General features: G+C 48.7%; 62 protein-coding genes, 1 tRNA gene and 2 pseudogenes (2 of these 65 running past the window's edge). 42 read left to right on the top strand and 23 right to left on the bottom strand.

What is annotated here, in order from left to right:
• From BUB06_RS18400 to BUB06_RS18310, 21 genes are all read left to right on the top strand, one after another.
• Positions 1-196, top strand: partial view of a hypothetical protein gene (locus BUB06_RS18400; RefSeq protein WP_039476258.1) — the final stretch only. It extends 479 nt beyond the left edge of the window; only the last 196 of its 675 coding nucleotides appear in the window; its start codon lies off the left edge, out of view; the stop codon is at positions 194-196.
• On the top strand, positions 186-515 hold the full coding sequence (locus BUB06_RS18395; protein WP_010294923.1) for a hypothetical protein: 330 nt from the start codon (positions 186-188) through the stop codon (positions 513-515). The genes BUB06_RS18400 and BUB06_RS18395 overlap by 11 nt, the downstream gene beginning before the upstream one ends.
• On the top strand, positions 508-819 hold the full coding sequence (locus tag BUB06_RS18390; protein WP_010294921.1) for a hypothetical protein: 312 nt from the start codon (positions 508-510) through the stop codon (positions 817-819). The genes BUB06_RS18395 and BUB06_RS18390 overlap by 8 nt, the downstream gene beginning before the upstream one ends.
• Positions 820-1,064: 245 nt before the next feature.
• On the top strand, positions 1,065-1,532 hold the full coding sequence (locus tag BUB06_RS18385; RefSeq protein ID WP_039476254.1) for a Gp37 family protein: 468 nt from the start codon (positions 1,065-1,067) through the stop codon (positions 1,530-1,532).
• Positions 1,529-1,726, top strand: coding sequence for a hypothetical protein (locus BUB06_RS18380; RefSeq protein ID WP_039273081.1), 198 nt, complete (start codon positions 1,529-1,531; stop codon positions 1,724-1,726). Before BUB06_RS18385 ends, BUB06_RS18380 begins: the two co-directional genes overlap by 4 nt.
• The gene (locus BUB06_RS18375; RefSeq protein WP_039476249.1) at positions 1,716-3,143 is read left to right on the top strand and encodes a phage tail sheath subtilisin-like domain-containing protein; all 1,428 of its coding nucleotides are present in this window, start codon (positions 1,716-1,718) and stop codon (positions 3,141-3,143) included. Before BUB06_RS18380 ends, BUB06_RS18375 begins: the two co-directional genes overlap by 11 nt.
• Positions 3,143-3,667: a phage major tail tube protein gene (locus BUB06_RS18370; RefSeq protein WP_010281046.1), complete on the top strand. Its 525-nt coding sequence runs from the start codon at positions 3,143-3,145 to the stop codon at positions 3,665-3,667. The genes BUB06_RS18375 and BUB06_RS18370 overlap by 1 nt, the downstream gene beginning before the upstream one ends.
• Positions 3,668-3,723: 56 nt before the next feature.
• On the top strand, positions 3,724-4,020 hold the full coding sequence (locus BUB06_RS18365; protein ID WP_048329341.1) for a 2Fe-2S iron-sulfur cluster-binding protein: 297 nt from the start codon (positions 3,724-3,726) through the stop codon (positions 4,018-4,020).
• A gap of 139 nt (positions 4,021-4,159) precedes the next feature.
• Entirely contained in the window at positions 4,160-4,480 is a 321-nt protein-coding gene (locus BUB06_RS18360; RefSeq protein WP_015839833.1) for a phage tail assembly protein, read from the top strand.
• Positions 4,425-4,568 carry a GpE family phage tail protein gene (locus BUB06_RS22405; protein WP_094431851.1) on the top strand — a complete coding sequence of 48 codons (144 nt, stop codon included), beginning with the start codon at positions 4,425-4,427 and terminating at the stop codon, positions 4,566-4,568. Before BUB06_RS18360 ends, BUB06_RS22405 begins: the two co-directional genes overlap by 56 nt.
• 15 nt (positions 4,569-4,583) lie before the next feature.
• Positions 4,584-4,805: a hypothetical protein gene (locus BUB06_RS22010; RefSeq protein ID WP_139294554.1), complete on the top strand. Its 222-nt coding sequence runs from the start codon at positions 4,584-4,586 to the stop codon at positions 4,803-4,805.
• Positions 4,796-7,207, top strand: a complete 2,412-nt coding sequence (locus tag BUB06_RS18355) for a phage tail tape measure protein (RefSeq protein WP_039476246.1) — start codon at positions 4,796-4,798, stop codon at positions 7,205-7,207. Before BUB06_RS22010 ends, BUB06_RS18355 begins: the two co-directional genes overlap by 10 nt.
• Positions 7,207-8,136: a phage tail protein gene (locus tag BUB06_RS18350; protein ID WP_039476243.1), complete on the top strand. Its 930-nt coding sequence runs from the start codon at positions 7,207-7,209 to the stop codon at positions 8,134-8,136. Before BUB06_RS18355 ends, BUB06_RS18350 begins: the two co-directional genes overlap by 1 nt.
• Positions 8,126-8,338, top strand: coding sequence for a tail protein X (locus BUB06_RS18345; protein ID WP_039476239.1), 213 nt, complete (start codon positions 8,126-8,128; stop codon positions 8,336-8,338). Before BUB06_RS18350 ends, BUB06_RS18345 begins: the two co-directional genes overlap by 11 nt.
• Positions 8,326-9,486, top strand: coding sequence for a phage late control D family protein (locus tag BUB06_RS18340; protein ID WP_039476236.1), 1,161 nt, complete (start codon positions 8,326-8,328; stop codon positions 9,484-9,486). The genes BUB06_RS18345 and BUB06_RS18340 overlap by 13 nt, the downstream gene beginning before the upstream one ends.
• Positions 9,483-10,064, top strand: coding sequence for a phage baseplate assembly protein V (locus BUB06_RS18335; protein WP_039476234.1), 582 nt, complete (start codon positions 9,483-9,485; stop codon positions 10,062-10,064). Before BUB06_RS18340 ends, BUB06_RS18335 begins: the two co-directional genes overlap by 4 nt.
• A gap of 58 nt (positions 10,065-10,122) precedes the next feature.
• Positions 10,123-10,470, top strand: a complete 348-nt coding sequence (locus tag BUB06_RS18330; protein ID WP_010294895.1) for a GPW/gp25 family protein — start codon at positions 10,123-10,125, stop codon at positions 10,468-10,470.
• The gene (locus BUB06_RS18325) at positions 10,461-11,564 is read left to right on the top strand and encodes a baseplate assembly protein (RefSeq protein ID WP_039476230.1); all 1,104 of its coding nucleotides are present in this window, start codon (positions 10,461-10,463) and stop codon (positions 11,562-11,564) included. The genes BUB06_RS18330 and BUB06_RS18325 overlap by 10 nt, the downstream gene beginning before the upstream one ends.
• A complete protein-coding gene (locus BUB06_RS18320) occupies positions 11,557-12,138 on the top strand; it encodes a phage tail protein I (RefSeq protein WP_039476227.1) in 582 nt (193 codons plus the stop codon). Before BUB06_RS18325 ends, BUB06_RS18320 begins: the two co-directional genes overlap by 8 nt.
• Before the next feature lie 2 nt (positions 12,139-12,140).
• Positions 12,141-14,189, top strand: a complete 2,049-nt coding sequence (locus tag BUB06_RS18315) for a phage tail protein (RefSeq protein ID WP_072886163.1) — start codon at positions 12,141-12,143, stop codon at positions 14,187-14,189.
• Positions 14,189-14,809: a tail fiber assembly protein gene (locus tag BUB06_RS18310; RefSeq protein WP_039476502.1), complete on the top strand. Its 621-nt coding sequence runs from the start codon at positions 14,189-14,191 to the stop codon at positions 14,807-14,809. Before BUB06_RS18315 ends, BUB06_RS18310 begins: the two co-directional genes overlap by 1 nt.
• A 1-nt stretch (position 14,810) precedes the next feature.
• Here the strand turns inward: BUB06_RS18310 and BUB06_RS18305 are convergent, their stop codons facing one another.
• From BUB06_RS18305 to BUB06_RS22290, 3 genes are all read right to left on the bottom strand, one after another.
• On the bottom strand, positions 14,811-15,335 hold the full coding sequence (locus BUB06_RS18305) for a tail fiber assembly protein (RefSeq protein WP_139294553.1): 525 nt from the start codon (positions 15,333-15,335) through the stop codon (positions 14,811-14,813).
• Position 15,336: 1 nt separating this feature from the next.
• Positions 15,337-16,056, bottom strand: coding sequence for a hypothetical protein (locus BUB06_RS22295; RefSeq protein WP_051982150.1), 720 nt, complete (start codon positions 16,054-16,056; stop codon positions 15,337-15,339).
• A 137-nt stretch (positions 16,057-16,193) separates the two neighbouring features.
• Positions 16,194-16,574: a hypothetical protein gene (locus BUB06_RS22290; protein WP_236737959.1), complete on the bottom strand. Its 381-nt coding sequence runs from the start codon at positions 16,572-16,574 to the stop codon at positions 16,194-16,196.
• Between the two features lie 72 nt (positions 16,575-16,646).
• Between BUB06_RS22290 and BUB06_RS18295 the strand changes: the two genes are divergently transcribed.
• From BUB06_RS18295 to BUB06_RS18285, 3 genes are all read left to right on the top strand, one after another.
• Positions 16,647-17,222, top strand: a complete 576-nt coding sequence (locus tag BUB06_RS18295; protein WP_039475558.1) for a recombinase family protein — start codon at positions 16,647-16,649, stop codon at positions 17,220-17,222.
• Positions 17,223-17,331: 109 nt separating this feature from the next.
• Positions 17,332-18,300 (top strand): DNA-binding protein YbiB, encoded by a 969-nt coding sequence (gene ybiB / locus BUB06_RS18290; RefSeq protein WP_039475561.1) that lies wholly within the window; start codon positions 17,332-17,334, stop codon positions 18,298-18,300.
• Between the two features lie 85 nt (positions 18,301-18,385).
• Positions 18,386-20,254: a M3 family metallopeptidase gene (locus tag BUB06_RS18285; RefSeq protein WP_039475563.1), complete on the top strand. Its 1,869-nt coding sequence runs from the start codon at positions 18,386-18,388 to the stop codon at positions 20,252-20,254.
• A 51-nt stretch (positions 20,255-20,305) separates the two neighbouring features.
• Here the strand turns inward: BUB06_RS18285 and glnQ are convergent, their stop codons facing one another.
• The 4 genes from glnQ to dps form a co-directional block, all read right to left on the bottom strand.
• Positions 20,306-21,028, bottom strand: a complete 723-nt coding sequence (gene glnQ / locus BUB06_RS18280; protein WP_014914973.1) for a glutamine ABC transporter ATP-binding protein GlnQ — start codon at positions 21,026-21,028, stop codon at positions 20,306-20,308.
• Complete coding sequence (gene glnP / locus BUB06_RS18275) at positions 21,025-21,684, bottom strand: glutamine ABC transporter permease GlnP (protein ID WP_010294864.1); 660 nt, start codon at positions 21,682-21,684, stop codon at positions 21,025-21,027. Before glnP ends, glnQ begins: the two co-directional genes overlap by 4 nt.
• 26 nt (positions 21,685-21,710) lie before the next feature.
• The gene (glnH, locus tag BUB06_RS18270) at positions 21,711-22,457 is read right to left on the bottom strand and encodes a glutamine ABC transporter substrate-binding protein GlnH (protein ID WP_039357536.1); all 747 of its coding nucleotides are present in this window, start codon (positions 22,455-22,457) and stop codon (positions 21,711-21,713) included.
• Positions 22,458-22,847: 390 nt separating this feature from the next.
• Entirely contained in the window at positions 22,848-23,351 is a 504-nt protein-coding gene (dps, locus tag BUB06_RS18265) for a DNA starvation/stationary phase protection protein Dps (RefSeq protein WP_039475567.1), read from the bottom strand.
• Between the two features lie 358 nt (positions 23,352-23,709).
• Here dps and BUB06_RS18260 point away from each other — a divergent pair, with 358 nt between their 5' ends.
• Positions 23,710-24,261 carry a P-loop NTPase family protein gene (locus tag BUB06_RS18260; protein WP_039475570.1) on the top strand — a complete coding sequence of 184 codons (552 nt, stop codon included), beginning with the start codon at positions 23,710-23,712 and terminating at the stop codon, positions 24,259-24,261.
• Here BUB06_RS18260 and rhtA read toward each other — a convergent pair.
• Positions 24,249-25,136, bottom strand: coding sequence for a threonine/homoserine exporter RhtA (gene rhtA, locus BUB06_RS18255; protein ID WP_039475572.1), 888 nt, complete (start codon positions 25,134-25,136; stop codon positions 24,249-24,251). The two genes, BUB06_RS18260 and rhtA, sit on opposite strands and share 13 nt — an antisense overlap.
• A 376-nt stretch (positions 25,137-25,512) precedes the next feature.
• Here rhtA and ompX point away from each other — a divergent pair, with 376 nt between their 5' ends.
• Positions 25,513-26,028: an outer membrane protein OmpX gene (ompX, locus tag BUB06_RS18250; RefSeq protein WP_010294853.1), complete on the top strand. Its 516-nt coding sequence runs from the start codon at positions 25,513-25,515 to the stop codon at positions 26,026-26,028.
• Between the two features lie 285 nt (positions 26,029-26,313).
• Positions 26,314-27,483, top strand: coding sequence for an MFS transporter (locus BUB06_RS18245; protein WP_039475574.1), 1,170 nt, complete (start codon positions 26,314-26,316; stop codon positions 27,481-27,483).
• Positions 27,484-27,526: 43 nt separating this feature from the next.
• Here the strand turns inward: BUB06_RS18245 and BUB06_RS18240 are convergent, their stop codons facing one another.
• Positions 27,527-28,927 carry an EmmdR/YeeO family multidrug/toxin efflux MATE transporter gene (locus BUB06_RS18240; protein ID WP_010294847.1) on the bottom strand — a complete coding sequence of 467 codons (1,401 nt, stop codon included), beginning with the start codon at positions 28,925-28,927 and terminating at the stop codon, positions 27,527-27,529.
• Positions 28,928-29,331: 404 nt separating this feature from the next.
• Here BUB06_RS18240 and BUB06_RS18235 point away from each other — a divergent pair, with 404 nt between their 5' ends.
• The 5 genes from BUB06_RS18235 (at position 29,332) to BUB06_RS18215 (ending at position 32,511) form a co-directional block, all read left to right on the top strand.
• Positions 29,332-29,868 (top strand): rhodanese family protein, encoded by a 537-nt coding sequence (locus tag BUB06_RS18235; RefSeq protein ID WP_039475577.1) that lies wholly within the window; start codon positions 29,332-29,334, stop codon positions 29,866-29,868.
• Between the two features lie 66 nt (positions 29,869-29,934).
• Complete coding sequence (locus BUB06_RS18230; RefSeq protein ID WP_010294841.1) at positions 29,935-30,264, top strand: DHCW motif cupin fold protein; 330 nt, start codon at positions 29,935-29,937, stop codon at positions 30,262-30,264.
• A 244-nt stretch (positions 30,265-30,508) separates the two neighbouring features.
• Entirely contained in the window at positions 30,509-31,231 is a 723-nt protein-coding gene (locus tag BUB06_RS18225) for an alpha/beta fold hydrolase (RefSeq protein ID WP_039475578.1), read from the top strand.
• A 142-nt stretch (positions 31,232-31,373) separates the two neighbouring features.
• Positions 31,374-31,850 carry a GyrI-like domain-containing protein gene (locus BUB06_RS18220; protein ID WP_072013043.1) on the top strand — a complete coding sequence of 159 codons (477 nt, stop codon included), beginning with the start codon at positions 31,374-31,376 and terminating at the stop codon, positions 31,848-31,850.
• A 301-nt stretch (positions 31,851-32,151) separates the two neighbouring features.
• Positions 32,152-32,511 (top strand): ankyrin repeat domain-containing protein, encoded by a 360-nt coding sequence (locus BUB06_RS18215; protein WP_039475580.1) that lies wholly within the window; start codon positions 32,152-32,154, stop codon positions 32,509-32,511.
• Between the two features lie 30 nt (positions 32,512-32,541).
• On the opposite strand, the gene BUB06_RS18210 is transcribed toward BUB06_RS18215, so the two are convergent.
• The gene (locus tag BUB06_RS18210; protein ID WP_039475581.1) at positions 32,542-32,733 is read right to left on the bottom strand and encodes a hypothetical protein; all 192 of its coding nucleotides are present in this window, start codon (positions 32,731-32,733) and stop codon (positions 32,542-32,544) included.
• A gap of 146 nt (positions 32,734-32,879) precedes the next feature.
• Positions 32,880-33,671, bottom strand: a pseudogene (locus BUB06_RS18205) (tyrosine-type recombinase/integrase); the annotation flags it as partial.
• Between the two features lies 1 nt (position 33,672).
• Between BUB06_RS18205 and BUB06_RS18200 the strand changes: the two are divergent.
• The 6 genes and pseudogenes from BUB06_RS18200 to BUB06_RS22000 form a co-directional block, all read left to right on the top strand.
• The gene (locus BUB06_RS18200; protein WP_153266400.1) at positions 33,673-34,116 is read left to right on the top strand and encodes a hypothetical protein; all 444 of its coding nucleotides are present in this window, start codon (positions 33,673-33,675) and stop codon (positions 34,114-34,116) included.
• A 136-nt stretch (positions 34,117-34,252) separates the two neighbouring features.
• Complete coding sequence (locus BUB06_RS18195) at positions 34,253-35,122, top strand: hypothetical protein (protein WP_039475583.1); 870 nt, start codon at positions 34,253-34,255, stop codon at positions 35,120-35,122.
• A gap of 806 nt (positions 35,123-35,928) precedes the next feature.
• Entirely contained in the window at positions 35,929-36,267 is a 339-nt protein-coding gene (locus BUB06_RS22165; protein ID WP_039475585.1) for a hypothetical protein, read from the top strand.
• Positions 36,268-36,509: 242 nt separating this feature from the next.
• On the top strand, positions 36,510-37,364 hold the full coding sequence (locus BUB06_RS18185; protein WP_039475588.1) for a DUF6387 family protein: 855 nt from the start codon (positions 36,510-36,512) through the stop codon (positions 37,362-37,364).
• Between the two features lie 84 nt (positions 37,365-37,448).
• Positions 37,449-37,646, top strand: a complete 198-nt coding sequence (locus BUB06_RS18180) for a helix-turn-helix transcriptional regulator (RefSeq protein WP_039475590.1) — start codon at positions 37,449-37,451, stop codon at positions 37,644-37,646.
• A 124-nt stretch (positions 37,647-37,770) separates the two neighbouring features.
• Positions 37,771-37,917, top strand: a pseudogene (locus tag BUB06_RS22000) (IS30 family transposase); the annotation flags it as partial.
• 214 nt (positions 37,918-38,131) lie between these two features.
• Here the strand turns inward: BUB06_RS22000 and BUB06_RS18170 are convergent.
• The 6 genes from BUB06_RS18170 to BUB06_RS18140 all read right to left on the bottom strand — a co-directional run bounded on the left by BUB06_RS18170 (position 38,132) and on the right by BUB06_RS18140 (position 45,734).
• Positions 38,132-40,555, bottom strand: a complete 2,424-nt coding sequence (locus BUB06_RS18170; RefSeq protein ID WP_039475593.1) for a hypothetical protein — start codon at positions 40,553-40,555, stop codon at positions 38,132-38,134.
• Positions 40,556-41,213: 658 nt separating this feature from the next.
• Entirely contained in the window at positions 41,214-41,855 is a 642-nt protein-coding gene (locus BUB06_RS18160) for a hypothetical protein (protein WP_039475599.1), read from the bottom strand.
• A 283-nt stretch (positions 41,856-42,138) separates the two neighbouring features.
• Positions 42,139-43,368 (bottom strand): integrase domain-containing protein, encoded by a 1,230-nt coding sequence (locus tag BUB06_RS18155; RefSeq protein ID WP_039475601.1) that lies wholly within the window; start codon positions 43,366-43,368, stop codon positions 42,139-42,141.
• A gap of 217 nt (positions 43,369-43,585) precedes the next feature.
• Positions 43,586-43,662, bottom strand: a tRNA-Pro gene (locus tag BUB06_RS18150).
• A 78-nt stretch (positions 43,663-43,740) separates the two neighbouring features.
• Positions 43,741-45,489, bottom strand: coding sequence for an LPS biosynthesis-modulating metalloenzyme YejM (gene yejM / locus BUB06_RS18145; protein ID WP_039475604.1), 1,749 nt, complete (start codon positions 45,487-45,489; stop codon positions 43,741-43,743).
• 14 nt (positions 45,490-45,503) lie between these two features.
• The gene (locus BUB06_RS18140) at positions 45,504-45,734 is read right to left on the bottom strand and encodes a YejL family protein (RefSeq protein ID WP_005967239.1); all 231 of its coding nucleotides are present in this window, start codon (positions 45,732-45,734) and stop codon (positions 45,504-45,506) included.
• 241 nt (positions 45,735-45,975) lie between these two features.
• Between BUB06_RS18140 and yejK the strand changes: the two genes are divergently transcribed.
• Complete coding sequence (gene yejK, locus BUB06_RS18135) at positions 45,976-46,983, top strand: nucleoid-associated protein YejK (protein WP_039475607.1); 1,008 nt, start codon at positions 45,976-45,978, stop codon at positions 46,981-46,983.
• A 77-nt stretch (positions 46,984-47,060) separates the two neighbouring features.
• Here yejK and BUB06_RS18130 read toward each other — a convergent pair whose 3' ends face one another.
• From BUB06_RS18130 to BUB06_RS18115, 4 genes are all read right to left on the bottom strand, one after another.
• Positions 47,061-48,209 (bottom strand): acetyltransferase domain-containing protein, encoded by a 1,149-nt coding sequence (locus tag BUB06_RS18130; protein ID WP_039475608.1) that lies wholly within the window; start codon positions 48,207-48,209, stop codon positions 47,061-47,063.
• Between the two features lie 99 nt (positions 48,210-48,308).
• Positions 48,309-48,593, bottom strand: a complete 285-nt coding sequence (gene rplY, locus BUB06_RS18125) for a 50S ribosomal protein L25 (RefSeq protein WP_010277411.1) — start codon at positions 48,591-48,593, stop codon at positions 48,309-48,311.
• A 135-nt stretch (positions 48,594-48,728) separates the two neighbouring features.
• Positions 48,729-50,507 (bottom strand): DNA repair helicase RadD, encoded by a 1,779-nt coding sequence (locus tag BUB06_RS18120; protein WP_039475612.1) that lies wholly within the window; start codon positions 50,505-50,507, stop codon positions 48,729-48,731.
• Between the two features lie 2 nt (positions 50,508-50,509).
• Entirely contained in the window at positions 50,510-50,749 is a 240-nt protein-coding gene (locus BUB06_RS18115) for a YecH family metal-binding protein (protein WP_039475615.1), read from the bottom strand.
• A 224-nt stretch (positions 50,750-50,973) separates the two neighbouring features.
• Between BUB06_RS18115 and rsuA the strand changes: the two genes are divergently transcribed.
• From rsuA to BUB06_RS18100, 3 genes are all read left to right on the top strand, one after another.
• Entirely contained in the window at positions 50,974-51,669 is a 696-nt protein-coding gene (gene rsuA, locus BUB06_RS18110; protein ID WP_039475616.1) for a 16S rRNA pseudouridine(516) synthase RsuA, read from the top strand.
• Positions 51,670-51,709: 40 nt separating this feature from the next.
• Positions 51,710-52,900: a Bcr/CflA family multidrug efflux MFS transporter gene (locus BUB06_RS18105; protein WP_039475619.1), complete on the top strand. Its 1,191-nt coding sequence runs from the start codon at positions 51,710-51,712 to the stop codon at positions 52,898-52,900.
• Positions 52,901-53,283: 383 nt separating this feature from the next.
• Positions 53,284-53,628: a YejG family protein gene (locus BUB06_RS18100; protein ID WP_010294807.1), complete on the top strand. Its 345-nt coding sequence runs from the start codon at positions 53,284-53,286 to the stop codon at positions 53,626-53,628.
• A 40-nt stretch (positions 53,629-53,668) separates the two neighbouring features.
• Here the strand turns inward: BUB06_RS18100 and yejF are convergent, their stop codons facing one another.
• Entirely contained in the window at positions 53,669-55,285 is a 1,617-nt protein-coding gene (gene yejF, locus BUB06_RS18095) for a microcin C ABC transporter ATP-binding protein YejF (protein WP_010294805.1), read from the bottom strand.
• Between the two features lies 1 nt (position 55,286).
• Positions 55,287-56,073 carry the 3' portion of an ABC transporter permease gene (locus BUB06_RS18090; RefSeq protein ID WP_039475622.1) on the bottom strand. It continues 239 nt past the right edge of the window, so only the last 787 of its 1,026 coding nucleotides appear in the window; its start codon lies beyond the right edge, outside the window; it ends in the stop codon at positions 55,287-55,289.

Genomic DNA, 56,073 nt, shown 5'->3' with positions numbered 1-56,073 from the left:
CCGCACTGGCTCAGCGTCCAACAGCGGCACAACCGCTGACGCCGAATTACAACTTTCAGGCGTCTCCCAGCGCGATATTCTCGCCAACATCAGCGACAACGGAGAGCGCTACCAGGCGTTGAGCGCGCAGGTTAACGCGCTGCTGGATTACATCGAAACGTTACAACAGGCAGGGGAGGTAACACGTGAAGATTGAAGTGGAATTCTGGTCGTTGGTCGGCCTGTTGTTGTCGTTTATGAGCTTCCTGTTTGCCGCTGGGCGGATTTTGCTCACGCAGATTGAAAAGCGGCTGAATGAGCGTTTCGCCGCCCTGGAAAATGCTCGCCAGAAGAGCGAGCAAGGGTGGACGCGACTGGAGCGTGAATTTCTGGAATTCCGCGCCGATTTACCGCTGGTTTATGTACGACGTGAGGATTACATCCGTGGTCAGACGGTAATCGAAGCCAAGCTGGATGCGCTTTATAACAAGCTGGAATTGGTGCAGCAGCGGTATTCAGGAGGCAATCATGGCTGATACGCAGCGTATCCGACAGGAATCGATGCGTTGGCACTTGCTTATCGCATTAAACAAAACGCGGCCTTACACCGCGAATGAAATGTTCCTGCTAGCGCTGATGCAGCGGCTGTATGCCGATGCATCAGCGCCGGAGCTGCGTCACGCACTGGATTATCTGGCCGATCGCAAGATGGCGGTATTGACCAAGGAGGTAGGTGGCGTCTGGCTGGCGAATCTCACCCGCCTTGGTGTGGATGTCGTGGAATATGCGGTTGACTGTATGGTTGGCATCGCCCGGCCAGAAAAATATTGGGATCGGTAATCCCATTTGGATTGGTTTCTCTTCTGTCTTTGCGCGTTATCGTGTCGTCATCTTCCTTTGCGCCAGCACGATTGTGCTGGCGTTTTTTTATCGAAATAATTTTTATTTTTCAGTGTATTAACCGTCTTTTTTCAAATAAATCACGTCGCTGTTTTTTCTAAAACAGATTAAAAGCCGCAGCCAACCATTATCCGGATACTAGCGCCATCAACACGATGTGCCATCAACACAGTGGGTGAACGGATATGAATACCAGACCAATTATCGATGCGGTGATAGCCCGCCTCCAACAGCACTTACCGGCACGGCGGATTGCGTCCTGTCCAGAAAACATTCTGATCGGGCCAGACCTTCTGACTGCTGGAGATGTGCTGGTGGGGTATCGCGGTTCCGAATTTTCCGCACCGGAAGATGCGGATTCTCCGGTTCAGACGCAGCGGCCACAGCTGATGGTTGCCGTGCTGCTGCCGGAGCTGGATGGCGAAGACGGCGTACTGGCCACACTCGATACCGTCCGTCAGGCGCTGGGAGGATACCGACTGCCTGACTGTCATCGCGGTATTCGGCTAGTACGTGACCGCTACGTTGGTCACACCGAAGGACGTTGGCATTACGCCATCGATTGCACCACAGAAACCCTTTTTATCGAAGACCGCGAGCAGACGGATGGTCCGCTGCTTACCACGGTTAATTATGAGGAGAAAGACGCATGAAATACCGCTACACCGGCCCCGCCAGCGGCGTTACGCTGGCAGATGGTCAGGAAATTCTGCTTTGGCCCGCTCAGGTGACTGAACTGCCAGCAGATCATGAGTATGTGAAAACGCTGATCGCGCTGGGCTATTTGCTGCCTGTCGCGGATCAGATTCTGGCTGATAGCGCAACGGAGGTGACCCTTGGCCGCTAATTATTTACATGGTGTAGAAACAATTGAAGTTGAAACCGGTGCTCGTCCGGTGAAAACCGTCAAATCTGCGGTGATTGGGCTGATTGGTACGGCACCGCAGGGTGCGGTAAATGACGTTACGCTGTGCCTGTCTGAAAAAGATGCGGCGCAGTTTGGTAGCCAGTTCGGCGGCTATACTATCCCGCAGGCGCTGGATGCAATTTACGATCATGGTGCGGGTACGGTTCTGGTCATCAACGTGCTGGATCCGGCGAAACACAAATCGTCTGTGAGCGCAGAAAAAGTCACGTTTGACAAAGCGACTGGCACGGCACAGCTGGTAAACCGTGTGGTTGCCAAGCTGGTACTGACGGCGGCAGAAGGCGGCCAGCCGTTTATCGAAGGTCAGGACTATACGCTGGATGCGCAAACCGGCGTCCTGAAAAACCTGGGTAAAAATATTGATGTTGCTGCCGTAGTTAGCGCGTCTTATGACTTTGCTGATGTCACGAAAGTGACCGCCGCCGACATCATCGGCAGCATCAATGCCGCGGGCAAACGTACCGGCATGAAGCTGCTGAACGATACCTACAACCTGTACGGCTTCTTTGCCAAGATTCTGATTTCGCCGGTGTTCTGTACGCAAAATAGCGTAACGACCGAGTTGATTTCGCTGGCCGACAAACTGGGCGCGATTGCCTATATAGATGCGCCAATCGGTACCACCTTTGCGCAGGCGTTGAGCGGCCGTGGCCCGGAAGGCACGATCAACTTCAACACCAGCTCTGAACGCGCTCGTCTGTGCTATCCGCACGTAAAAGTGTACGACGCGGAAACCAACAGCGAACGTCTGGAGCCGCTGTCGGCGCGTGCCGCCGGTCTGCGTGCCAAAGTCGATCTGGAGAAAGGTTTCTGGTGGTCGTCGTCCAATCAGGAAATCAAAGGGATCACCGGCGTAGAGCGCCAGCTGTCCGCGATGATTGACGATCCGCAGAGTGAAGTGAACCTGCTGAACGAGCAGGGCATCAGCACCATTTTCAACAGCTACGGCTCCGGCCTGCGCCTGTGGGGCAATCGCACCGCTGCCTGGCCAACCGTGACGCACATGAAGAACTTCGAAAACGTGCGTCGTACTGGCGATGTGATTAACGAATCCATCCGCTATTTCAGTCAGCAGTATATCGACATGCCGATCAATCAGGCGCTGATCGATGCGCTGGTGGAATCCGTCAACGCCTACGGTCGCAAGCTGATCGGGGACGGCGCACTGCTGGGCTTCAAATGCTGGTTTGATGCCGCGCGTAACGAACAAACCGAACTGGCGGCAGGGCACCTGTTGCTTAACTACAAATTCACTCCGCCGCCGCCGCTTGAGCGTCTGACCTTTGAGACGGAGATCACCTCGGAATACCTGGTAACGCTGGAGGGCACTAACTGATGGCCGGGAAAATTGAAGTAAACCGTATTACCAACGCCAACATCTACATCAATGGCACCAACCTGCTGGGGCGTGCGCAGGAAATCAAACTGCCGGATATCTCCATGATCATGCAGGAGCACAAGGCGCTGGGCATGGTCGGCAAGATCGAACTGCCTGCGGGCTTCGACAAGCTGGAAGGTGAGATCAAATGGAACTCCTTCTACCGCGAAGCGATGCTGGCGGCGGCGAACCCTTACCAGTCGCTGGCACTGCAGTGTCGCTCCAGCGTGGAACGCTACGGCTCTCAAGGCCGTATCGAAGAAGTGCCGCTGGTGACGCACATGACCATCATGTTCAAAAAGAATCCGCTGGGCACGTTCAAGCAGCACGAAAACCCGGATTTTAGCAGCGCGTTCAGCTGTACCTACATCAAGCAGGTGATGAACGGTGAAGACCTGCTGGAGCTGGATTACCTGTCCAACATCTTCATGGTGGGCGGCGTGGATCAACTGAACAGCTACCGCGCCAATATCGGCGGTTAATTTATCTTCCAAGCCCGCCAGTGGGGCGGGCGTTTCTATCAATCAATGAGGTGACTATGTCAGCAAAAGTATTTGATATTATCGACTTGGAAAATAATATTCATTTTCAATGCCGCGAAGATGTCTACATTTTGGATGCTGCGGAAGAAGCGGGTTTTGATTTACCGTATTCCAGCCGTGCTGGTGCGGACTCGGCATCTGTAGCCCGTTTGATCTCTGGCCAGGTTGATCAGAGTGATCAGAGTTATTTAGATGATGAACAGATCGCGGCCGGTTTCTTTTTGAGCGATGTTGCTTATCCACTTAGTGACTGTGTTGTTCGCTTTTTTGCTGAAGGCGAACTGCCTCGTTAATTACTAATGTTCGCGTTATCGCAATGAAAGGGGCTTCGGCCCCTTTCTTATGCCTGCCCCTTTCGTTTTCTAATTCACTTTAAAATCGTTATTCCTCGCTGCACGCGATACTGCTCCCGACATTTACTAAGGAGCCGTTATGCACACTGAAACCTATTCTCTGCAATTCCCTTACACCACCTCTGCTGGCCAACGCGTGGAGTCCATTTCGCTCAAGCGTCTGAAAGTCAAAGACATCAAAGCGGTGAAAAAAATCAGCGATGACCCAAGCAACTGGGATGACGCGCTGCTGTCGCGCATGACCGGTCTGGTGCCGGAAGACATCGATGAGATGGACGCGCAGGACTATATGGCGCTGCAAAAACGATTTCAGCAGCTACTTGGGTTGGATAACGCAGCCGGCGCTGCTGTGGAAAGCGCAAGCCCTGCTGGCGAGGTGGTTTCGCTTTCAGCCGAGTGAGATTGATGCGCTGGAATTGGACGACTTTGAACGCTGGCTGGATGAAGCCAGCGAACAGATAAAACGTGAGAACGGTGAGGAAGACTGATTACTGACAGGATTAATGAGTCCACCATCCACCCAACCCAACCCGGCCAGCGACAGGGCGCTGGCCGTTTTCCTCCCTCACCACCTGTCTTCTTCTCCCGCTTATCACTCGTCCTTTTCCTCGTTTTATCCCCGGTTTGTGATGGGGAAACCACACTGGAGCGGCGCAAGCCGCCGTCTCCGATCCGCCCCGCAAGGGGCTTTTCTGAATGAGAGTGAACCGTGGATATGCTTTTAAACGGTGTCATGCTGGGCAGGGCGTTTGGCGCCACGCTGGATGACACAAAAAAATCGCTGCAGCCACTTAGCGATAAACTCAAACAAGCTGAGGAGTGGCAACGTCTGTTTAATCAGTCGCTGGAGCGTTTTGGCAATGTCAGTTTGCGTAGCACACAAGTGACGTCCCGACTGAGCCAGTCACTAAGTAAATTGGTAACCAATCAGGAACGGCTGGAGAGTATCCAGTCACGTCAGGAAACGCTACGTAGCCGTCGGGGTGAACTCGCCGAGGATTTTCAGACTAAGCGTGCGCAGTTTGATTCTGTCATGAAGCCGATTGTGGCGTCGGTCACACGCTATGCGTCGTTTGAGGCGCAGTTGCGTGGCATTAGCGTTGCTCATGGGATATCGAGTGAGCAAGAAAAGTTGATGGGGCAGAAACTGCGTCAATCTTCTCAACAGGTGAACCAAAAGCCAGATGCATTGCTCGGTAGTGCCGGACAACTGCTTGCTTATGGCATGTCACCGGATCAGGCAACGGATGTTGCGGCAGTTTTAGGGAAAACGTCAACGGCCTCTGGCGCGGCGCTGTCCGATCTTACAGCACTTTCGGCCACGTTAGATGACGTGTTTAACCTGAAAGGTGCTAAGGCGCTGGAGGAATCCTTCTCCCGCATGCTGGCAGGCACGAAACAGGGTTTCTCCATGGCGTCGATGACGCAATACGCGACTGCGCTAGCTCCAGGGTTTACGGCGATGGGGGCGACGGGCAATCAGGCGTTGAGTCAGTTGGTGTCCAGCCTGAGCGCGACAAAAGGCGCGGATACAGAAGCGAACACGGCTGCCCGGCTGGGGAGTTTCATGAATTCGGTGGGACGAACTGACATTGCCGACAGCTACTACAACGCGGGCGTAGATTATAACGCGTCACTAAAAAGCTACATGAAAGGTGGGTATTCACAGTACGACGCTGCGGTTCAGATTAGTAACCGATTCATCGACAGCAAAGGCAGTCAGTTCCAGCAACTGTGGGATAAGGCCAGTAAAGCGGGCAACGTAGACGCACAGCAAAGTTTAATGCAGCGCTACGGGTTGCAGGAGGTATTCCGTACGCCAGAAGCCGTGAATCATGCGATGTCGATGAAGCAGAACTGGCAGAGCTATCAAGCGAACCAACAGCGGATGAACAGCCCGGCAGCCACGCAAACGCTGGGTCTCGACTTCGCCCGGCAGAATGACACATTGACCGGGCGCTGGAATCAAATGACAACGTCAGTGATGAATATTGCACTCAATGTGGGAGAAGCGCTGGTGCCAGTATTGGTTTCCTTGAGCGACATACTGATTCCTATTCTGGATCAACTGGTGACCTGGACGGCGGCGAACCCTGAACTGGTTCGTGGGATCGTGATGGCCGTCGCCGGTTTCTTCGCGTTCAGAATGGCATTGAGCGGTGCGAAGCTGGGGATTACCACACTGTTATCGCCTTTACTGAGCGTTTGGGAAGGTATTTTGCAGGTTCAGCGTGGTTGGCAGCTATTCAATGCGGGATTAAGAACGACCGGAGTGTTGCAAGGTATTGGGGGGATTTTGAGCCGGTTGGTTGGTGGAGTTGGAGCATTCGGACGTATTCTGCTGATGAATCCGATTGGCTTGGCAGTAACGGCAATTGTGGGGGCTGTTTACCTGATTTACCGATATTGGGAACCGATCAGTGCATTCTTTAAAAACCTCTGGTCGCAAGTCAGTCAGGCTTTTAATGCGGGATGGGAGGCGCTCAGCAATGCGGTATCTGGTGGCGTAGCTGGTATTGCGGCGTTACTGCTCGACTGGTCACCATTTGGCGTGCTGTATTCGATCTTCGCCAATACTGTCAGCGAATTGGGCATTCAACTACCCGGTAGTTTAAGTGAGCTCGGTGGCGTGATTATTGACGGACTGGTTAATGGTCTGACTAGCGCTTTCCCTGAGTTAAAGAGCGTCCTGGAAACGATCAACGAATTTATTCCCGATAGCGTTAAAAACTTTCTGGGTATCGGCTCGAAAACCGTCTCTATCGAAGCTAGCGGTCAACCTGTGGCTGCCAATGTTATGACTCCACCCGTTCTACAACCCACATCGGTATCTGCATTGTCGCTAGGATCGACACCGCGTATTGAATCACCTAACGCTGAGAGTACTGCGTCAACCCCGCAACAGCGTGTTGCACTGACGCCAACTGTTGGTGGAACGAAAGGTAAGTTAGTCGCCACAGCCCCTTCCGAACGTGTTCAGGTCGCTTTCTCACCCACCATTTATCTCAACGGCCAGAAGGCAGCGCCAACGCCTGAAATGACGAAGACGCTGACGCTTAGCATGAATGAACTGGAAAATATGTTGAACAAGCTGCTCGCTCAGCGTGAGCGCAGGGGGTATGCCTGATGTTTGCAGTATTAGGAAATATTGAATTTAAAGTGACCGCCTACTGGGACGGCTTTAATACGTCATTCGGCGCAGATTATGCCGAGCATGGCCGTATTGAAGGCAAACCTGGCTTGCAGTTCATCGGTGCGAAGCTGGACGAGATTACTATTAGTCTGGTGTTTCACAAGCAGTACTGCACGCCCGATACGGAGCTGAAGCGGTTGGCTGAGGCGATGCGGGCGCATCAGGCGATGGCGTTAGTCTTCGGCAATGGAGACTATCGCGGCTGGTTTGTGATTACAGCGCTGACCTCGACCAGCGAACATACCGACGCGAAGGGTAACGTATTGGCCATGAATGCTTCGCTAACGCTGCGAGAATACATTGGCGATCCGAAGAATCCGCTCAAGCCGCCAGCGATAGAAACCCCTGTTCCTAACGTCAGCGCCATCACCAAAGCAGTCGATAAAGTGAGCAATTTTGCAGCTTCACTACGCACGGCTGTCACGTATGCCAAGAAGGCGCAGTCTGCCGTTAAGGCGGCGAGAACCACCGTGCAGATTGTAAAACGGATGAAAAACAATCCCGAAACTGCGCTGTTGCAAATTCCCGGGCTGCTAACGCAAGTCGGGAATGTATTGACGCCGTTAAGTGAGGTGGAACCGGCGTTTAAAAAAGCGGCAGAGGCCATATCTGATACGGCGGTTCAGGCAGAGAAGATGATGCCTGAAATTACAGCGGTTAATAAAGCGGCGAATGAAATGCTGAAACAGGTCAAGCAAGTTGCCACCTTGTTGCAGGACGTCGACAGCAAAAATGTTATCGAGAAGCTGGAAGCCATCAGCAAACATGTTGATGCCGCGAGCGACACATTTAAAGGCGCTGAACCTGCGCTGAGCAAACTGACGGCGGAAATCGTGAAGAGGGTTGAAGCATATGCACCTTGAACATATCACTACACAGGGCGAACGCTGGGATACCTTGTCCTACCTGTATTACGGCGATCCGCTCGGCTATCCGCGGATCATTGCGGCTAACCCGCATATCCCCATCGTGCCGCTGTTGCCATCGGGTGTGGTGGTGCTGATTCCGATTATTGAACAGGCTGAGGCCGGTAAAGCGGAGGACACCCCACCATGGTTGCGTTAACGGAAGAATTCAAGCTGATCTCTCCCGCCGTATCGGAAGTACTGCAACCGGCGTTCACCCTGTGGTATCAGCAAAAAGACATCACCAATGATATCGCACCGTATGTCACCAGCGTGACGTATACCGATAGCATCAAGAATGAATCGGATTCGATCGAGGTCAGGCTCGATGATACCGATGGCCGCTGGATGGATAAGTGGTATCCCGGTACGGGCGATACGTTATCGCTCAAGCTAGGGTATCTCGGTGAAATGCTGTTTGACTGCGGCACTTTCTCGATTGATGAAATTGAGGTGAGTTCACCGCCTAGCGAAGTAATGATTCGCGGCGTCGCGACATCGGTCAATCGTGCATTGAGAACCAAATCAAACCGCGGTTTTGAAGATACAACGTTAGCCGCGATTGCGACACGTATCGCGAAAAAGCATCAGTTGATGCTGGTAGGGAAGATTCAAATCATCAAGATCGATCGCGTTACGCAATATGCGGAAACCGATGTCGCTTTTCTAAAGCGGCTCGCCAGTGAATATGGCTATGTCGTGAAAGTAGTTAGCGACCAGCTGATTTTTTCCCATCTGGCAACGCTGCGTAATCAGGCGTCTGTTCGACAAATTAAGCCAACGGACGTCGCGCGTTTTTCACTGAGCGACACGATCAGCCACGTCTATAAAAATGCCAAGACGAAGTATCAGAAAGGGAGTGAAAAGAAACTGATGGTTTATGAAGCCAACGGTGGCGCGAACAACGAAATGAAGCCTGCCGGTGCTGAGACCAGTGCGGATACGTTGAAAGTTAACGTGCGCGCGGCGGATGCTTCTGGAGCGAGGATGAAAACGGATGCTGCATTGGATGCGCACAACGAAAAGCAACAAAAGGGGTCGATGACGCTGATGGGCAGCCCACAGTTGGCGGCGGGTAATAAAGTGGAACTGGTGTCGTTCGGCCAACTTTCTGGCCATTGGTTGATCGAATCGGCTCGCCATGCTCTGGAACGTGGCAGTGGCTACACCACGGAGATTGGGTTGATTCGCGGGCCAATTACGGCGGGCAAGCGGAAATCGGACGGCGGAAAAACGCTGGTGACTTACCACCCAGATGGCAGCCAGACAACACAGACGGTCAAGAGTAAAAAGGATATAGGTTTATGAGTTTATCTCGTCGAATTGGCACGATCAGTGCGGTAGATGAGGTTCGCGTCATGGTGCGCGTTCGTCTACCAGAGTGCGATAATCTGCGTACGGCCTGGCTTCCGGTATTACAGCGCAATACGCAGAATAATAAGGATTATTGGTTGCCGGATATTGGTGAGCAGGTCGAAGTTCTGCTGGACGGCAACGGCGAAGATGGCCTGGTGCTAGGGGCGATTTACTCTGCCACCGATGTGCCAACGCTGGCAGATAAGGACAAAAGGGCGGTAACGTTCGCTGACGGCGCGCATATTGAATACGATCGCCGAACGCATACGTTAACGATCAACGGCGGCGTGCAGCATATTGCGATTAGCAGCGGGACTGACGTGGTGGTTAACGCCCAGCGGGTCACCATTGATGCGCCAGAAACGACGGTGACGGGCAAGCTACTGGTGCAAGGACAACTCACCTACGAGAGCGGGATGTCCGGTTCCGGCGGTGCCAGCCTCAGCGGTGATGTCAGTATCTCCGGCAACGTCAGCGCCAGCGGCAGCGTCATGGACGCTGGCGGCAACTCCAATCACCACTCGCACTAACGTTTCCCTAAACCGCTTTAATATTCCTTTCTCTCACCGGGGGCGACAATAGCCCCCTATGAAAACTCAATCTGTTTTTTGGCAACCGGCGCTGCAACGTCCCGGCGACATCGTCGAAGGAACGGCAGATATCATGCAGGCGATTCACATCATCCTGCGGACACCCTGCGGCAGCGACCCACATCGGCCTGACTTTGGTAGCAATCTACATTTGTATCTCGATTATCCGATCGATCGTGCGATCCCGCATGTCGTCAGGGAATCGGTAGAAGCGATCAAACGATGGGAACCTCGCTGCCAGCTACTGGCGGTTAAACCTTCTGTGAATGGGGCTCACCTGACGCTGCACGTTAGCTGGAAAACCGCTAACGGCGCGACACAGACCACGGAGTTGTTATGGCGCTGACAGAACCCAATTTTATTGAACGCGATGCGGCGAAGATTACCGCCGAAATGATCGCGAAATATGAAGCTGATTCGGGGAAAACACTCTATCCGGCGCAGGCCGAACGCCTGCTGATTAACCTCTTTGCCTACCGGGAAACTTTATTGCGTAGTGCGGTCCAGGAAGCCGCCAAGCAGAACCTGGTTGCGTTTGCTCGTGCACCGATGCTGGATTATCTGGCAGAACTGGTCGGCGTCTATCGTTTGGCGGCGCAGCCAGCGCGTGCAGAACTTCGCTTTACCCCTGAAACGCCGTTAGTCAGCGATCTGCTGATTCCTGCGGGTACTCGCGTTAGCGCATCAGACAGCGTGATTTTCACCACCGACAGCGACGCGCTGCTGAGAGCGAGCGGCAGCGGGGTCACTGTGCTGGCGACCTGTACCGAAAGTGGCGATGTGGGCAATGACTGGCTGCCTGCTCAGATCAGTACTCTGCTGGATGAGATTGGCGACAGTGATTTAAGCGTCGTCAATATCACCAAGAGCAGCGGTGGTTCCGCCGAGGAAGATGACGATCGCCTGCGTGAACGTGTTCAACTGGCACCGGAATCGTTCAGTACGGCGGGATCGAAACTGGCGTATCGCTTCCATGCGATGCGAGCACACCAAAACATTGTTGATGTGGCAGTGATGTCGCCTGAACCGGGCGAAGTGGTGCTTTATCCGTTGCTCAGCACTGGCTTGCCGGACAGCAGCATGCTCTCGCTGGTGGAAAGTTTTTGCTCCGACGAACAGGTGCGCCCACTGACGGATTTTGTTTCCGCCAAATCCCCCACGCAGGTGGATTACGCCATCAGCGCCAAATTGACGCTATTTAACGGCGAACAGGCTGGCGTCGTTCAGGCCGCCGTAGAAAAAGCGGTGCAGGCTTGGGTGGAAACCCGCACCGCCACGCTGGGGCGTGACATTGTCCCAAGCCAGATTATCGCCACGCTTTCCATCCCCGGCGTGTATCAGGTGGAGCTCGTTTCGCCGTCATTGATGGTGCTTGATGACAGTGAATGGGCGAACTGTACGGGCATCAATGTCAGCGTCGTCGGGGTGTCGAATGGCTGATTCACTACAACTGTTGCCACCGCCGTTGGCGGCTGACGCCAGCTTTCGTTCGCTGGCGGAATTGGCCGACCGCTTCGATGACATCGATCTGAATGCTTTGCTGGTTTATCTGATCGATATCGCTGACGGCAGCGTGTTGCCCTGGCTGGCAGAACAATTCTCGTTGTTTGGCGACGGCTGGGAACTGGCGGAATCGGATGACTCCAAACGTGCGCTGATCAAGGCCGCTATCGACCTGCATCGCAGCAAAGGTACGCCCTGGAGCATTAAAGAGATCATCCGTCGTTTCGGATTCGGCGAGAGCACGCTGATCGAGAATATTGGCCGCCTGAGCTACGACGGCGAAACCACCTACAACAACCTTTATGTGCACGGCGACAAAGCGGCGTGGGCGGTTTATCGCGTGCTGCTAAAACAACCGATTACCAACGATCAGGCCAGAATGCTGCGCAATGCTATTGGGATGTTTGCCCCGGCACGGTGTCATCTGGCCAGCATCGAATATTGGGAAGTGCCTATCCGCTACAACCGGACGGCGATATACGACAGTAACTACAATCATGGGAGCGCTTGAACATGGCGAATTTGTCAGAGAACCCGCAATGGGTTGACGGCATTTACCAAATCGAAACGTCAGATCCGGTCGTGGGTGGACCGGATGGTGTTTCAAACCGACAGGCTAAAGAATTGGCCAATCGTACCCGCTATTTGAAAAAAGAGCAGGAAAAAACGGGCAGCGATCTGGCGACACACGCCGCCGCCGCTGACCCGCATACGCAATATGCGCCGAAGGATAATCCGACGTTCACTGGCACGCCGAAAGCGCCAACACCTGCGACCGACAGCAATAGCCAGCAGGTGGCGACGACGGCGTTTGTGAAATCTGTTAGTGCAACGAAATTGGCGAAAGACCAAAACGGGGCGGATATTCTGGATAGAGAACTGTTTAACCGCAATCTTGGTTCATCGCGTGCATACAGTTCCTCGATCCCTATTGGAGGAAGTGCCGGTTTATGGACAACAGCTGAGTTTATTGGCTGGTTAGAAAGTCAGGGTGCCTTTGTTCATGCCTATTGGGTGTGTCGTGGATCGTGGTCATATTCCCACAATAAAATTATCTCTGATACAGGGTGTGGTCAGATACCACTGGCTGGCTCCGTTGTTGAGGTTATGGGGCAAAACGATGCCACGACAATCAGGGTAACTACGCCTTCAACAACGCCAGCTGGGCTTAATGATTCAGCGAATGCTCAATTCACTTATGTCTACAACGGTGTTGATTATTCTCCTGGTTGGCGACGTGATTACAATACGAAAAACAAACCTACCGCGGCTGATGTAGGTGCGTTACCTGAGAAAGCAGTCGCTCAGGCGGCGGTAAAACTTGCAACACCCCGGACAATCAACGGCGTGCCGTTTGATGGCACGGCCAATATTGCGCTGACTCCCGCAAACCTCGGTTTAACTGAAACAGTTAATCTTGCCGCAGGGGCGTTGGAAAAATCTAAGAATGGCGCGGATATTTCTGATAAAACTGCGTTTTACAACAATGTGACATTACGTGGCACGTTAGGTGATGGTATGACCTTCGCCAGCTGCGATAAAGCGGGTGATTATGTTGTTGCGATAAACGATCCCAATACAGTTTCTGACATGCCTGTTTATAAAGGGCAGAAATTATACGGATATGGTGTGCTTCATGTTTTTCAGCACGGTAATTTCGTAGGACAAGAATATATCAATCATAGTGGGGATTATGCTTGGAGGCAGAAATGGGATGGTGGCATTAATACGCCTTGGGTTATTGCACTCAGTTCATCACGCGTACCGACTGCTGCTGATGTGGGTGCCATAACAAGAGCGGATGCCGATAGTCATTATGTTCATCAGGGGTCATCAGGTGTTATCTATCAGGACAGCGACCTAGCATGGAATAGCCCTACCGGTGCGTATTTAAAAGATAACGGTACACACTCATCACTAATTTGGCATATGGGATTAAATACTGGCTCTGCATCAGCAGCTCAGTTTTATTTTGACTTTGCTAATGGTGGAATAAAATATCGAAGTTCTCGTGATAATAGCGGCTTTGAAAAGCCGTGGGCACGTATTTATAGCGATCAGGATAAGCCAACAGCTGATGATATTGGGGCATTATCACTTAATGAGATTGTTGGTATGCCAATGCCATGGCCGCAAACGACAGCGCCAGCTGGTTGGCTAAAATGTAATGGGCAGACATTTGATAAAAATATTTACCCTAAATTAGCACAAATTTATCCAGCAGGAATATTACCAGACCTCCGTGGTGAATTTATTCGTGGATGGGATGATAGCAGAGGTGTTGATACCGGACGCACTTTGCTAAGCACTCAAGGTGATGCTATCAGAAACATCGTAGGTGAAATTTGGACAACAGCAGTGAATTATCAATTCCTTGGTGAGAGTCTGCTATCAAACGGCGCATTTGAATTATTCAAAGAATTTACTGTTGGTGCCATACCTGACGCTGCAGGTAATTCGTGCCCTTCTCGTATGAAGTTTGACGCATCGCGTGTTGTACCGACCGCATCAGAGAACCGTCCGCGAAATATTACATTTAACTACATAGTGAGAGCAGCATAATGAAAAATTATTCTATTGAAGTGAAAGCAGCAAAAATGAATGAATCAGGATTTAGCGTTCAGGCGGGTTGGATTACTATTTATCAGACTCATCCAACAAGTCGAGAGTATATCAGTGCGAATTATGAATATTTGCCTATCGGTGTAGGTGTGCCTGCTGGTAGTTACATTGATGTTCCAGAACTTCCTCAGGCAGATTTGGCTCTAAGGCGCAGTGCAGATGGAAAACAGTGGGAGCACGTATCTGACTACCGTGGGCAGACTGCTTATAATACGGAAACCCGTCAACCCCATAAGGTTACGGATATGGGCGAATTGCAAGCCAATCAGACTTTATTGGTACCGACCTCTGAATTTGATAAATGGGTGGATGGACAATGGGTAACCGATCTGGAAGCTCAACATCAAGTATTAGTTGCAAATAAAAAAGTGGAGCTTAATACCAGATTATCCCAAGCAAGTGAGCGCATTCAGGTACTCAGCGATGCCGTTGAGCTAAACCTGGCAACGGAAGAAGAAAAAAATGAGCTGAAAGCGTGGAAAACTTACCGCTTACAGCTCAGTCGAGTTGATATTGATTCAGATGAAATTGTTTTTCCTGATGCGCCGTCCTTAGGATAATTTAACTAACAGGTTCTTCAGGCCATTCAACGTCGGGGGCTTTTGATGTATCAAGACGCATCAGCAGCACCCGATATTTTTTCCATGCATTTAACTTGTTTTCTTCTTCTTCACTTGCAATACCTAAATCTACGGCATCCTGTAAGGGGATAACATCTTGGTTAATGAGATTCAACAGTAATTTCTTTTTATCATCTGCCCTTTCGATGTTTTCAGCTAGGGTGTAAACACGTGGAATCACTGAATTTCCATCAAAAATCCACCCACCATTAATATCAGCCTTATCAGGCACATCGGTTAATTCCGCTACGCTCATTTCGATAGGGAAAAATGAAGATACATCTTTTGATAAAGAGCGGAAAACATTATTTTCATCATACATCACTTTGATTGTGTTTTTTGAAAACCTATTTTGGCACTCATACCAGTCATCTCCTGAATCACTGATTAAAAATATTTCGTTGTAATTTAATAGTTCCTTTTTATTTTTTGGTGTGTATTTTTTAAACTTTATAAAATTATTCACTTCATTCAACCTCTACTGTTAGCCATGTACCATTGACCAATTTCTGAAATGGCCTGCGGGACAAAGTATCAATGTAATCATCATGGTTGTGATTTACTATTGCCGTCATAACATACCCGGCAGTATCTGCAAAACCAGGGCCGCGGAAGGCATTAACAGAACTTAGAGCACCTAAACGAACATCTTGAATACCGCCGCTTTTACCTAAATAACGTGCATCAGCTTCTGTTAACGTCAATGCACCAATGTCAGATGCAGAAGGTTTATTTCCTGAGTGGTAGATCTGCACGGGCTTAAGCCACGTACCATTGCTTTGCTTGTATATCGATATATCATATGAATTTGCCTGCAAATTCTCGTCAATAATAGCAAACCCATACAACGTATTATTGGAGTCTCCGTTTTCAGGTGTTCCGCCGAGGTGACGGACGGAAATATGTGTTTTCCAAGCCCCGTCAGCAAATCTTCTACTCCCCATCTCTTGTCGCTGAGCTAATTGAGATAAATATTCATCCGTACTGGATGGGTTTGCGCCGATAGCGCCGACAGCATTCGCCACAGCACCAACATCAGTAGCCGTAGGTTTATCCTGATCGCTATAAATACGCGCCCACGGTTTTTCAAAACCATGATGGTCACGAGAACTTCGGTATTTTATTCCGCCATTAGCAAAGTCAAAATAAAACTGAGCTGCTGATGCAGAACCAGTATTTAACCCCATATGCCAAATTAGGGATGAGTGTGTACCGTTATCTTTTAAATACGCACCGGTAGGGCTATTCCATGCGAGGTCGCTGTCCTGATAGATAACACCTGATGACCCCTGATGAACATAATGACTATCGGCATCCGTTTTTGTTATAGCCCCACATCAGCGGCTGTCGGTACGCGTGACGAACTGAGTGCAATAACCCAAGGTGAGTTAATACCATCATCCCACTTCTGCCTCCAAGCGTGATCCCCACTATGATTAATATATTCTTGTCCTACGAAATTACCGTGCTGAAAAACATGAAGCACACCATATCCGTATAATTTCTGCCCTTTATAAACAGGCATGTCAGAAACTGTATTGGGATCGTTTATCGCAACAACATAATCACCCGCTTTATCGCAGCTGGCGAAGGTCATACCATCATCTAACGTGCCACGTAATGTCACATTGTTGTAAAACGCAGTTTTATCAGAAATATCCGCGCCATTCTTGGCTTTTTCCAAAGCCCCGGCAGCAAGAGTCACGGTTTCCCCCAAACCGAGGTTTGCGAGAACCTCGCAATAAAAATACAATCAATGATTTCATTGGGTTATCGAATGCTGATTGGCTATGCGCGCGTGTCTACTACCGATCAAAATACGGAATTACAGAAAAAAGCGCTGATTCGCGCAGAATGTGAGCTGATTTTTGAGGATACCGCCAGTGGGAAGAATGCACAGCGGCCAGGGTTAAAAAAGGCGATCAGGCGGTTGCGGCGTGGCGATACGCTGATGGTATGGAAGCTGGACAGGCTAGGGCGCAGCGTGCGTGATTTGATTGAGTTGGTATCTGCATTGCAGGCTAAAGGCATTCATTTTCGCAGCCTGACAGATAGTATTGATACTTCTACCCCCGCCGGTCGTTTCTTCTTTCATGTGATGAGCGCACTGGCGGAGATGGAACGGGAACTGATTATCGAACGCACGCGGGCTGGACTCGATGCCGCTCGGTTGCAGGGGCGCATCGGCGGGCGTAAACGGCTTATGACGCAAGATGTGCTTTGTCGAGCCGAGGCGATGTTAGCGACGGGGGCTACGCGCCTTCAGGTGGCGAATATTGTCGGCGTGTCAGAAAAAACCATCTATAAGTACTTTCCCGCGCGGGGTAAGGATGGCGCTCCTGGCGCTGGCTAAAAAGCCGCGCGATAGCAATTTCCTCTGCGCCAGAGTGACCAGAAACTCGGTAAACATGTTATTTTCATTGATAAGTTCTTTACTGTGTCGCCGCAAATGAGAGGCCAACATGGATTACACCAAAATTATCAAAGAGGTTGGGCGCGGGAAAAATCATGCGCGTGATATCGATCAGGCAACGGCTTATGAACTGTATAGCGCGATGCTGCGTGGTGACGTGCCGGATTTGGAGCTCGGTGGGCTGTTGATTGCGTTTCGCATCAAAGGCGAATCGGAAGCCGAGATGTTGGGTTTTTATCAGGCGATGAACGAGCATGTACTGCGCCTGACGCCGCCGGCGGGCTTTCCTATGCCCATCGTGGTTCCTAGCTATAACGGGGCGCGGAAGCAGGCAAACCTGACGCCGCTGCTGGCGCTGCTATTGGCAAAACTGGGTTTTCCGGTCGTGGTTCACGGCGTCAGCGAGGATCCGACCCGTGTTACCAGCGCCGAGATTTTGCGTAATCTTGGCGTGACGATTGCCGAAAGTGCTGAGCAGGCTCAGCAGGAGCTTGATAACGGCAGTCCGGTATTTATCCCAGTTTCGACGCTATGTCCGGCTATCGATCGCCAGCTACAGCTGCGCTGGCGTATGGGCGTGCGTAACAGTAGCCACACGCTGGCTAAGGTGGCGACGCCGTTTGGTGAAAGCGACGCGCTGCGTGTCGCCAGCGTTTCCCACCCTGAGTATGTTTCCCGCGTGGGGACATTTTTTAATGACATCAACGGGCGTGCGCTTTTGATGCACGGTACGGAGGGCGAGGTTTACGCCAACCCGCAGCGTTGCCCGGAAATTCATTTCATCCATCAGCAAAATACCAAAGTGCTGCAACTTCGGCAGGATATCAGTGTTGCACCTGATGCGTTGCCGATTGCAAAGGATGCCGTAACCACGGCGCGCTGGACGGTACAGTGCCTGACGGGTGAAATTGCCATACCGCAGGCGATCCGTCTGCAACTGGCGTGCTGTTTAGTTGCTGCCGGTGAAGCGGCGACAATGGAACAGGCTGTCGCCACGATTAAAAAACGCCTTGGCTGATCGGTTTGCCGGAGCGGATTCGGACGCGTTTATCGCGCCACTTCACGCAGCCAGACGGCTGTCATTTGAAGAGAGAAGGAATAGCATGCAACAGGTAGCGGACTATTTTAACGCTTTGAATCGCGACTATCTTGCGGTTCATCAGGCGAAAGAAGAACTGTTTTGGCAACTGTATATGGGAACAGGCAACGATGAGGTGTCTGAGCGTTTCTCCGCCGCAGAAAGTGCCTATAAGCGCTTTATTTCGCAGCCGCAGCGTCTGGCTGAACTCAGAACCCATCTTGCGACACTGGAAAACAGCCCGCGTGATGAGCAACAGCAGGCGCTGTCGCACGGTTTGCAAGGCTGGTATCGGTTTTTTGACTGCAATGTGATTGAAGATCCGCAGGCTCAGGCGCTGATGGATGAAATCATCACCGCCGAAAGTGCGTTATACGCTAAGCGTAAATCCTATGAAATGACGCATCTGGATGCCAAAGGGGAACGGATTTCCGCTTCGCTCGGAGAGCTGCTGACCAATCAGACGACCAATGACACCGAAGCCTACCGCCAAAGTTCCCAGCAGGCGCTGCGCGATCTTGAGCAGTGGCTGTTGCAGAATGGCTTCCCTGAGCTGATTTCATTGCGTAACCGCTTCGCCCGTCAGATGGGCTACCGCAACTATTTTGACTATAAGGTCAACAAGACGGAGCGGATGACGCCGGAGCAGCTTTTTGCCATCCTCGATCCTTTTGAAGAACAAACGCGTGAAGCGAATGCCCGTAGCCTGAAAAATCTGGCGGATGAAAAGGGCGAGGATGCTCTGCAACCGTGGAATATTCGCTATGCCAGCGCGGGCGATGTGACGCGCCAGCTCGATCCCTATTTCCCTTTCTCTGCGTCGCTGGAGCGTTGGATCAACAGCTTTAAGCGTTTGCGCATTGGGTTTAACGGTGCAGAAATGCAGCTCGATTTGCTGGTGCGCAAAGGTAAATACGAGAACGGCTTTATGCATGGCCCGGTGCCGCCGTTTGTGCAGGAAGGAAAATGGGTTCCTGCACGGATTAATTTCACCAGTTTGGCAAAACCGGATCAGATTGGCAGCGGTGCCAGCGGCATTAATACGCTGTTCCATGAAGGTGGGCACGCCGCGCATTTTGCCAATATCCGGCAGAATGCACCCTGTTTTTCACAGGAATTCCCTCCAACCTCAATGGCTTATGCGGAAACGCAATCCATGTTCTGCGACAGCCTGCTGGGTGATGCCGACTGGCTAAAACGCTATGCAAAGAATGCGCAGGGAGAGACGATTCCCGATGAATTGATCCGTGCGGATATCAGCACGCAGCAGCCAATGCGAGCCTTTAGTGAGCGACACATCCTGCTGGTGCCGTATTTTGAGTGGCAGCTCTATTCGTGGGACGACGAAGCGCGTACGCCTGAGGCGATGACGAAACTGGCGCGTGACACCGAGCAGCGTATTTTGGGCATTAGCGGTAGCCCGCGCCCGACGTTGGCGATCCCTCATCTTCTGTCCATGGAGTCGGCGTGTTCTTATCAGGGATACCTGCTGGCTTTGATGGCGGTGGAGCAGACGCGCAGCTATTTCCTGCAGCGTGACGGCTACCTGACGGATAACCCGGCTATCGGCCCTGATTTGGCACAACACTATTGGCATCCAGGCAATAGCGTAAGTCATGACGATACGCTGCGTAGCCTGACCGGTGAGGGCTTCAATCCTGCTTATCTAGCGCAGGCCTGTAATCTAACGGTCGATGAAGCCTGGCAACAGGCGGAAAGCACCATGGCTCAGGCAACGTGTCGTCCTCAGCCTGCTGCGGATTTCGATCTGGGCGCACGTATTCGCGTGGTCGATGGCAGTCGCGTGCTAGCGGATAATGAACAGAGCGACGAGAAGATGTGTCAGGATTTTGCGGCGTTTATTGAACGAGAATATCCGCGTTCGCAGGCATAACGTTCGCTGACATTGCGAGTAAGAGAAAGGGGGCGAAAGCCCCCTTGTTGATCAAGATACGTGTTGCAGGAATTCACGCAGACGATCGCTGGGTGGATTCGTAATCAGCGTTTCCGGGTCGCCATCTTCTGCGATGCGGCCTTTATCAATAAAGATCAGACGCGAAGCTACTTTATGGGCAAAGCCCACTTCGTGAGTGACGATCACCATCGTCATGCCTTCTTCGGCCAGATCTTTCATGACGGTCAGCACTTCATGGCGCAGTTCCGGGTCGAGTGCCGATGTCGGCTCATCAAACAGCATCAGTTTCGGTTTAACTGCTAAAGCGCGGGCGATGGCCACACGCTGCTGTTGACCGCCGGAAAGCTCGGAAGGGTAATGATGCGCGCGTTCTGACAGGCCCACTTTCGCCAGCAATTCCAGCGCCAGCTTCTCGGCATCGGCTTTACTCGCGCCGCGTACCCGAATAGGGCCGAACGCGACGTTTTCCAGCGCGGTAAGATGCGGGAACAGGTAAAACTGCTGGAATACCATCCCGGCTTCCTGACGGATTAAACGCTCGTCAACGCGCGGATCGTTCACTTTAAGGCCATCAACAACCAATTCACCGCTGGTAATTTCTTCCAGCTTGTTGATGCAGCGCAGCAGCGTGGATTTACCCGAACCCGAAGGCCCGATGATGACCACAACTTCACCCTGACCGATGGTGAGATCGATATTGTGTAAGACCTGTGTCTTGCCAAAGTGTTTGGATACGTTTTTAAATTCAATCATATAATCTTAAGTCTTCTTTCCAGACGACGCAGAATAAAGCTGAGGATCAGCGTGATGCACAGGTAAATAATGGCAACCGCAGTCCAGATTTCCAGCGCACGGAAGTTGCCCGCGATGATTTCCTGGCCTGAACGCGTGAGTTCAGCCACGCCGATAACAATAAACAGTGACGTATCTTTGATGCTGATAATCCACTGGTTACCCAGCGGCGGCAGCATGCGGCGCAGGGCGAGTGGGGCAATCACATGGCGTAACGTCGCGCTGCGAGACAGCCCAAGCGCCAGACCTGCTTCACGGAAGCCGTTATGAATCGACAATACCGAACCACGGGTGATTTCCGCGATGTAAGCACCAGAGTTAATCATGATGGTGACGACGGCGGCGGCAAAAGGGTCGATTCGTACGGATGTGAAAATCATCGGCAAGGCGAAGTAAATAAACATCACCTGCACAACAATCGGGGTGCCGCGAATAATTTCAATAAAAACGAGCGAAATGCGGCTGGAAAACCAGCCGCCGTAGGCGCGGGCAAAACCCGCGACTACGCCAATCACCAGGCCGCCAAGCAGACCCAGAACAGAAATCAACAACGTCATTTTTGCCCCTTCCATCAGGAGGGGCAGAGAAGGCCAAATGGCGCTCCAATCAAACTGCATGGAATATCTCCAGATTAAATCGGCAATTACTTAGGTTCTACGCCAAACCACTTCTTGTAGATCTCAGCATAAGTGCCGTTTTCACGCAGTGTTTTCAGGGCGCCATTCACTTTTTCACGCAGATCGTTGCTGCCTTTCGGGAACGCGATGCCGTATTGCTGGGCTTTAATGGAATCACCTACCGCTTTAAATTGGCCGTTGCCTGCGGTTTTGATGAAGTAGAGGATATTTGGCGTATCGTGCAGCACGGCGTCAGCACGGTTGGTGCCCAGTTCCATGTAGGCGTTGTCGATGTTCGGGAACTGGCGCAGATCTTTGGTTTTGATATTGGCTTTCGCGTAATCAACGGAACCCGTGCCGCTCTTCACCGCAAGCACTTTACCTGCCAAATCCTGCTCGCCCTTGATGTCGTTGTTGTCTGCTTTGACCATCACCAGCAGGCCGCTGTTGTAATAGCCATCAGAGAAATCGATTGCTTTTTTGCGCTCTTCGGTAATCGTAATGCCTGCGAGTGCCAGATCGATGTTACGTGTTTGCAGTGCAGGAATAATGCCGCCGAAGTCCATTGGCTTCAGGGTGTACTTCAGGTTGAGCTGTTTAGCGATGGCATCCCAGAGGTCGATGTCAAAACCGACGTACTTGTCGCCTTGTTTGAATTCAAAAGGGACGAAAGCGGTGTCTGTAGCGACAATCAGTTCTTTTTCAGCAGCATAGCTAGATACGCTCATCATCAGCGTCAGTGCAGCCAAAGAGGCCTTAAGTAGTGATTTCATCAAACCCTTCCTATTAGCAGTTGTGGGAGCTTTTTGTTTTACAGGCGTTTTAAGCATAGTACATCGTACGAAAGTGAAACCTGAGTCAGTTACCCTGCGCTGTGCTTAACCTGTTGCTTTATTTATTGCCTTGCTAGCGGTGAAATTTTCACCTCCGATTCGCTCAGGCAAGGCGCTGCTATGATTAACTGATTTACAGAAGGGAAACAACCGTTGATTAGCGTTATGGCCAATTAATACGGGCAAAAGCTAATTTTTTGAGCGTCTTAACGGATAAAATGCGTGGTTTGTGCGGGTTATGCCAGAAAAGAGGGCGGCTTGAGTCGGGATACTGGCAGCAAAAAGGCTGCCTAAGCAGCCTTGAACGCGTTCACGGGGTGATAACGCCGACTATTCGATGTTTGATTCAATGAACCACAGGAACTGATCCAGATCGCGTGATGCGGCAGTCAGGATGTCCGCAGAGGCCTCATCTTCCGTTTTACCAATGGCTTTGCGTACGTTGTTGGCAACAATCGCATAGCGTTCGGCCAGTGCTTTCAGATGATCCTGAACGCTATGGATATTGGTTGGGTAGCTTTTCAGTGAGGTTTGTTTACCCACGACTTGCACAGTACCCAGCGCAACGCCGCCTATCTGCACCACGCGCTCAGCTATGGTATCCTGATGGTCAATAATCGAGGTGCGGAAGCCATCCAGCATTTCATGAACGGCGATAAAATTTGCACCGCGCATGTTCCAGTGCGCCTGTTTGGTAATCAATGACAGGTCGATGAAATCAACAACCAGTTGGTTTAACAGCGCGATCGTCGAGGTCTTAACGCTATCATCCAAATCATTACGAGTGTAAAGCAGTTCGGACGGTACTGATTTCACGAGTTTAGCGGTAGGCATAATAGTATCCTCTCTTTAATTATTGATAGTCTTGCTGTTCAATGTGATTAATTATAGCAGTGATAAAAATTAATATTGAAAAGAATCACCTATCAAATGGATAGCTATAGCATAACAATGGTGTGGGTATTTGTAGTCAGGATTTATCTGATACCAATAATGTGGCTGCGGTGATGTAAGTGTAATATTCAATTTCCATTGAAACATCATGTCATATATTGATAAATATCATCATTGGTTAGATAAAAATGATTATTATCCGCTATTGCTTAAATAGAATGACAGCGTCGTTTCCCTCTTAAAATGTATCGTTTTCTTCTTAAAATATAGCGTGTGCGAGTAAAAGGAGTCGTGGTGAATGAGAGTGAATATTATTGGCACCAGTGGAAGTGGCAAATCGACGCTTGCTCGCTGTTTGTCGGAAAAGCTGGCTATACCGTACATTGAAATGGATGCGCTTTTTTGGCTCAAAGACTGGCAAGGACGGGCGGATGCCGATTTTTTTCAACGGCTTGAAAGCGCGCTGGAACCTGACAACTGGGTGCTGGATGGCAACTATAATCGAACCCGTGAGATCAAATGGCGCAATGTTGATGTCGTGATTTGGGTCGATTACAGCTTTACCCGCACGCTTTTTCAGGCGGTACGGCGCGCCTATCTTCGTGCATGGCGCAAAGAGGAGCTCTGGAGCGGCACGGGTAATAAAGAGTCTTTTCTCCGCAGTTTCCTTAGTCGGGATTCAATTATCCTCTGGACAATAAAAACCTATTCAAGAAACCGGAAACGGTATTTGGCGGATTTAGCCGATCCTCGCTATCGCCATATCCGTTTTATTACTTTGCGATCTCCTCGGGAATGTGAAGCTTTTCTGCAACACGTTCCCAAGGAAATACACACTCATTCGGCTTGAGTCGTTACTTTGGCTCCACCTGCAGGTTTTATTGTCAGCGTTGCGCCGATTGATGCGATGATAATAAAGATCAGCGCCATCCACTGAATAAACGATAAATGTTCGCCAAGAAAAAGAATCCCGGAGAGGGCCGCAATAGCGGGTTCCATACTCATCAGCGTGCTGAACGTTCTGGCGGGCAGACGGGTCAATGCCACCATTTCCAGAGAATAAGGAAGCGCGGTGGACAGGATGGCGACGGCAATACCGAGCGGGAGTATAGAGAGCGAAAACAGCGTGCTTTCGGCGTAATACGCACCAATAGGGCAGAAAATCAGCGCGGCAATGCAGGAGCCGATAGCGACGGTTCCCGGCCCATGATTTGCTCCCGCTTTTTGCCCAAACAGGATATAGAGCGCCCAACAGGCACCAGCACCCACGGCGCAAGCCGCACCCGTTAAGTCAACATTGCCGATATTGTGGCCCAGCGGCAATAAGAACCATAGCCCAGCAACGGCCAGAAAAACCCATAGAAAATCAATCGGTCTACGTGAGGCTAACATAGCAACGGCAAGCGGGCCGGTGAATTCCAGTGCGACAGCAATGCCGAGCGGCACCGTTTGTAATGAGAGGTAAAACAGAAAGTTCATCCCACCTAGTGTCATGCCATACACCAGCAGCGGCAGGCGGTTACTGCTAAATCGCATCCGCCACGGCTTGAAGATGATGCACAGAATGATCGTACCAATTCCCAGACGCAGTGCTGTGACGCCAGTGGCTCCAATGAGCGGAAACAGGCTTTTGGCCAGAGCGGCACCACTTTGGATAGAAAGCATCGAGATAATGATGAGCAATACAGGTAAAAATGATGGCGAGCGATGGGAAAATAAGGTCATTCTTTTGGCCTTAAAACAGGTATAACATTCCGTTGCTATTATATCCAATTGTAAACAATTTGTCTGGTATGAATTGACTTTTATTGACCTTTATTTACGCATCATTTAACTGGCGTGTTTTTGCGCAATACCATTAGCATACAAACTGAGCGGGGAATTCGGAATTATCTGTTTTACTGCTGTGTAGTGAATTTATTTTTAATCTAACTGTCACAATAAAAAATTCAATGTAATTAGCGTGATAGGTTGATTTTGACAATATTTGTTACATCTAAAGTCTAATTGATAAATATTTATAGGGCGGCAAGTTCCGAATTTCTTTGTTATATTTACTCCGTTAGTTAGTCTTTCATAAAATGAATTTGAGGCTGTAAATATGAAAAAAATCGCGTGTCTTTCCGCTCTGGCTTGTGTATTAGCCGTTGGCGCAGGTTCTGCATTTGCTGGTCAAAGTACTGTAACTGCAGGCTATGCTCAAGGTGATGCTCAGGGCGTACAAAATAAAGTTAAAGGCTTTAACCTGAAATATCGTTACGAGCAAGATAATAACCCACTGGGCGTTATTAGCTCATTCACCTACCTGGAAAAAAATGGTAGCGATGGCAGCGACTACAATAAAGGCCAATACATGGGCTTTACTGCTGGTCCAGCTTACCGTCTGAATGACTGGGCAAGCCTGTACGGCGTTGTTGGTTTCAGCCATGGTAAAGTAACGAACAACGCTACCAACGGCCAGAACAACAGCAGCAACGACGATTATGGCTTCACCTACGGTGCGGGTGTTCAGTTCAACCCAATGCAGGACGTTGCTCTGGATGTGGGTTACGAACAAAGCCGTATCCGCAGTGTTGATGTTGGTGCCTGGGCTGTTGGCGTAGGTTACCGCTTCTAATCTAACCCCTGCAGGGTTTACTTACCCTCAGCGTTGGTTGTTAGATGTGTCGGAAGAATCCGCTCTTTTCAGGGCGGATTTTTTATGGCGCTAAATCAGCGACGAGTTTCTCCAGTCATTTATCCAGTCACTTTCCCGTCAGTCGATATCCCGTCGTTCTTGTAGCGTTGATCAAATGCATGCGGTATCGGTCTGTCATAAGATTTTATCTTGACGTTAAGATTCTTTATGTGAAGATAATGTTCATCAAGTCGTAGTGGTTTGCTCAAGCTATTGAGGTTATACATGGTAGTGACATCAACAGCCCGCACGCGGGCTTTTCTGTTCTTCACGATTATCCTGTTGGGGCTGAATTTACGTCCTGTTCTGGCGGGGATTGGTCCGCTGCTGAATCAGATTCAGGCTGCAACGGGTCTGGATGACAGCATGGCGGGGATGTTAACCACGCTCCCGGTGTTCGCTATGGGATGGTGTGCGTTATATGGTGGTCAGTTACAGGCACGTCTCGGTGAATATCGGGGGATCACGCTGGGCATCGTGGTGATTGCTTTAGCGTGTAGTGCTCGCTGGTGGCTAAATAGCGGTATTGCGCTGCTGGTTAGTGCCGCACTTGCTGGAATCGGGATTGCCCTGATTCAGGCGCTGGTGCCGTCGTTCATCAAGCTCCATTTTGGTCGCCACAGCAGCCTCCTCATGGGTTTTTATACCACGGCGATTATGACCGGCGCGGCGTTTGCGGCTTCATCGGTTTCTCCGCTGGCAAATGCGTGGGGCTGGCAAAGTGCGCTGGCCTGCTGGGGAATTGTGGCGCTGGTGGCTGCGGTGGCCTGGCGGTGTATCCCTAAAGCGTATACCGCGAAACAGGATGCGGCGGCCGTCGTAGCAACGCGCCGAAGCGGAATGGACTGGCTGCTGATGGTGTTCTTCGGTATTGGTACGGGCGCGTATACGCTGGTGCTGGCATGGTTGCCGCCGTATTACATTCAACTGGGGTTAGATGCGACGCAAAGCGGCCTGATGTTGGGCGGATTAACACTGACAGAAGTGATTTCTGGCCTGTTGGTGTCCACGTTTATCAACCGTTTTCCCGATCGACGTAAACTGCTGCTTCCTATCCTGAGCGTGATGCTGGTGGGGATGATTGGGTTGATTGTGGCTCCACTGACGTTCACGTATCCCATCATTATCATGCTGGGCGTTGGTATTGGTGCGCTGTTCCCGCTATCGCTCATCGTGGCGTTGGATCAGGTGACCGAATCACATAAGACCGGTTCACTGATGGGCTTTGTGCAGGGCGGCGGTTACATCCTAGCGAGCCTGATGCCTTTGCTGGCTGGTTTTATACGCCAGCATACGGCGGGTCTGGAGCAGGCCTGGATGATTATGGCCGTCGGTGTGGTCGTGTTGATTATCATGGCGACCCGTTTTACTCCGGTGAAGAGCCCGAATCGCTAGCCGTTTGTGGTGTTATAAGCGAGCGGAAACCCGCTCGCTATCATTAATTTGTCGGTGGACGATAGCGCCATAGCCAGCGCCCGCTCATCAGGCGACGGTAATAGAAGAACCCGCGAACAATCCAGTCAAAGAACATCCCCATCCACACACCGATCACGCCAAAACCGAGCATCACGCCGAGGATATATCCCGCGATGACCCGACATCCCCACATCCCCGCCATTGCCACCCACATGGTATAACTGGCGTCTTTCGCGCCTTTAAGACCTGCGGGGAGTACCCAAGATGCTGCCCAGATGGGCATAAATAGTGCGTTGAGCCACAGGAGATGTTTTGCCACTTCAATCACTTCCGGCTCATTGGTGTAAAACGACGCCAAAAAGCTGGCACTCGGCACCGACAGGACGGCAAGTACGCATAGACCGATATTGGACAGCCAGAAGATATGCTTCAACTGGCGGGTGGACTGCATGATCTGGCCTTTCCCCAGTCGTGTGCCAACGATAATCGTGGCTGCAGCACCGAGTGAATTACCGGGAAGGTTGATCAGCGTTGAGATGGAGAAAGCAATAAAGTTTCCGGCAATGACCTCGGTCCCCATATCTGCCACAAAACGCTGTGTGATGAGTTTGCCGATGTTAAACATCACGGATTCAATGCTGGCGGGAATACCGATACTGAGCACTTCATAGAGGATCGACAGGGTAAAAGGCGCAAAGTAAGACTTGAAGGGAATACGCAGCGCACCGTTAAAACCGTGCATCAGCGTCAGAATCACGAATACTGCGCCGATATAGCGCGAAATGGTAATACCAATGCCCGCGCCAACAAAACCAAGGCCATCCCAGGAAAATGCACCGTAAATCAGCAGGCTACTGATGGCAATATTGAGGATGTTCATCCCAATGTTGATGACCATAGGCAACTTGGTATTGCCCGCGCCCCGTAACGCGCCACAGCCTACCAGCGCGATGGCGACAGCCGGATATCCCCACACCGTCCAGCGAAGGAACGTGAGGGCAAGGGCTTTAACCTGTACGTCGGCTTGTCCTGCGATCAGATCGATAATCGCTGAGCCGGCGAATTCAACCAGCGCGACCAACAGAAACGATGACAGAACCAGTAGTGACATTGACTGACGAGCGGCCGATCGTGCCTGCTTTCTGTTGCGCTGTCCCAGGCTGAACGCGACAACAACGGCGGTCCCTAATGCTACGGCGGTAAAGAACGCGATGATGACCATATTGAAGCTATCAGCCAGACCGACGGCTGCCATAGCCTCTTTCCCTAGCCAACTGACCAGGAAGGTGCTGAAAACTCCCATCAACACGACGCAAAGGCCTTCAATAAAGATCGGGAAGGCTAGCGGTGAGATTTCTCTCCAGAAGAGAACGCGGTTGGAGTAACGCTTTTTATACCAGTCTGTGTCTTTTAATTTTTTCATGAAACGATCTTGGCGGTATCTCAAGTTTCCCAGTCGGCACGGTAAACGGAGCCACAAGGTGGCTCGTAAATAGCATTATTTTTGCACGGCACTTATGCATACAGTGACTTATCCATACCGTTGCTGACCCATTTTGTGCGATCGCGGAGGCATGGTTGTTTTTAAAATAGCGTTTCTGTTTACAGAGTATCAGCCGCTAAATCGATGTCCAGTCTGGATTGCTTTCCCCGTGTGGAAAGTTGTTGCGTGTGTCCATTATTTAATTTAGATTTTACTTAATTAGATTTTTCTAAACTAAAGGTGAGACGCGGACAATCGGCGATATCACCTTCCTTGCCGACGGAATGCCGTGTTTAACGAGTGCATTATGACGAGTTTCAACGGCTCAAAAGAGGATCACGATCATGCCAACACCCGTTTCTATCTCACCCGCCCAGGCTCGCAAATTGTTAGATGAAGGGGCGGTACTCATTGATATTCGCCAGCCAGAAGAATACGCCCGCGAGCACATCGCACAGGCAAAATTGCACCCACTGAATTCCTCTGTCGGGTATGTTCTTCCTGCTGCTGAGAGGGAAGGAAAGGTTGTGATTTTCCATTGTTTGTCTGGCATGCGCTCGGAACAGAATGCTGACTTGCTGGCGCAGGCGGTTTCACCCGCAACGGTATTGCTTCTGGAAGGGGGAATGGCCGCATGGAAAAAGGCAGGATTTCCGACGGAAGTGAATCGTAAACAGCCGATTGAACTCATGCGGCAGGTTCAAATCGCCGCTGGCGTACTGATTCTGGGTGGTATATTACTGGGCTACAGCGTAAACAGCGCTTTCTTCCTGCTCTCCGGTTTTGTTGGGGCAGGGTTGCTGTTTGCTGGTGTGACGGGTTTTTGTGGCATGGCAAGGCTGTTGATGAAAATGCCGTGGAACCGTACCGCCAAACGCTGATGTGCCGGGATGGCTTGCCGGTAAGCGGAGTGTTAACCGATAACGTTAAAGAATAGGGGCAGTAATATGGACATGAAAAACATTCCGTTTGGTACGACTGACTGGTCGCAAATAGAACCCACCGAACATCGGGGGGAAACGGGGATTGCCTACTGGCGAACACAGCGTTTTGATAATATTCGGGTTCGTATTGTTGAGTACACGCCAGGCTATCTGGCCGATCACTGGTGCTCAAAAGGGCATATTCTGCTGTGCCTCGAAGGTGAACTTCATACGGAATTAGATGATGGTCGTGTTTTTGTCCTTAAACCGGGAATGAGCTATCAGGTTGCGGATAACGCGGAAGCCCACCGTTCCTACACCGAGACCGGCGCTAAGCTGTTCGTTGTCGATTGATGCCAGGGGGCTAACTCGAAATGACGGAGAGAGTAGCCCTTGATTTAGTTAATCTCACTATGATCTGATTCCATAACAATTTGCCGTCTACAACAAAGGCCACCATCTGGCTCAAATCATTTTTCTGTGTTGGTTTTATGCAGAGAGTCACTGTTATGGCTTTATCGGTATTAACTGTGTCTGTTTTTTGACATTACTCTGGTTCTTAATAGATCTACTTAATACCTATTTAAGGCGGGGAAAAATGTCTAAAAATTTTTTGCTGGTACACGGAGCATGGCAGGGCGCATGGGTCTGGAACAAAATACAACCGAAGCTAACCGCTGAGGGTCATACAGTAAAAGCCATTGATCTTCCAGGAAGTGGTGACGATCAGACACCAGTGGCTACGGTGTCGCTCGATGTCTATGCCCGTAAGATTATTGATGCTGCCAGCTTACTGTCCGCTCAGGGTAAAGTGACTCTGGTTGGCCACAGCATGGGGGGCGCGGCTATCACGCTCGCTGCGTCGCTTGCACCAGAGCTGTTTGAAAAACTCATCTATGTCTGCGCCATCCTCCCGCAAAACGGCGAGTCTGTAGCTATTCTGGGCGAACAAAGCCAGAAGCTGGGGACGGAAGGGCCCGTTGCGCAGCCTCTCCTTGATAAAGGTGTTTTGGCTCTGGTTCCTGAAAAAATTGCGCCTACGTTCCTCAATGATTACACAGAAAGCGATGTTGATACCCTTCTTGCACAATTTAAACCGCAACCCATCCAGCCTCTGATGGAAACCGTCACATTGACGGAAGGATTCCTCAATTTGCCAAAGGCTTACATTGTTTGCACGAAAGACCTGGCTATCTCTCCCAAACTTCAGCAGCAAATGGCTGAAAAAGCGAATGTCGGCACCATTTACACCCTTGATGCAGGGCATGAACCTTTCTTCTCTCAGGTTGAAAAGTTGAGTGAATTCCTGCTGAAAGCGTAACGGGGAAAGGTAAATATTTACCCTGTTAAATTCGACTATCGACGGCAAGTCGCTCGTTTTTGAAACCTGTTGTGGATATCGTCTAATAACACTACAGTTGATCTGGTTAATTGTGTATTGAACATTATCTATACAGGAGAGCATGAACGTGTCTATCAGAGTTGAACTTGCAGAACCGATGGAAGTGCTGAGTCTTCGGGTTGTTGGCCCCTATTACGAGAAAATACCGCAGGGATTTGATGAGATACTCTCGTGGGCAAGGGAACACCATCTTTCCATCGATAAATCTCTGGCATTTTACTGGGATGACCCTGACAACGTTGAAGCGGATAAATTACGGGCCGATGTGGCGATTACGTGCAAAGAGATGCCGCCAACATTGCCAGAAGGTTCGGGAATTCGTAGGGAAATCATTCCCGGTGGGCTTTATGCCGTGACACATACCATCGTTGAGAATGGTGACTTTGCGAAAGCATGGGATGATTTTTATAAAGCTATCCATGCCGAAGGGTACCGACCTGCTGGCGAGATATGCTATGAAAGCTATTTGTGCGATGGAAGCAACGGTAACTGGGAAATTGAAATATGGCAGTCTGTTGAAGCGGCGAATGCGCCGTGAGAGTGATGTGACGCTGATTTTCCTGATAATTGCTGCTGGGTTTTATGATTCTCCATTTATGGCGGTAAATTCTTGTGTATAGAAGCTCGCAGAATCTGGAGCGTATAATTTTTCATACGGTACCCGCCGGATCGTTCAACCGATCGTTTTGCTTAACCGATCAGTGTTAGCCATCAGTGCGGGTTTTTATTCACGCGATGGCACTTCTTTTTCTCTTGGTTAAAACCACAGCTAACTATCAGCAACATAACGCTGTATCATTTGTGCTCTACTTATGGATGGATGTAACACTGGAGTGTGTATGAAATCGGTTTTATCGTTTGTTGTTGCTATTTTATTTTCTTTTTCCGCTTATGCTTTGGCTGCAGACCAAGGGTTGTCTGATTTAATTTGGTCAAAAACATCAAACAAAGAAGCGATCCAATTAATCAACAAGAATCCTGAGTTAATCAATTCAAGGACTGGCGCTGGGTTCACTCCGTTGCATTTAGCGGGGATGATTGGCAACAAAGAGATTGCCTCTTTTCTTCTGAAAAAAGGAGCGGATGTTAACGCTATTGATAGTGACGGATACAGCCCCTTGGTGAGAACTATAGCTAACGGCAATCAGGATATAGCGGACATCCTAATAAAAAATGGCGGTAAGGAGATAAGACCGTAACGTCGCAAATAAACATCACTTAAGGCTGCGCTAGATATCTGCATCTTCAAGCGTTGGCACCGGATCGATATGAATTGCTGGCGCGTCAGTTTCGCCGACGCGTACAGCGACATAAAATCCCGAGTCTTCTATCACTGCGTATGTTCCAACAGGGCAGTCGGTCAACATGTCGTGGTCGTCTAAAACACAGATTGTCGTTCCGTTATAGTTAATAGTTTCCATTTTTCATCCCTGATTTTATGACGGGTGATTCCCCCTGTGAAATCCTTTCGCGCCAGTACTGGTCTGAACGTTGTTTTGTATGTATATACAAACAGTACGTTTTCTGCAAAATCCGCATCATATACATCAATAGCTTACGCGCCGTTTTACCACCAGCCTGCTTTGATTTCTGCGTGCGGTACCGTGACCCAATCCAGATGATTTTGAGTATAAATTTTCGTGGATTTGGCATCGCTATGCGCCAGGCGTGCCTGCGGATCTATTCCCTGTTGTTCAAACATAAATGCGGCCAGTGCACGTATCTCGTGAAATGTTGGGCGCTCTGCTGGTGGATATTCAGACGCAACTCCAACAGTGTTACGCAGTTCAGAAAAGGCACGACTCAAATAGTTTGGGCTAGCCTGCGTCGTGTGATTAATTTCCTGACTGATTGGGTTGCTATTTTTCTCTGGTAATCGGTGTACGACATACGGACTGGCGATTCTGTTTCGGCTGTCATCAATGATGCGCTTAATCTCGCTCCCAATCGGTATAGCAATGTGTGAGGCTTCCTTTTTATGAATTTTTTGTCGATGGATGTAGAGCATTCCATATATGCCGTTTTCTGGCACCTGGTGCCATAGGCAGCCACAAACACCTTCTTTGGGTTCCTTTATTGAGTATTTAATGCGGGAAACTTCCAGCCGTGCCTGTGTTGTTTGTAAGGCCAGATCCATGGCCGTTCGTAACCAGTCCGGTGCAGAAGCCCTGATACGCTGAAAATCCTCAAATGAGAGGCGTCGGCGTTTTTTACCATCAACACGGCGCATTTTCTTACGAGATGCTGGGTTATCGAACATTAACGATTCATCGACAGTGTAGCTGAACAGTTTTTTGAGAAAGCTGACCTTCCGGTTTTGAACGTTCGCTGATGCCTCTGCGTGGTAATGCTGGATGTATGTGACTGGGTTCGTGAGCGCGTTCAGTTATGAGCATATTGTCGAGCTGGAAAATAGCAGGCTTGGCGCTGGTATTGCGATCGGCTGGTACATTCAGGGGCTACTCTGGGATGCTGCCGAGTTAGGCCGTCAGCAGTCTGACGATATCAGCACGGTGCAGCAGGCGATCATTGCAGGTCAGTCTCTGGAATTTCAACGTTTCAACGAAATTGCCCGTCAAGCCAACCAGTACGGCATAAATATTAAAGTGAATTCAAATGAAAAGCAGCTTGTTTACAGGACAATTATTAAACGTAACCCAGTTAGTCGCCAGTGCGCACCTGATGATGTTGCTGAACGGTTGTTCGACTATATGCGGACAATCTACGTGCCAGCACAATGCGTTTCGCTACCGGCGGAGTTGACGCAGCCAGTGTTAGTACCGCTGCCACCGAATGCAGACTGACGTATGGGCAGGCCGTTTATTGGATTGATTCGCTCTTGACGGTGATTGACAAAGCAAACAGACAACTTGCGGGGATACGAGAAACAGAGTTAAGCCGAGGTACACAATAAATATTTACCATACTTAAGGAAAGTAAATGAAAAGATTATTAGTTATCGCACTCTCGTTTGTATCAGTGCTGGCATTTGCTGACACTTACCCCCCATATAAGCAATTTCCGGAGATTACAACAGGTTTTGCTAAACGTGTTGTTGAGTACAACCCTGGAAACGGAGCGTCGGGTGTTGGCGCTGTGACTGATAAAATATTAGGATCACCGGATGACCCCAACACTTCCACGACACCATATAATTTCTTGTCTCTTGGGCAGGGGGGCAATGTCATTATTGAAATGGATACACCACTAAAGTCGGATGGTACGCATTACAACGAGCTGTATGTATTTGAAAGTCGTACATATGAAAAGTTCGATGTATATGTTTCTTCAGATTTGGATAGCTGGACGAAATTGAAAATTTCCACCTCGGCAACGAGCAATAAAGGCTCTTGGGTTGGATTTAACCTAGATGGTCAGGTCGAAGATGGACAGTTGTACCCTTACGTGAAAGTCGTGGATACAGGTAAAATGGGTAGCACGATTCCTGGTACATTTGGCGCAGATATTGATGCTTTAGTATCAACGGCGATCTCCCCGTCTGATGCTAGCTATAAATACTATGACACTGATTCGTTGAACGGAAAGGTATTCAATCTTTATCAGAATACGACTACTGGGGCAATTGGAATTAAATTGATCAGAAATGACAGCGCAGTTAGCTATATTCCATTCTCGTTTGACAACTCACTGGAGCCTGTTGCTATATCTGTGCAAAGTGACTTCAACGGCGATGGTGAAATAGATATGAACGTTCTGGCAACTAACACCGCTGAAAATGTTCAAGTAAATATCATTAAACAGCAGGATGGCACTGCGATTAAAACTATCAATAACTCAGCCATCAAATAAGGCATTACAGCAGGCATTCACTGAGTGCCTGTGATAATGACAAACCTCAAGTGGTTTTTCGCTATAAAACCACTAAATTAACTCCTGAGTATTAAAGAACCAGAGGTTTTATGACAAAATAAGAGCTATTTTTATGGGGTGTTCAGACAGTGGTGTTGAGCAACTACACTAATATGGTTCGACAAGATCCAAGCGGTAAGCGGTCCCACATTTACAGCGCCACTGGTGTTTATAGCGTGGTTCAGGATGCAATTTATGCGAGCGAAAGGATTCCAGAAAGCATGACTGCTGAGGTAGCCATCCATGATTTCTGTTTTTTATTCTTGAAAACTTGAGAGATGGAACTGAGTGCCCCGACTGGTTCACTCGCTATTAAATAAATACCCAAACCGCCTCCGTGCGGTTTTTTATTGCCAGCGTTTACCATTTTCTAATGATAAACACTGTAAGTTATCTTCACTTGATTAGGTAAAGTACCTCTAAGGCAATACGGAAAATCAGGGCTATGTGAATCAGTTTTGCCCCATCAGTTAAGGATAAGGTAAGGAGTATTGCGAAAATTATTGCAAGGGTAACGATTACTGTCATGCACATACCTCGTAAGAAACCTTAACGGGATTGCTAAGGCATGCGTCCTTTACAGTTTTAGAAATGAGGCTCTTAAGGAGTGGCAGTGACATGACAAAACCGGATTGGAAGTCGATCAAACGCGATTATGCAGCCAGCCAACTTTCGATACGGGCCATCGCGGAACTACATGGGGTAAGCGACACCGCTATTAGGAAAGCCGCAAAAAAGAAGGCTGGATGAAGTCTGAAAAAGTTCGCAAAACAGGTTCGCAGAAATCTACGAGTGCGAACCAAAACGCGAACCTGCGAACCAAACAAAAAAAGTCAATTCCTCAAATTGAAAATCAAATTGATTCGAATTGCCCGTCAATTGAAAACGCGGACAACGACTGGACGCTAAACCCTGATGAATACGGCTTACGTTGCCCCATTCTTTCGGTTCCTTCCGTCAGTGGTTTTACCATCATTTTACCATCGGCAAATTTAAGGTATAAAAAAACCAACCGTAAGAGGTTGGTTTTTCTGGGGAAAACTTGGTCGCACGAGAGCATTAAAGTAATGAATTTAAATTTATGAAATATATCATTTATTTTTCATATTGATATTTGGCGTATGCCTATAGCTATGCCTAAAAGTCAAAGTCATCCCATCAACAGAAAACATTGCCTCAAACTTCGAACCTTCAGACGATAAAGTATTACATCGGGTCTACGCTGTTCAAGTGACAGGAAAACTGAAAAGAGTGGTGAATAGCTAGTCATTCAGCCTGGTTCAACTATCCTTTTTTAAGGAAAGGACAATTGATAGAGGATGATCATATGAAAAATTTGTCGGACAAAGACATTAAAGAAATCAAAGAATGGCTAAATATCGATACTTATCGTCAGTTTGAAAACATATCTCTTGGGCGGCTTTATCACGAGCTAGTGATGCGGTCACTGTTTTTTAGATCTGACCATGGGGATGTTGAAATCAGGCTGGCAGAAATTTATACCAAAAGTCTTTTTAGTGGAGAGCCCTTCCTCATTACGGATAGCTATATGGAGCTCCTTGCAATAGACAATATGCTTTTCCCATCCCCACACTTCTCTATAACAACGACCGGAAGACTGGCTGAACTTTGTATACACGGTATGAATGATTCGTTGTTTTCCTGGGATGCAAAAAGTGATGAATATCGTGTGACAAAAGAATTCGTAAATACGCCCATCGCTAAGACATTACCTGTATTTTTTAAAAACAGCATAATGATTGAGATAGATTTCGCCAGTGGCACTGACGAAGAAATCATAGGATCTCTGAGAGAGATGCTCCCACAGTGGCGTAAAATATGGGGCATTGAAGAAGATTTATCAAATACTGTTCGCTTTGGCTACGGAACGATCAAGAAAATTATCAATTACAGGCTGATCCCGATGATCGACATACTGATATGGGCAAAGCATCATGATATCCGTGTGTCAGATGATCATCTTTCATCACTGCTCTATGACCATGCGGATAAAGAAGGGAGAATCAGAGCGAATAACCAAATAAAAGATACCGATAGACCACTGGCGTTAAAAGCGGTCTGCAAGCCATTCATCATTCAGTTTCTTCATTTTCTTAACAAGAACAACCATTTGAAAGAAATGCGGGTTTCGGATGTTATAACGCTCGCAGACAAGGACTAAAAACACGCGAATTCTGGATGTGCTGAAATTCGCTTGTTTCCCTGAACTTTTCATATAGTCTCTTCTAAAAAGCGAGGAGAGACTATGAATACCCAGAATCGCCTTATTCGTTTCCCAGAAGTAATGAGAAAAACCGGCTTTGGAAAAGCCTGGATCTATCGCCTTATTAGTGAAGAGCGTTTCCCCCAACCTGTGAAAATTGGTATCCGTGCTGTCGCATTTGTTGAAAATGAAATTGATGAATGGATATTGACCGCGATTGAAAAAAGAAATGTATTTTAAAAGTGTAAAGAATTTCAATCAATAAAGGCTATATATTTTACAGAATATTTGACAGATTTTAATGAGGGCTTTTGTTTAAAGGTTTTGCGGGGCATTATTAAGTCTCAGGTGTACTTAAATGTAATATTTTCCCAAAGGAACTGACTTATCGGTTCACAGCCAGCAAAGACTAAACAGTGTTGCCAGGCAGCTCAACGAGAGGCCAAGAAAAACGCTAGACTATGAATCACCCGCAGAGCGTTTTAACCAATGTGTTGCATCCATCAGTTGAACTCACAGCCAGAAGCGGATGTTGCAAACACTTAACTGTATTGGATATTTGAGAGCATTCCATTGGGGGCTCTATCTTACAAAAAAACAGAAGACCTAATTCAATTAGTTAATAACGCTGAGTTAATCTGGTTCCATGTTAACTATAAAATAAACCAGTTAAGATAAACTGGTTTATTTAAATTGCATTTATTATTGCAAAGGTTTTTTATAGATTAAAGATGTAAGGCACCATTACCAAATACATGCATGGCCATAGAGGCTTTAGGGCTAATGAATTTTTTTTCTACAGCTTCGTTAGCTTTAAAATTCGCCTCGGAAACATTTAGGTTGCTCTTTAATCCTGATATAAATTCTGGTAGCCATATAGAAGGGATAGATATATGCAAACTCCAGCTCGGCGATATTACGGCATCATAACCAGATTCAATTAACCTTGTTATTAATGTGTTATTGCTATTGGTGTAGGTATTTTTAACCATACTGCCGGAATGACAAATAAATAATATAGCAACACGCCCAGTGCCAAATAATTTATCAAGGTTGAATGTTTTATCCTCTCCAGGATAAACCCCATAAAACCCTACGGTGTTATTTTTTCCACCATGTGATATAAATATATTTATATCAGAATTTGCTGTCGGAGTGTCCGAGATATCACAGCGTACTTCATTTTTGTTTATAACTCGTTCTACTCCTGAGTAAGCCATAGCAATAGCAAAATCATTTTGATTTATTGGTGCCCATAGGTAGAAATCATCACTTATATTTTTAGATATGTAGTTATCAATAGAAAATGGTGCTGATAATATATGCTTTTCACCAAGTATCTCATCATTTACTTTTATAATATTAAAAGGCATTCCCATCATTTTGACATCAGGGAAAATAACAACTTTTTCTTTAAAATTAATATCTTTTATTGCCAGGTTAGGAAGTGATTCAATTATTTGATTTTTTTCAACCTTCCACACATCCTCATTTGGAAGAAAAATATCATTTGAAGGATTATCATTAAACCCCATTTTCTTAATGTTTTCATCAATCCATTCATCAAAGTCATTTAAATTAGCAGGTTTCACATAGCCAATATACTCTAAATCCTTACCATTTAAAATGAGAGAGTATAATTTATTGTCATTAAACCCAATCCAAAAATAAGAGGTGTCATCTTCAAGTTGTGATATCATAGAATTGTAATATTCATCTAAATTCAATCTATTTGATTTGTAATTATTAGGCTCTATTTTTATCATCCCATTAATAGGCTCTATAAGTTCGCCCTTGAATAATATTGATGCATCAGATTTTAATTTATGTGCTAGTAAAAACCCTTCAATATCTTTACTTTTAATCGACTCATCTATTAGATTATTTGCTAATGGCATTAGAGAATTAACCTCATATACATAGTCATCTTTATTTCTTGTTTTGGATAAATTATCCATGCCTTTAATTAGACTGTTTTTTAAATTACCACTAATACCTAATAGTGATTCTTTTAATTGTGTAACTAACTTTCTATCTAGAGAGTCTTCAAATTTTAAAATGGCATTATGAAAGTACTTTTTTTCATCATTATCAGGGAAGATTTTCATTAGGTTATGGAGTAACACAAACCATGGAATAATAGCTCCATTATGAAACCCAAGAATATCATTCATTTTTTTGTCAAGATAATTTTTTATATCAACTATTACTTCTTCATCTTCTTCAAGTATTTTTAGACTAAAATAAGCAAGTTGACATTTTTGACTTTCATATTCTTCTATATTTAGAGTGTTTATAACATCAGTATAATACTTCCTTGCTACAGAGTATAGACCTGACTCCCTAAGTAAGATAAATAGTTCTATAAGTGTTTTATTCTTCAATTCATGATTAATTGTCGTTTTATCAAATGAAATAATAAATAACGACAGGCTTAATAGGGCGTCCAATATATTTTTTTGTGATGTATACATAATAAATTTCACATAAAACCCATAATATAACTCCTTTTTGTCAAAAGAACAAAATAGAGCATCTTCTGAAATATCTCTTGCTAACTGAGGGTAGCCGTCTATGCTTAATCTGGAAAGAATAGATCCCAATTGAATATAAAACTCATGCTGCAAATTATACTTATAAGAATAATGATGTGATATAATTAAAGACATCATTCTCATATTAAGATCTTCTTTAATCTCCCCTTCTACGAAAGGAGTCGTAATACTTATATCCAAAAGAGCTTTATTGGTGTTATAAAACCCTATCTCGGCTGGTATTTTGACTGAATTAAGATTATCACTATATATTCTAATCTCCCTATTAGGGAATGCTAGATAGCACTTCTCAAGATATTTTATATATGCATCACCATCAACTTCCTCTCTTTTACTTCGGGGAGAGAAATAACCATCTATATCTATTATTTTATTAATGTTATTTAGAGAAAAGAGGGCCAAAATTGGAATGGAAAGCGATTCATGCTTATGCAATTCATGAGATAAATCAGCAACAAGATGCCGGGTTTCCTCTAATTCACAGCATTTTAACCCTTGAAGCAAGGATAGCATCTCATCCATTATCAAATCGTCCACATCTTCATGCAGTGATTTTTTTCTAATAATAAGTTCCTTTAGGTGTTCAATATTCATATTCATTTCCTTGTTTAAAGTATATTAAAAATATTTTGATTGATTTAACTATAACGTTTAGATTTTTTTATGAGAAATCTATCTCATGCGACCAACTTTTTATTAAGTTAAAAAGGAATTTACTGTGAAACTTTAGCTGATAGAAATGGTAATTAAATAGTCAATAAAAATTAATATTCATGTAACTGTTTTCATTTAAACGAAAGTAGGGTTTTATGAGATTACATAGTTCGTACATGGGTTTCATTAACCAAGTTCCTATCCAATAATTCGTTGTAGGACTTACAGAAATCCTGTAAAGAAATGTCCGCCACTCGCTCAATGAGTTGATTGTGTTTTATTTGCGAAAACGGTCAGTTCATGTCTGAACTAATGCATTCTAAGTTTCGTAGTCGTTTCAATGAAATTATGTGCTGATGCTCTATCTTCACCTACTGTCGGATAACATCGGTTCCAATAGAATTATCTTCGTCGGTTATACCAGTCGCAGAACTTCCCAAAGATGAGCATCAGGATAATTGCGACAGTCAGATGGTAAACCTTCTCACTCCATGGTGCATAACCAACGAATACAATATAGCAGATCCAGAAAAAACAAAGTGTCAGCAGTAAAAATCCTAACTGATAGGATAAAAACAATAAAACTTTCTTGGTGATTTTAAGCATGAGATTTAATCTTTTCTCCTACTTTATCAATCAATGCATTAAACATATTATCGCCATATATTCTTTTCACTTTCAGTGATTCCATGATCGGCTCCACCATTGGTTCGATTAAAAAGAATAAAAAATCAAGATCGTCTTTTCTTAGTGCGTAATAAACCTCTGGATTCTCAGCGTTCAGGCTTCTTGAGCGATATATCGATCTCTCTGCCATTCCTCCACCTAACAATATGTAATATGAAAACACAGAGGGTATGCTCGCCAGATTTCCAATGCGGGTTGCTAACTGCAATACTACCTGAGATACAATGACACTTCCGGTCATTGCACCGGTAGCACCGTGATAAATATTCCGTTTCTGCGACTCAGATGTGTGTTTGTTGAAGCTATCAAAGATCCTCTTTACAGTTTCATAGATCTTATCGCGTGAAAGAATTCCTCTGTGTATCGCACGGATCATTCTTTCCATTTCTCGTGACCGTGCATATCGGGTATCCGTATCAAGAAATGAATAGGTGAGATAGCCAAAGTTTTTGCTAACTTCGCCTATCCCTGACCCTATGCCTCTGTAAAATTCACCGGTTGTAAACAGAAGAACTATTTCATCAGCCAGTTCATCCAAGTCTGCTTCAGTCATTGTTATTCCATCCGTGAATTACATGATTGCGTCACAAGACTCATTGTAATGGAATCGGCTAGTGACCAGAACACATTCTTATTACATTAATAGGTTGGTAAGTATTTTATTGGAAAGATATTTGTTTAAGGCAGTTGTAGGCGGACATATTAGCTGGACAAAGACTTAAAAAACTTGCCGTTTAGAAACTGAGAATGCAAAGCAATGAACCGAGGTGATAATACAATTTAGCCATCCTTGGCCGTAAAATCTATCCTTTCTGTGCAAACTCAAACGGGCTAACTTAGCCAGCGACAGAAACGATGCTCGTTTTACCATATGAAGCTGACTCAACATGCTCTCCCCACCACGCCATCATATCTCTTCGTTGTTCCAAATACTGAGAGCGATTGTAGGCTCTCTTGACTTCATTAGTATCGATATGCGCTAACGCTGCTTCGATCACATCAGGGGGAAATCCTTTTTCATGGAGTATGGTCGAAGCAATGGCTCTCATACCATGAGCTACAAGCATATCTTTGAAGCCCATACGTTTGAGTGCCATGTTCGCGGTCTGGCTGTTCATTGGCTCAAGCGGGTTACGATATCCGGGGAAAACATAATCCCTGTGCTTACTGATGGGCTTCATGACTTCCAGAATCCCCAGTGCTTGCTCTGAGAGTGGGATAATGTGCTCACGTTTCATCTTCATGCGACCGGCAGGAATACGCCATTCTTTTGCGTCAAAATCGATTTCATCCCAACGCGATTCGGCGGCTTCGGCTGGTCGAGTCATAGTGAGTAATTGCCATTCGATAAGACAACGGGTTTGTCTCCCAATGCTGGCAAATGACAGTGTTTTCATCAGAAGTGGTAATTGCTCTGGCAAGAGGGCAGGGCGATGCTTCACCTTCGGTTTATGAAAAGTACGTCCGATTCGGGCGGCTGGATTTACTGAGACCAGACCAGAGTTGAGGGCATAATCCATGACTTCATTGATACGCTGACTCAGACGTTTAACAGTTTCAAGTCTGCCTGCGGCATGAGTGGGTTCTAACGCTCCAATAAATCGTTGAGCCGTGATATTAGCAATAGGCATAGAGCCAATGTGTGGGAACACATACTTGCTCATGGAGCGCCAGATATCGTTCAACGTATGTGTTGCCAAACCTGCTGATTCTTTGGTTTTAAACCATTCGGCAGCAACTTTTTCAAATGTGTTCTCTGTAGCATTTTTTTGCCGTGATTGCTCTGCTTGCTTATGCTCCTGCGGGTCAACGTCTTTGCCAAGAAGAAGGCGTGCATCTTCACGGAGCTTACGCGCTTCGGCAAGAGATACCGAAGGGTAAGCGCCAAGGCTAATCATTGCACGTTTGCGAGTGAAGGGTTTGTAGTAGCGAAAACGCCAGAGTTTTGAACCGCTCGGAGTGACCTGTAATTCTAAACCGTCTCCATCATAGAGGATGACGGCACGGTCAGTGGCCTTGGCGCTTTTGACCTCAGTATTGTTCAGGGGCTTTGTCTGACGTGCCATATCGCTCTCCAATCAAATCCGCAAAGCTGTTTAGGCATAGGGTTTAGGCTACATGTTGCGTCGTATGCCTAAATCTATGCCTAAAAAGTGTGGATTTCAATGTATCAATATGGAATTCAGTAGACAAAAGAAAAACAGCAGGTCTATGCAACCTACTGTTTAATCTGTTCTTTATAGTCTTGTCTGGACTTCAGTAGACAAAACGTTGGGGGAAATTTGGTCGGCACGAGAGGATTTGAACCTCCGACCCCCGACACCCCATGACGGTGCGCTACCAGGCTGCGCTACGTGCCGATGCTATGGGCATTTATACTACCTTTTCCTGACCTTATTGCAATAGTCTGATGGAACGACTGCTTTAGATTTAGGCAGTTAGTTGGCAATAAAGCGTCTTTCGTTCGTTAGTACCTGCAAGAGCAGGGCAAGCTGCGGTTTTTCATCATTCAGCCGATTTCCTGCCATGTCGTAAGCACGGTAGTTGCCGTTGCTTTCCAATATAATGAGCTGATCCGGCGTTGTGATGAGCAGCGTGCCGCCGTTGCCGTTAATCAACCACGGGTAGCGTCGCTGGGCAGAGAACAGGTCTTCCCCCTGAGAATAATCATCCGTGCTGTTTTTAACGTGGAGCAGGCGCTGCATTAGCGTGGTCATGACGTCTTTGTTGTCCGTCATTTTGGTAATGGTCTGTGCAGGCGTGTTCGGCCAGTGAACAATGAGCGGCGTTTGCCACTGGGTACGGGCAAAACGTGCCGCGTTGCTGGCATTAGCATTCTGGTTTTGTGCAGTTGTTACGATGACGACTGTGTTATTCAGAATGTTTTTTTCCTGCAGGGTATTAATGATTTGCCCAATCTGGCGGTCAACGTCCTGAATATTCATGCGGCCGTTAGGCTCAGCACCTTTGCCATCTGTGGTTTTTGGTGCGCTGCTCAGTTCAACGTAAGAGAACCAAGGTGCCGGGTTATTATCGCGGCTGAGCCATTCCTGCCATTGCGTAATAATGGCATCACCGCTTTGCTGCTGTGGCGCAGGTAAGGAGAAATCAGAAAGCAGCGCCTGACGATAAAGTGGGCTGTTGAAGCCGTTCGCCGAAAATAGCCCAAACTGATAGCCCTGTTGGCTTAACGCGGTGATCAAGGCAGAAGGTTTACGTGCGCTCAGAATACCATCCATATAGGTCGTCGAGAGGCCGTAAAACAGGTTAAACAAGGCCGCGTCTGGCTGAGATCCTGAATCATAATGATCGCTAAAGCGCACGTTTTCTGCGGCGAAACGCGATAGGTTCGGCATCCGATTTTGTATGGCGTCGGGCTGCGTATCGTCGATCATCACCATCAGCAGGTTGTAGCCGCTGCCGCTATCGCGGAAGGTGATGTTACTGAGCGGATATTCCACCGTCATGGCTTCAGGATTACCCTGCTGCGTCAGGCGACGCTGATATTCCTGTGCATCCAGCAGGCCATGTTTTTCCAGAAAACGACGTGCCGTCATCGGATAAGACAGCGGCAGGTTGGCGCGCTGCATGGTAATCGGACGATAGAAATTCGCATCGGCCCAGATGTACATCAGATGCGATGCGAAGAACGCCGAGATGAAAACGCCCGCCAGCGGTTTGCCAAAGTGGCGGCGGTTCAGGCTGCGGAGTTTTTGCCAACTCCACGTGCCGAACAGCATTTCCGCCATGAAAATCAAAGGGATGCCGATAAACATCCACTGCCAATCGCGGGCAATCTCCCCCTGTCCGGGGTTGACGACAAGTTCCCAAACGGTGCTGTTGAGGTGCAGGTGAAAGCGTGTAAAGACTTCAACATCCACTAACAGTATCGTCAGCCCAGCCGTTGCCAGCGCCGCAGACAGGAACCGTAGCAGGCGCTGCGACATCACAATAAACGTGAGCGGGAAGATGACCAGCAGATAGGCGGCAAAGACGATAAAGCTAAAATGACCAAGCCAGCTAACCAGCGCGTAAAGTCGACCGAACAGGGAGGTCGGCCAATCGGCAACAAACAGGTAGCGGCTACCCAGCCCCAAAGTGAGCAAAATGTTGAATAAGGCGAACCAGTGTCCCCAACTGATCATCTGGGAGACTTTTTCGCGGTAGCGCTGACGGTTGGTTACCATACGTTGGTCAAAACTTAGTGAGCTTTATCGGCTTTTTTAATCGAAGCCTGTAGGGCTTCAGCGAAAGAACGCGCCAGAACCTGACGTTGTGCAGGCGCGATGCTGGTGTTAATCAGGTTCGTCACCATGTTACCGAGCACCATCAAAGCAAGATCGGTTGGGGCGTGGTGCTTTTCCAGAACATTGACCATCTCAGAAAGCAGTTGTTCAACGTGTTCGTCACTATAACGGGATGATTGTGGCATAAAATGGCGTATCTCAAGCAGGTAAAGTCGCTTATCTTACCGTATAGGCTTATGCTTTTCTGCACTTTTATCATTAACGTACTTTTATTACTGACGCACTTTTATTAATAACTGACGTACTTTTATCAATAAGTAGTGTAGACGCTTAGCGCGCGTACAGATGTAAAGGGCTCGCTTTAATGTGTTGCGGGCCGTTCGTATCAGTGTTTGAATACGCGCCTTGCCAAAAGGAGAGTTTATCATGAGTCTGGATATCGCCCAGATTGCCCTGCATCAGCTAATTAAACGTGACGAACAAACGCTGGAAATGGTGTTGCGTGATTCCCTGCTGTCGACCAATGCGGCAGTCGAAGAGATGATGGCTGAATTGCATCGCGTCTACAGCGCCAAAAGTAAGGCCTATGGGTTGTTTAATGAGCAAAGCGAGCTGGCGGATGCGCTGCGGGCTTGTCGCAAAGAGGATGAGGACTTTCTGAGTTTCTCACGTGCCGCAACTGGGCGGTTGCGTGATGAGCTGGCGAAGTACCCGTTTGCCGAAGGCGGTATTGTGTTGTTCTGCCAGTATCGTTATCTGGCGGTCGAGTATTTACTGATATCGGTACTCAATAGCTGCAACAGCATGCGAGTTAATGAACAGTTGGATATCAGCACCACGCACTATCTGGATATCAATCATGCCGATATCGTGGCGCGTATCGATTTGACGGAATGGGAAACCAATCCAGAATCTACGCGTTATCTGACGTTCCTTAAAGGCCGTGTTGGGCGCAAAGTGTCTGACTTCTTCATGGATTTTCTGGCCGCGTCAGAAGGGCTGGACACCAAAGCACAAAACCGTGGCTTGCTGAAAGCGGTCGATGAGTATTGTGACGAAGCGCAGTTAGATAAAAACGAGCGCCAGAATTATCGTCAGCAGGTGTATAGCTACTGCAATGAACAGTTGCAGTCCGGTGAGGAAATCGAGCTGGCATCGCTGTCGCAGGAACTGCCACCGCTGGGCGAGAAAACCTTTCAGCAGTTTTCAGCCGATCAGGGTTATGAGCTGGAAGAGAGCTTCCCTGCCGATCGCGGGACATTGCGCCAGTTGACCAAATTTGCTGGCAGCGGCGGCGGCATCAGCCTGAATTTTGATGCGCTATTGCTCGGTGAGCGAATTTTCTGGGATCCGGCGACGGATACGTTGACGATTAAAGGCACGCCGCCGAATCTGCGCGATCAGTTACAGCGTCGGACAAGCAGCGGTAAGTAGTCGGCACCAGAAGACGCTGCCCTTTTTCTTACTTCAGGAAAAGGGCAGTGGCTGATGACGGTTTGAAACGATAGTGACTAGAAGTATTTAAGCCAGCGGATGTCTCTGCGGCGGGCTTTTAAGCGGGCAAACGCGCGAACGGGCGAAAATAACACGACCATCAGTATCACAGTGCACACCCACAATTGCCAGACGGCGGAAAAGCCGAACCATTCTCCCTGATTTTCCCCCCAGATCGCGACAGCGGTTAAATACATACCTTTTAAAACATACAGATGCAGTAGATAGAAAAACATCGGCGCGGCACCGAAGCTCGCCAGCATCACCAGCCAGCGCTTTTGCTGCTGACGCTCGAATACGGCAAGCAGGCAAAGCCCGATGCCAAGTGTCAGACAAAGGAACAGTAGCGATGGCGGGTATTTCGTGATGTTGAAATAACTCATGAGCGTCTGTGTGATGACATCACCCTGCTGCCAGGGCTTTTCGCCATACCGATTGATGCTACGCAGAACGAAGAACAGCGCTAGCGTGATCCCAGACAGAGCGAGCAGGGCTTTCTGACGCTGAAGTGGAAATACCTCTTTTCGGTATAGCGCCCCAGCCACGTAGCCAAGTGAAATGACACCAATCCAAGGCAATACCGGATATGAAGTACGCATACGGAATGTGTCGCCGATGTCTATCCAACCGCGATCGTGCAAAATTGCCCAGGGAATGGACCAGATGGAGTCTGCGGAAGCCTGTAGAGGGTCCAGCAGGTTATGTCCGCCCACGATAACGATGCCCAGTATCAAAACCAGCCCAGCAGGGAGCCAGATCAGTGCGCTGAGGGCCAGCATGCTCATTCCGATGGCCCAGATGACCTGTAAATAAATGACCTGCGGCGGGAATTGGAATGTCCACGCGAAGTTGATTAGCGTGAGTTCAAGAAGAATAAGAATTAAGCCGCGTTGGAACAGGAAGAGGGCGGTTTGTCGGCGATCTTGCACTTTCTGATGATAAAGCGCTGCAGAAAGCCCAGTTAAAAACACAAACACGGGAGCACACAGATGTGCCAGCGTACGGTTGATGAATAGCAGGGGATCGGTACTGGTTACATCAATCGGATCGGCGAGTTGCAGGTGCAGATAAAAGGTTTCCCGCACATGGTCCAGTAGCATAAGTACCATAACCAGACCGCGCAGGGCATCGATAGCGATAAGTCGCTGTGAGATATCACGAGACATGTTCACATTCCTTTGTGAATGAATAAGTTGTTATAAAAAAAACGCCGCATAAGCGGCGTTCTTCTTTTCCGGCGTCCCGGAAAACGACTTCAGCGCAAACTAAACGCGAACGAAGTCGATGTGAGTCAGTTTTGGCTTGTAAACGTGACGTTGTACAGCCTGAACTTTAACTTTAACTTCTTTGCCATCGATAGACAGGATCACTGTCTCACCGTAGAAGCCTTCTTTCACTTCTTGGTTTTTTACTGAGTCGTGATCCAGTTCGATAGATACTGGTGCTTCTGAACCACCGTAAACGATGGCTGGGAATTTACCAGCTGAACGCAGGCGGCGGCTCGCACCCTTACCCTGACCTTGACGTGCTTCTGCTTTGATAGTAATCATTTTCTTCTCTACTTATATAAAGTAATCCTGCTACAGGCGACCCAGCAGCAGGTTGGGTTATTCAGCTTTTGCGAACAAAAGCGGGCTGAATTCTAGCGGAATATGGCGACATGGGCAAATGAATCCCCAAATTACTTAGCCGCGGAGTTCGTTGGCGCGGCGAAAGCGTCCCTGATAATCAAAGAGCTTTTCGCGTATTTGCCAGAATTTTCCATGTTTGCGGGCGACGACAAAATCAGGTGCGCGTAATAATAGCTGTTGTGCGATGACGTCAGCGGCATTGTGCCAGTTAAACGGGGTTCCCGGCGCGCGTTGGTGAACACGTAAGAACTGTTGCAGGAAAACGTGGCGCTGAGCGGTAGTGTGCAGACGAAAACGTTCGCTAACTTCGGCGCCTTCCTCATCGTGATAGGTAATCTTCAGCCATTCTCCTTTCGCATCCTGCCCCTGCTCGAAACTCATGCCGCTACAGCGTAAAACCAGCGCATCTTTCAGTTTCAACGCCGCTTTCAGCATATCGTCAGGATCGACCAATACCTCGTCACACTTGTGGCAGCGCCGCGCGGCAATATCATTTTCCGCGCCGCAGTGCGGACACACTTTAAACCGAAACCGGAAATCACACTGTTGGCGTTGGCCACTTTCTGCCATTTCCCAACCCTGACAGCGGCGGCCATAGTGTTCGATGATGTCGCCGTCCGGGGTGGTTTTCCCCCAGAATAGATTGGCAAAGCCACATTCGGGGCAGAAGACCTGTACCGGCTGGCTGCCAGCATGCGGTTTGCTGTTGCCGACTTCTGGCGTATAGAGGTCGTGCGGGTTACCGGCGTAATCCAGAATCAGGCAGTCCGTTTTTCCCGGATACAAACGTAAACCACGCCCGACGATTTGCTGATACAGGCTAACGGATTCTGTTGGGCGAAGGATAGCAATAAGATCGACATGCGGGGCATCAAAACCGGTCGTCAGCACCGCCACGTTGACCAGATACCGCAGCGATTGCTGTTTAAAGGCGTCAATCAGCGCATCACGCTCGGCCGCTGGCGTATCGGCGCTAACCAGCGCAGACTGTCCGGCCGGTAGCAAGGCCGTAATTTCTTTGGCATGTTCGACGGTGGACGCAAAAATCATCACGCCGCGTCGCGTTTGCGCATAATCGATGACCTGGCTGATGATGTGCGGCGTAATACGCTGCTGACGTTTGAGTTCGAGGTTCAGGTCGGCTTCGCTGAATAGCCCGTTGCTACGGGCGACGAGCTTACTGAAATCATATTGCACCACGGGCATATCCAGTCTGTCAGGCGGCACCAGAAAGCCGTGCTTGATCATATAACGCAGCGGCAGCTCATAGATGCAGTCGCGGAACAAACTACGTTCGTCGCCACGGATCATGCCGTGATAGTGATACTGATATATCCAGCCTTTGCCAAGCCGATAGGGCGTCGCCGTTAAGCCGAGCAGCCGCAGCTGTGGGTTAGTTTTTTGCAGGTGCTGGATGATTTGCTGATATTGGCTGTTATCGTCGTTGCTAATGCGGTGGCATTCATCAATGATCAGTAGAGAGAAGGCACCATCGAACTGGTCGAGATTACGCGCAACGGACTGCACGCTGCCAAAGACCACCTTTCCCTGACTCTCTCGCTGCTGTAGCCCTGCCGCGAAGATATCCGCTTCCAAATCCAAGGCACGGTATTTGGCATGGTTCTGCGCGACCAACTCCTTAACGTGTGCGAGCACCAGTACGCGACCACGAGCAAGCCGCGCCAGTTCAGCAATCACCAGGCTTTTCCCCGCACCGGTAGGCAAAACGATAACGGCCGGTTGGGTGTGACGGCGAAAATAGTCGAGTGTGGCGGAAACAGCCTCACGCTGGTAAGGCCGTAGTGTGAACGAGGCAGACTGTGTGAACGACATAACTAGTGCTGGCAGATTTTACTGGCGCTGGTGGTAAAGCCCGCATCGTGCGGGATAAATTTCCCGCGTTCAGACAGAAACTGTACCAGCATCGAGGCCGTCATATTTTCGGCGGAACAGGTGTGAAAACGCGCAGCGCTGCCGAAGCGGGCTTCTATCGTGCTAATCAGCTGTTCGGTGGTAAATGACTCACCGGACGCGAGCATCATTTGCAACACTTCATGACCGTGAATAGATGACATGGGGCTGTCCTTAAAATGTAAAAAATTGCCCTTATTATGCCTGTTGATAATACCTGGCGCGAGAGATAAGCAAGGGGAGCGCAGCCTGAAGGTTGGCTAAAAAGAGCAAGTTATGGATGGTGAATTGCAGGACGAGCAGGCAAAGCCCCGTTATACTACGATCTCACAATTAAGGGTCTCACGATTTGAGACTGGCAGTTATTTGAGACAGGTAGTGAGTTTTAATGCGATTGGACAAATTTTTATCCCAGCAGTTGGAAATTAGCCGCTCACTGGTAGCGCGTGAACTCCATGCAGAGCGTGTTACCGTTGATGGTGAAGTGGTAAAAAGCGGTGCGTTCAAGTTATCCCCCGAGCATAACGTTGAGTTTGATGGTAATCCGTTGAAACAACAGAACGGCCCACGCTATTTCATGTTGAATAAGCCTCAGGGCTACGTCTGTTCAACGGACGATCCCGATCATCCCACCATTCTGTATTTCATGGATGTCCCGGTGGCGTACAAACTGCACGCGGCGGGGCGTCTGGATATCGATACCACCGGACTGGTGCTGTTAACTGACGACGGGCAATGGTCGCATCGCATTACCTCGCCTAAGCACCAGTGTGAAAAAACGTATCTGGTGACGCTGGAACAGCCGCTGGCTGAGGACACCGCCGCGCAATTTACGGCGGGCGTGCAACTGCATAACGAGAAGAACCTCACCAAACCCGCTACGCTTGAGAAAGTAACAGATTATGTCGTTCGGCTGACGATTAGCGAAGGTCGCTATCATCAGGTCAAAAGGATGTTTGCGGCAGTGGGGAATCGGGTCGTTGAGCTGCATCGCGAACGTATCGGAGGCATCTATCTGGATAGCGAACTGGAACCGGGAGAATACCGGGAGTTAAGTGCTGAGGAGATCGCCAGCGTAAAATAATGCTGCATAGCATGACCTTTTTTCTTATCTGGAGTTATTAGTGCAATTACGCCGCTCTTCTCATTTCGGGCTGATTTTTATTCTCGGCCTGATTTCGATGCTAATGCCGTTAGCTATCGATATGTATTTACCTGCGTTGCCGACCATTGCTAACGAGTTTGGCGTGGGGGATGGGCATGTCCAAATGACGCTCAGCACCTATGTGCTAGGTTTTGCGATTGGCCAGATGTTCTTCGGGCCGATGGCGGACAGTCTGGGACGCAAGCCTGTGATTCTCGGCGGTACGCTGGTTTTTGCGTTTGCAGGCGTGGCCTGTGCGCTGGCACAAACGGTAGAGCAACTGATCTACATGCGTTTTCTGCACGGCGTCTCCGCTGCGGCGGCTGCGGTGGTGATTAATGCCCTGATGCGCGATATGTTCTCGCGGGATGATTTTTCTCGCATGATGTCGTTTGTCGTGTTGGTGATGACGGTCGCGCCGCTCATTGCGCCCATCGCCGGTGGCTGGTTGCTGCTGTGGTTTAGCTGGCATTCCATTTTTTGGACGATCTCTGGTGCGGCTTTTCTGGCGTCAGCGCTGATTTTCTTTTTTATCAAAGAAACCTTACCGCCCGCTAAGCGGCAGAAATTTCATCTGCGCACTACCATCGGGAACTTTGCCATCCTGTTCCGCCACAAGCGGGTATTCAGCTATATGGTGGCAAGCGGGCTTTCGTTTTGCGGCATGTTCTCCTTCCTGAGCGCCGGGCCGTTTGTGTATATCAATCTGTATGGCGTTTCTCCTCAGAATTTTGGCTACTACTTTGCCCTGAACGTCGTCTTTCTCTTTGTGGTGACGCTGTTTAACAGCCGCAATGTACGACGGTTGGGCGCGCTGGCGATGTTCCGCGCAGGGCTGGTGATCCAGTTTGCGATGGGAATATGGCTGGTGATTGTCTGCCTGTTCGATCTCGGATTCTTACCGCTGGTATTTGGCGTGGCACTGTTTGTCGGCTGCATTGCGATGGTGGCGTCGAATGCGATGGCGGTGATTCTCGATGATTTCCCACATATGGCAGGGACGGCCTCGTCGTTGGCTGGCACGCTACGCTTCGGTCTGGGCGCGATTGTGGGGGGGATCCTCTCTCTGGCCTCATTCAACAGCGCCTGGCCGATGGTGCTATCGATGGCGCTCTGTTCGATAGGCGCCTTTCTGCTTTATCTGTACGCAACTCGTTCCCCCGCGTCCTGATTTTCCCTTCTTCTCAGATGCAGGAAAGATGTTCCTGCATCTGAGTCTGTTCTCTCTGATTCCTCATATTCCTTCTTAAGGTGATACCCAGGCATAGCTTTTTGTTTTGTTAATGTAAAATATTTGACCCAAAAGTGAACAAATGGGCTAAAAAGGGTTGAGATATTAAATGGAAAAGGTTACATATAGCCGGAAAAGAAGAAAAATTCGTGATCGATTTGGCATTAATAGTCCTTGCAATCGAATCTGTTAGTCACTATCACGATATGAAAAAAGCGTGTTTGTTGTTTTTTTGTTCACTAAAAGTGGCGAGAAATGGTGTGAACACGCTACTATGATAAATATGTTACTATTTTGTGAATTATTACCTGAGGAAAACAGTAGTGGACAGTTTCCAACTTTCGGTAGTTCATCGTTTGCCGCAAAGTTATCGCTGGTTATCGGGTTTTGCAGGTATCAATGTTGAACCGATTCCGCTGAGCGGCAGAGAAGAAGAGAATAACCTGATTGGCCTCAAGCTGTTGAGCCATGACGGCGATATTGCATGGAAAATCATGCACCAATTGCATCAGTCTCTGTCTGAAATTCAGGTTGAATGCGCCGTTCTGGAATGGGAAGGCGAACCGTGCCTGTTTTTGCATCGCAATGATGAAAGCACAGCAATGTGCCGTCTGAAAAATGTTGGTGTCGCTATCGCTGAGTCTGTATCGGCACAATATCCCTTTTAAACCGCAGCGTCAGCAGATTGGCGCTGCGGTGTTCCCTCATTTATGCTGACTGCGTTTCCGCCGTATAGGATGAAAACTGTAGCAATTCGCGCGTGTAATGTTCGGCAGGGTGCGCGAATACCTGTTTGCATTCGCCCTGTTCGACCACTTCGCCCTGTCGCAACACAATAACCTGATGGCACAGAGAACGGATAACCTGTAAGTCATGGCTGATAAACAGGTAGGCGATTTTGTGCTTTTCCTGTAATGATTTCAGCAGCGCCAGAATTTGCGCCTGCACCGTTCTGTCCAGCGATGACGTGGGTTCATCAAGGATCAGCAGCTCCGGTTGCAGTATCAGGGCGCGAGCGATAGCGATACGCTGACGCTGACCACCGGAAAACTCGGAGGGATAACGGTAGCGGGTCGTGGGATCCAGCCCGACTTCCTGCATCGCCTCAATCACACGCTGATCGAGCGCCTCTTTGCTTAACTTATGATGGACGGTCAATCCCTCAGCAATGATTTGTTCCACATTCAGCCGTGGGTTCAGCGCAGAGTTCGGATCCTGAAAGACAACCTGAATCCGGTGGCGGAAAGGCAGCATTTGCTTACGGGTCAGTCCTTGCAAGGGCTGACCGTCGAACCAGATATCGCCGCGTGATTGAATCAGGCGCAGCAACGCTAATCCGGTCGTACTTTTTCCTGAGCCGGATTCCCCCACCAGACCCAGACTTTCGCCACGTCGCAAGGTGAAGTTGATATTGTTCACTACCTGCTTTTCGTCAACGGTACGGCGCAAAAGGCCGCGTTTGATGGGAAACGAAACGTGCAGTTTTTCCACCCGCAAAAGAGGTTCGCCGTCATCCGTTACCGGAAGCGGCTCGCCCGATGGTTCGGCATCCAGCAACTGGCGCGTGTAGGGGTGCTGCGGTGCGCTGAAAAGCTGCTGACAGCTATTATGTTCCACGGCCTGACCGGCTTTCATGACCGATACGTTATCTGCCAACTGGCGGACAATATTCAGGTTGTGGGTGATGAACAGTAAACTCATCCCCAGTTCCTGCTTCAGCTCGTTCAGCAATTTTAATATTTGCGCCTGAACGGTCACGTCGAGTGCCGTTGTGGGTTCATCGGCAATCAGCAAATCTGGCTGTGTCAGCAGCGCCATCGCAATCATGACACGCTGGCGTTCTCCGCCAGAAAGTTGATGCGGGAAATCATTCAATCGGCTTTTAGCCTGCCGAATACCCACGCGATCCAGACAGGTGATGACTTCGCTGCGGGCGGCCTCGGTGCGCATGCCCCGGTGGAGTGAGAGCACCTCAATCAGCTGTTTCTCAATGCTTTGCAAAGGGTTAAGCGACACCATCGGTTCCTGAAAGATCATCGCAATCCGATTGCCGCGTATCTGACGCAGTGTTTTTTCATCAGCATGTAGCAGCGATTGCCCTGCGAAGCGGATATCCCCTTGCGGATAAACCACGGGCGGGGAGGGGAGTAAACGCAACACCGATAGTGCGGTGACGCTTTTCCCCGAGCCTGACTCACCGACCAGCGCCAGCGTCTCACCCGCGTTCACCGCCAGTGAAAGCTGGTCGACAACGCGCTGCTCCTGATCGCCTTTGCGGAAGGCAATGCTGAGATTATCTATCTGCAATAAAGGTGAACTGGACATATTAATGCGCCTTGCTGGGGTCAAAGGCGTCGCGCACCGCTTCGCCGATAAAAATGAGTAAGGAAAGCACGATGGAAAGCACCATAAACACGGTAATGCCCAGCCACGGTGCTTGAAGGTTATTTTTCCCTTCCAGCAATAAAGTGCCTAATGATGGCGAGCCCATCGGCAGACCAAAGCCGAGAAAATCCAGCGATGTCAGCGTGGTAATCGAGCCGCAGAGAATAAAGGGCAGATAGGTCAGCGTAGCGACCATCGCGTTTGGCAGCATGCAGCGGAACATAATGGCGCGGTCGCTGACGCCCATCGCCTGTGCCGCACGAATATAGTCAAAGTTGCGGGTACGCAGAAATTCCGCCCGTACCACGCCAACCAGACTCATCCAGCCGAAAAGCACGGTAATGCCCAATAGCCACCAGAAATCCGGCTGAATCACGCTGGACAGCAAGATAATCAGAAATAGCGTCGGCATGCCAGACCAGACTTCGATAAAGCGTTGCCCCCATAGGTCGAAACGTCCACCGTAATAGCCCTGTGTCGCCCCGACGGCGATACCAATCACGCTGGACAGGATCGTGAGCGCCAGACCGAACAGCAGTGAGATACGGAAGCCATACATTACCTGGGCTACCACGTCTTTCCCCTGACTGTCTGTGCCCAGCCAGTTCTGCCAGTTTGGTGCAGAGGGGAAGGACGCTGTCGTGGCGTAGTTTATGGTGTCGTAGCTGTAGTGAATCAGCGGCCAGATCGCCCAGCCGTGGCTGTTGATACGTTCGGCGATATAAGGA

The sequence above is a fragment of the Pectobacterium carotovorum genome, assembly GCF_900129615.1.
Classification (GTDB): domain Bacteria; phylum Pseudomonadota; class Gammaproteobacteria; order Enterobacterales; family Enterobacteriaceae; genus Pectobacterium; species Pectobacterium carotovorum.
This window is presented reverse-complemented; position numbering and strand designations above follow the sequence as displayed.

Bases quoted from the DNA above. Each gene is read 5' to 3' on its own strand.
- ompX (WP_010294853.1), top strand. From the start codon at position 25,513: ATGAAAAAAATCGCGTGTCTTTCCGCTCTGGCTTGTGTATTAGCCGTT.
- BUB06_RS18325 (WP_039476230.1), top strand. From the start codon at position 10,461: ATGGCGCTGACAGAACCCAATTTTATTGAACGCGATGCGGCGAAGATT.
- BUB06_RS18380 (WP_039273081.1), top strand. From the start codon at position 1,529: ATGAAATACCGCTACACCGGCCCCGCCAGCGGCGTTACGCTGGCAGAT.
- glnH (WP_039357536.1), bottom strand. From the start codon at position 22,457: ATGAAATCACTACTTAAGGCCTCTTTGGCTGCACTGACGCTGATGATG.
- BUB06_RS22295 (WP_051982150.1), bottom strand. From the start codon at position 16,056: ATGGGGTTAAATACTGGTTCTGCATCAGCAGCTCAGTTTTATTTTGAC.
- BUB06_RS18345 (WP_039476239.1), top strand. From the start codon at position 8,126: ATGCACCTTGAACATATCACTACACAGGGCGAACGCTGGGATACCTTG.
- yejM (WP_039475604.1), bottom strand. From the start codon at position 45,489: ATGGTAACCAACCGTCAGCGCTACCGCGAAAAAGTCTCCCAGATGATC.
- BUB06_RS18230 (WP_010294841.1), top strand. From the start codon at position 29,935: ATGGACATGAAAAACATTCCGTTTGGTACGACTGACTGGTCGCAAATA.
- BUB06_RS18310 (WP_039476502.1), top strand. From the start codon at position 14,189: ATGAAAAATTATTCTATTGAAGTGAAAGCAGCAAAAATGAATGAATCA.
- BUB06_RS18220 (WP_072013043.1), top strand. From the start codon at position 31,374: ATGAACGTGTCTATCAGAGTTGAACTTGCAGAACCGATGGAAGTGCTG.
- BUB06_RS18340 (WP_039476236.1), top strand. From the start codon at position 8,326: ATGGTTGCGTTAACGGAAGAATTCAAGCTGATCTCTCCCGCCGTATCG.
- BUB06_RS18120 (WP_039475612.1), bottom strand. From the start codon at position 50,507: ATGTCGTTCACACAGTCTGCCTCGTTCACACTACGGCCTTACCAGCGT.
- BUB06_RS18185 (WP_039475588.1), top strand. From the start codon at position 36,510: ATGAAAAATTTGTCGGACAAAGACATTAAAGAAATCAAAGAATGGCTA.
- BUB06_RS18115 (WP_039475615.1), bottom strand. From the start codon at position 50,749: ATGTCATCTATTCACGGTCATGAAGTGTTGCAAATGATGCTCGCGTCC.
- BUB06_RS18355 (WP_039476246.1), top strand. From the start codon at position 4,796: ATGCTTTTAAACGGTGTCATGCTGGGCAGGGCGTTTGGCGCCACGCTG.
- BUB06_RS18155 (WP_039475601.1), bottom strand. From the start codon at position 43,368: ATGGCACGTCAGACAAAGCCCCTGAACAATACTGAGGTCAAAAGCGCC.
- BUB06_RS18245 (WP_039475574.1), top strand. From the start codon at position 26,314: ATGGTAGTGACATCAACAGCCCGCACGCGGGCTTTTCTGTTCTTCACG.
- BUB06_RS18160 (WP_039475599.1), bottom strand. From the start codon at position 41,855: ATGACTGAAGCAGACTTGGATGAACTGGCTGATGAAATAGTTCTTCTG.
- BUB06_RS18360 (WP_015839833.1), top strand. From the start codon at position 4,160: ATGCACACTGAAACCTATTCTCTGCAATTCCCTTACACCACCTCTGCT.
- BUB06_RS18235 (WP_039475577.1), top strand. From the start codon at position 29,332: ATGCCAACACCCGTTTCTATCTCACCCGCCCAGGCTCGCAAATTGTTA.
- BUB06_RS18130 (WP_039475608.1), bottom strand. From the start codon at position 48,209: ATGTCTCGTGATATCTCACAGCGACTTATCGCTATCGATGCCCTGCGC.
- BUB06_RS18195 (WP_039475583.1), top strand. From the start codon at position 34,253: ATGAAAAGATTATTAGTTATCGCACTCTCGTTTGTATCAGTGCTGGCA.
- dps (WP_039475567.1), bottom strand. From the start codon at position 23,351: ATGCCTACCGCTAAACTCGTGAAATCAGTACCGTCCGAACTGCTTTAC.
- BUB06_RS18390 (WP_010294921.1), top strand. From the start codon at position 508: ATGGCTGATACGCAGCGTATCCGACAGGAATCGATGCGTTGGCACTTG.
- BUB06_RS18225 (WP_039475578.1), top strand. From the start codon at position 30,509: ATGTCTAAAAATTTTTTGCTGGTACACGGAGCATGGCAGGGCGCATGG.
- BUB06_RS18210 (WP_039475581.1), bottom strand. From the start codon at position 32,733: ATGGAAACTATTAACTATAACGGAACGACAATCTGTGTTTTAGACGAC.
- BUB06_RS18365 (WP_048329341.1), top strand. From the start codon at position 3,724: ATGTCAGCAAAAGTATTTGATATTATCGACTTGGAAAATAATATTCAT.
- rplY (WP_010277411.1), bottom strand. From the start codon at position 48,593: ATGATTACTATCAAAGCAGAAGCACGTCAAGGTCAGGGTAAGGGTGCG.
- BUB06_RS18240 (WP_010294847.1), bottom strand. From the start codon at position 28,927: ATGAAAAAATTAAAAGACACAGACTGGTATAAAAAGCGTTACTCCAAC.
- BUB06_RS18320 (WP_039476227.1), top strand. From the start codon at position 11,557: ATGGCTGATTCACTACAACTGTTGCCACCGCCGTTGGCGGCTGACGCC.
- BUB06_RS18350 (WP_039476243.1), top strand. From the start codon at position 7,207: ATGTTTGCAGTATTAGGAAATATTGAATTTAAAGTGACCGCCTACTGG.
- BUB06_RS18285 (WP_039475563.1), top strand. From the start codon at position 18,386: ATGCAACAGGTAGCGGACTATTTTAACGCTTTGAATCGCGACTATCTT.
- yejK (WP_039475607.1), top strand. From the start codon at position 45,976: ATGAGTCTGGATATCGCCCAGATTGCCCTGCATCAGCTAATTAAACGT.
- BUB06_RS18140 (WP_005967239.1), bottom strand. From the start codon at position 45,734: ATGCCACAATCATCCCGTTATAGTGACGAACACGTTGAACAACTGCTT.
- BUB06_RS18335 (WP_039476234.1), top strand. From the start codon at position 9,483: ATGAGTTTATCTCGTCGAATTGGCACGATCAGTGCGGTAGATGAGGTT.
- BUB06_RS18370 (WP_010281046.1), top strand. From the start codon at position 3,143: ATGGCCGGGAAAATTGAAGTAAACCGTATTACCAACGCCAACATCTAC.
- rhtA (WP_039475572.1), bottom strand. From the start codon at position 25,136: ATGACCTTATTTTCCCATCGCTCGCCATCATTTTTACCTGTATTGCTC.
- BUB06_RS22165 (WP_039475585.1), top strand. From the start codon at position 35,929: ATGAAGTCTGAAAAAGTTCGCAAAACAGGTTCGCAGAAATCTACGAGT.
- BUB06_RS18385 (WP_039476254.1), top strand. From the start codon at position 1,065: ATGAATACCAGACCAATTATCGATGCGGTGATAGCCCGCCTCCAACAG.
- glnQ (WP_014914973.1), bottom strand. From the start codon at position 21,028: ATGATTGAATTTAAAAACGTATCCAAACACTTTGGCAAGACACAGGTC.
- yejF (WP_010294805.1), bottom strand. From the start codon at position 55,285: ATGTCCAGTTCACCTTTATTGCAGATAGATAATCTCAGCATTGCCTTC.
- BUB06_RS18315 (WP_072886163.1), top strand. From the start codon at position 12,141: ATGGCGAATTTGTCAGAGAACCCGCAATGGGTTGACGGCATTTACCAA.
- BUB06_RS18215 (WP_039475580.1), top strand. From the start codon at position 32,152: ATGAAATCGGTTTTATCGTTTGTTGTTGCTATTTTATTTTCTTTTTCC.
- rsuA (WP_039475616.1), top strand. From the start codon at position 50,974: ATGCGATTGGACAAATTTTTATCCCAGCAGTTGGAAATTAGCCGCTCA.
- BUB06_RS18295 (WP_039475558.1), top strand. From the start codon at position 16,647: ATGCTGATTGGCTATGCGCGCGTGTCTACTACCGATCAAAATACGGAA.
- BUB06_RS18330 (WP_010294895.1), top strand. From the start codon at position 10,123: ATGAAAACTCAATCTGTTTTTTGGCAACCGGCGCTGCAACGTCCCGGC.
- BUB06_RS18170 (WP_039475593.1), bottom strand. From the start codon at position 40,555: ATGAATATTGAACACCTAAAGGAACTTATTATTAGAAAAAAATCACTG.
- ybiB (WP_039475561.1), top strand. From the start codon at position 17,332: ATGGATTACACCAAAATTATCAAAGAGGTTGGGCGCGGGAAAAATCAT.
- BUB06_RS18180 (WP_039475590.1), top strand. From the start codon at position 37,449: ATGAATACCCAGAATCGCCTTATTCGTTTCCCAGAAGTAATGAGAAAA.
- glnP (WP_010294864.1), bottom strand. From the start codon at position 21,684: ATGCAGTTTGATTGGAGCGCCATTTGGCCTTCTCTGCCCCTCCTGATG.
- BUB06_RS22010 (WP_139294554.1), top strand. From the start codon at position 4,584: ATGAGTCCACCATCCACCCAACCCAACCCGGCCAGCGACAGGGCGCTG.
- BUB06_RS18260 (WP_039475570.1), top strand. From the start codon at position 23,710: ATGAGAGTGAATATTATTGGCACCAGTGGAAGTGGCAAATCGACGCTT.